This is a genomic window from Alistipes sp. D31t1_170403_E11, assembly GCF_015553985.1.
GTDB classification, from domain to species: domain Bacteria; phylum Bacteroidota; class Bacteroidia; order Bacteroidales; family Rikenellaceae; genus Alistipes; species Alistipes montrealensis.
The window spans coordinates 173,014-230,684 of the sequence record NZ_JADNHQ010000001.1; the positions used below are offsets into that span (position 1 = coordinate 173,014).

At 58.2% G+C, this 57,671-nt stretch carries 42 protein-coding genes and 1 riboswitch (2 of these 43 only partly in view); of the genes, 14 read left to right on the forward strand and 28 right to left on the reverse strand.

The window, feature by feature from the left end; genetic code table 11:
• From I2E69_RS00700 to I2E69_RS00755, 12 genes are all read right to left on the reverse strand, one after another.
• A protein-coding gene (locus I2E69_RS00700) for a lysophospholipid acyltransferase family protein (protein ID WP_195458231.1) crosses the window boundary here: on the reverse strand, positions 1–346 show its start. Its footprint begins 575 nt before the window's first position; 346 of the gene's 921 nt are visible here — the first part of the coding sequence; its start codon is at positions 344–346; the stop codon falls past the left edge of the window.
• A 12-nt stretch (positions 347–358) separates the two neighbouring features.
• Positions 359–1,744, reverse strand: coding sequence for a TIGR00341 family protein (locus I2E69_RS00705; RefSeq protein WP_195458232.1), 1,386 nt, complete (start codon positions 1,742–1,744; stop codon positions 359–361).
• 18 nt (positions 1,745–1,762) lie between these two features.
• Positions 1,763–2,467, reverse strand: coding sequence for a 16S rRNA (cytidine(1402)-2'-O)-methyltransferase (gene rsmI, locus I2E69_RS00710; RefSeq protein ID WP_195458233.1), 705 nt, complete (start codon positions 2,465–2,467; stop codon positions 1,763–1,765).
• A gap of 4 nt (positions 2,468–2,471) precedes the next feature.
• Positions 2,472–3,860, reverse strand: a complete 1,389-nt coding sequence (locus I2E69_RS00715; protein ID WP_229095309.1) for a hypothetical protein — start codon at positions 3,858–3,860, stop codon at positions 2,472–2,474.
• Positions 3,861–4,052: 192 nt separating this feature from the next.
• Positions 4,053–6,269: a beta-glucosidase BglX gene (gene bglX, locus I2E69_RS00720; RefSeq protein WP_195458234.1), complete on the reverse strand. Its 2,217-nt coding sequence runs from the start codon at positions 6,267–6,269 to the stop codon at positions 4,053–4,055.
• Between the two features lie 109 nt (positions 6,270–6,378).
• A complete protein-coding gene (locus I2E69_RS00725) occupies positions 6,379–7,986 on the reverse strand; it encodes a BACON domain-containing protein (protein ID WP_195458235.1) in 1,608 nt (535 codons plus the stop codon).
• A gap of 43 nt (positions 7,987–8,029) precedes the next feature.
• The gene (locus I2E69_RS00730) at positions 8,030–9,517 is read right to left on the reverse strand and encodes a calcineurin-like phosphoesterase C-terminal domain-containing protein (protein WP_195458236.1); all 1,488 of its coding nucleotides are present in this window, start codon (positions 9,515–9,517) and stop codon (positions 8,030–8,032) included.
• A gap of 50 nt (positions 9,518–9,567) precedes the next feature.
• On the reverse strand, positions 9,568–10,050 hold the full coding sequence (locus tag I2E69_RS00735) for a DUF1735 domain-containing protein (RefSeq protein WP_195458237.1): 483 nt from the start codon (positions 10,048–10,050) through the stop codon (positions 9,568–9,570).
• 19 nt (positions 10,051–10,069) lie between these two features.
• Complete coding sequence (locus I2E69_RS00740; RefSeq protein WP_195458238.1) at positions 10,070–11,956, reverse strand: RagB/SusD family nutrient uptake outer membrane protein; 1,887 nt, start codon at positions 11,954–11,956, stop codon at positions 10,070–10,072.
• Between the two features lie 12 nt (positions 11,957–11,968).
• The gene (locus tag I2E69_RS00745; RefSeq protein WP_229095311.1) at positions 11,969–15,427 is read right to left on the reverse strand and encodes a SusC/RagA family TonB-linked outer membrane protein; all 3,459 of its coding nucleotides are present in this window, start codon (positions 15,425–15,427) and stop codon (positions 11,969–11,971) included.
• Positions 15,428–15,470: 43 nt separating this feature from the next.
• Positions 15,471–16,703, reverse strand: a complete 1,233-nt coding sequence (locus I2E69_RS00750) for a FecR family protein (protein WP_195458239.1) — start codon at positions 16,701–16,703, stop codon at positions 15,471–15,473.
• Between the two features lie 113 nt (positions 16,704–16,816).
• Positions 16,817–17,392: an RNA polymerase sigma factor gene (locus I2E69_RS00755; RefSeq protein WP_195458240.1), complete on the reverse strand. Its 576-nt coding sequence runs from the start codon at positions 17,390–17,392 to the stop codon at positions 16,817–16,819.
• Between the two features lie 171 nt (positions 17,393–17,563).
• Between I2E69_RS00755 and I2E69_RS00760 the strand changes: the two genes are divergently transcribed.
• The 12 genes from I2E69_RS00760 to pnuC all read left to right on the forward strand — a co-directional run bounded on the left by I2E69_RS00760 (position 17,564) and on the right by pnuC (position 36,663).
• The gene (locus tag I2E69_RS00760) at positions 17,564–18,481 is read left to right on the forward strand and encodes an endonuclease/exonuclease/phosphatase family protein (RefSeq protein WP_195458241.1); all 918 of its coding nucleotides are present in this window, start codon (positions 17,564–17,566) and stop codon (positions 18,479–18,481) included.
• Positions 18,482–18,664: 183 nt separating this feature from the next.
• Positions 18,665–19,234 (forward strand): RNA polymerase sigma-70 factor, encoded by a 570-nt coding sequence (locus tag I2E69_RS00765; protein ID WP_195458242.1) that lies wholly within the window; start codon positions 18,665–18,667, stop codon positions 19,232–19,234.
• Between the two features lie 73 nt (positions 19,235–19,307).
• Entirely contained in the window at positions 19,308–20,453 is a 1,146-nt protein-coding gene (locus I2E69_RS00770; RefSeq protein ID WP_195458243.1) for a FecR family protein, read from the forward strand.
• 35 nt (positions 20,454–20,488) lie between these two features.
• Positions 20,489–23,986 (forward strand): SusC/RagA family TonB-linked outer membrane protein, encoded by a 3,498-nt coding sequence (locus I2E69_RS00775; RefSeq protein WP_195458244.1) that lies wholly within the window; start codon positions 20,489–20,491, stop codon positions 23,984–23,986.
• A gap of 13 nt (positions 23,987–23,999) precedes the next feature.
• The gene (locus I2E69_RS00780) at positions 24,000–25,403 is read left to right on the forward strand and encodes a RagB/SusD family nutrient uptake outer membrane protein (RefSeq protein WP_195458245.1); all 1,404 of its coding nucleotides are present in this window, start codon (positions 24,000–24,002) and stop codon (positions 25,401–25,403) included.
• A 9-nt stretch (positions 25,404–25,412) separates the two neighbouring features.
• Complete coding sequence (locus I2E69_RS00785; RefSeq protein WP_195458246.1) at positions 25,413–26,582, forward strand: TlpA family protein disulfide reductase; 1,170 nt, start codon at positions 25,413–25,415, stop codon at positions 26,580–26,582.
• Between the two features lie 143 nt (positions 26,583–26,725).
• On the forward strand, positions 26,726–28,432 hold the full coding sequence (locus I2E69_RS00790) for a four-carbon acid sugar kinase family protein (protein ID WP_195458247.1): 1,707 nt from the start codon (positions 26,726–26,728) through the stop codon (positions 28,430–28,432).
• Between the two features lie 195 nt (positions 28,433–28,627).
• Positions 28,628–29,728: a redox-regulated ATPase YchF gene (gene ychF, locus I2E69_RS00795; RefSeq protein WP_195458248.1), complete on the forward strand. Its 1,101-nt coding sequence runs from the start codon at positions 28,628–28,630 to the stop codon at positions 29,726–29,728.
• Positions 29,729–29,767: 39 nt separating this feature from the next.
• Positions 29,768–31,300, forward strand: coding sequence for a glutamate--tRNA ligase (gltX, locus tag I2E69_RS00800; RefSeq protein ID WP_195458249.1), 1,533 nt, complete (start codon positions 29,768–29,770; stop codon positions 31,298–31,300).
• A complete protein-coding gene (locus I2E69_RS00805; RefSeq protein WP_195458250.1) occupies positions 31,300–32,355 on the forward strand; it encodes an aldose epimerase family protein in 1,056 nt (351 codons plus the stop codon). Before gltX ends, I2E69_RS00805 begins: the two co-directional genes overlap by 1 nt.
• Positions 32,356–33,077: 722 nt before the next feature.
• Positions 33,078–33,172: riboswitch (TPP riboswitch) on the forward strand.
• Positions 33,173–33,213: 41 nt separating this feature from the next.
• Positions 33,214–35,517 carry a TonB-dependent receptor gene (locus I2E69_RS00810; protein WP_195458251.1) on the forward strand — a complete coding sequence of 768 codons (2,304 nt, stop codon included), beginning with the start codon at positions 33,214–33,216 and terminating at the stop codon, positions 35,515–35,517.
• A gap of 576 nt (positions 35,518–36,093) precedes the next feature.
• A complete protein-coding gene (gene pnuC / locus I2E69_RS00815) occupies positions 36,094–36,663 on the forward strand; it encodes a nicotinamide riboside transporter PnuC (RefSeq protein WP_195458252.1) in 570 nt (189 codons plus the stop codon).
• A 60-nt stretch (positions 36,664–36,723) separates the two neighbouring features.
• Here the strand turns inward: pnuC and I2E69_RS00820 are convergent, their stop codons facing one another.
• Both I2E69_RS00820 and I2E69_RS00825 read right to left on the reverse strand, forming a co-directional pair.
• A complete protein-coding gene (locus tag I2E69_RS00820; protein WP_195458253.1) occupies positions 36,724–37,350 on the reverse strand; it encodes a DUF1080 domain-containing protein in 627 nt (208 codons plus the stop codon).
• Positions 37,351–37,376: 26 nt separating this feature from the next.
• Positions 37,377–37,760 carry an MmcQ/YjbR family DNA-binding protein gene (locus I2E69_RS00825; RefSeq protein WP_195458254.1) on the reverse strand — a complete coding sequence of 128 codons (384 nt, stop codon included), beginning with the start codon at positions 37,758–37,760 and terminating at the stop codon, positions 37,377–37,379.
• Between the two features lie 84 nt (positions 37,761–37,844).
• Between I2E69_RS00825 and I2E69_RS00830 the strand changes: the two genes are divergently transcribed.
• Positions 37,845–38,486, forward strand: a complete 642-nt coding sequence (locus I2E69_RS00830) for a hypothetical protein (protein WP_195458255.1) — start codon at positions 37,845–37,847, stop codon at positions 38,484–38,486.
• Between the two features lie 146 nt (positions 38,487–38,632).
• On the opposite strand, the gene uxuA is transcribed toward I2E69_RS00830, so the two are convergent.
• From uxuA to I2E69_RS00845, 3 genes are all read right to left on the reverse strand, one after another.
• Complete coding sequence (uxuA, locus tag I2E69_RS00835; RefSeq protein ID WP_195458256.1) at positions 38,633–39,811, reverse strand: mannonate dehydratase; 1,179 nt, start codon at positions 39,809–39,811, stop codon at positions 38,633–38,635.
• 156 nt (positions 39,812–39,967) lie between these two features.
• On the reverse strand, positions 39,968–40,780 hold the full coding sequence (locus tag I2E69_RS00840; protein ID WP_195458257.1) for an SDR family oxidoreductase: 813 nt from the start codon (positions 40,778–40,780) through the stop codon (positions 39,968–39,970).
• A 167-nt stretch (positions 40,781–40,947) separates the two neighbouring features.
• Positions 40,948–42,015: a LacI family DNA-binding transcriptional regulator gene (locus tag I2E69_RS00845; protein WP_195458258.1), complete on the reverse strand. Its 1,068-nt coding sequence runs from the start codon at positions 42,013–42,015 to the stop codon at positions 40,948–40,950.
• On the opposite strand from I2E69_RS00845, the gene I2E69_RS15415 reads away from it, so the two are divergent.
• Positions 42,014–42,394 carry a glycoside hydrolase domain-containing protein gene (locus I2E69_RS15415; RefSeq protein ID WP_410489078.1) on the forward strand — a complete coding sequence of 127 codons (381 nt, stop codon included), beginning with the start codon at positions 42,014–42,016 and terminating at the stop codon, positions 42,392–42,394. The genes I2E69_RS00845 and I2E69_RS15415 overlap by 2 nt on opposite strands.
• Before the next feature lie 77 nt (positions 42,395–42,471).
• Here I2E69_RS15415 and I2E69_RS00855 read toward each other — a convergent pair whose 3' ends face one another.
• The 11 genes from I2E69_RS00855 to I2E69_RS00905 all read right to left on the reverse strand — a co-directional run.
• A complete protein-coding gene (locus tag I2E69_RS00855; RefSeq protein ID WP_195458260.1) occupies positions 42,472–44,148 on the reverse strand; it encodes a glycosyl hydrolase family 18 protein in 1,677 nt (558 codons plus the stop codon).
• 18 nt (positions 44,149–44,166) lie between these two features.
• Entirely contained in the window at positions 44,167–45,402 is a 1,236-nt protein-coding gene (locus I2E69_RS00860; RefSeq protein ID WP_195458261.1) for a DUF1735 and LamG domain-containing protein, read from the reverse strand.
• Positions 45,403–45,408: 6 nt separating this feature from the next.
• Positions 45,409–46,260 (reverse strand): glycoside hydrolase family 18, encoded by an 852-nt coding sequence (locus I2E69_RS00865; RefSeq protein ID WP_195458262.1) that lies wholly within the window; start codon positions 46,258–46,260, stop codon positions 45,409–45,411.
• A gap of 4 nt (positions 46,261–46,264) precedes the next feature.
• Positions 46,265–47,845, reverse strand: a complete 1,581-nt coding sequence (locus I2E69_RS00870; RefSeq protein WP_195458263.1) for a SusD/RagB family nutrient-binding outer membrane lipoprotein — start codon at positions 47,843–47,845, stop codon at positions 46,265–46,267.
• Between the two features lie 9 nt (positions 47,846–47,854).
• Positions 47,855–51,196 carry a SusC/RagA family TonB-linked outer membrane protein gene (locus I2E69_RS00875; RefSeq protein ID WP_195458264.1) on the reverse strand — a complete coding sequence of 1,114 codons (3,342 nt, stop codon included), beginning with the start codon at positions 51,194–51,196 and terminating at the stop codon, positions 47,855–47,857.
• 185 nt (positions 51,197–51,381) lie between these two features.
• Positions 51,382–52,203: a FecR family protein gene (locus I2E69_RS00880; RefSeq protein WP_195458265.1), complete on the reverse strand. Its 822-nt coding sequence runs from the start codon at positions 52,201–52,203 to the stop codon at positions 51,382–51,384.
• A 297-nt stretch (positions 52,204–52,500) separates the two neighbouring features.
• On the reverse strand, positions 52,501–53,073 hold the full coding sequence (locus I2E69_RS00885) for an RNA polymerase sigma-70 factor (RefSeq protein ID WP_195458266.1): 573 nt from the start codon (positions 53,071–53,073) through the stop codon (positions 52,501–52,503).
• Between the two features lie 835 nt (positions 53,074–53,908).
• A complete protein-coding gene (locus tag I2E69_RS00890; RefSeq protein WP_195458267.1) occupies positions 53,909–54,898 on the reverse strand; it encodes a diacylglycerol/lipid kinase family protein in 990 nt (329 codons plus the stop codon).
• A 7-nt stretch (positions 54,899–54,905) separates the two neighbouring features.
• On the reverse strand, positions 54,906–56,363 hold the full coding sequence (locus I2E69_RS00895) for an aminoacyl-histidine dipeptidase (protein WP_195458268.1): 1,458 nt from the start codon (positions 56,361–56,363) through the stop codon (positions 54,906–54,908).
• A gap of 160 nt (positions 56,364–56,523) precedes the next feature.
• On the reverse strand, positions 56,524–57,507 hold the full coding sequence (locus I2E69_RS00900; RefSeq protein ID WP_195458269.1) for a PhoH family protein: 984 nt from the start codon (positions 57,505–57,507) through the stop codon (positions 56,524–56,526).
• Positions 57,508–57,510: 3 nt separating this feature from the next.
• On the reverse strand, positions 57,511–57,671 hold the 3' end of the coding sequence (locus I2E69_RS00905) for a porin family protein (protein WP_195458270.1). The gene runs 433 nt beyond the window's last position; only the last 161 of its 594 coding nucleotides appear in the window; the start codon falls outside the window, past its right edge; its stop codon occupies positions 57,511–57,513.

Sequence of the window (57,671 nt, forward strand, 5' to 3'; positions counted from 1 at the left end):
CCGCCTCGACATGCTTCTCCACGTCTTTGACCGTAAGCACCGTCCGCCCTTTCTCCTCGTTCATGTAGGCCATGTTGATCGTATCGACGAAGATTTCGGACAGCGTGCGGTAGAACTTCCGGCGGATGACGGCCAACTCCTGGCGGCTCTTTTCGGGGAACGAGTTGCGAAGGTTGGTCTTCACGACCTTCATGCGGTAGCGCAGGCAGTAATAGAGCAGGCCGAAGAGCACGTTCTCGACGACGTAGTATTTAAACCAGTAAGGCATCACGGCGAACACGCGGGCCCCCAGCCAGAGAGTTTCCAGCCAGAGACGCTGCAAGAGGTTCAGCTCGGTTCGTTTCATGCCTCGATACCGTTAGGGTTCTACGAAAAGTTTGACGTTCTCGACCTTGGTGCGAATCTTCAGCCAGCGGGTCAGCGTCTCGCCGTCGACCGGCCGGGCTGGGTCTGCGGGCGTCACCACGCACACGAGCGTCGTATCTCCGGGCGTACCCTTGATGTCGAACGTGATGCCCTTGGTCAGCGAAATGGCCCTGATGTTGTCCATCATGGCGCCGACCTCGCGCGAAATATCGTTCACCTCGACATTGGTCACCCGGTAGCGGGTCAGCAGCGAGGACATTTCGCCGATCCGGCGGTTCTTCTCCTCCAGCAGTTCCTGATAACTCTTTTGCAGCGAAGCCACGTCGATCTTATCTTCCGTATTGGCCTGCCTGACGACCAGTTCGGTTTTCTTCAGCCCGAAATTGCGCATCTGCGCACGGGCATTTTCGATCACCTCTTCACCCAGCGGCTCGCCTACGAGCAGCAACTCGATCTGCGACGGGTTCTTGCCCTGCGCATAATGCTTGTTACACTCGATGACACGGGTATGCGGGAAATTGAAGACCTGCGACACGTATTTGTCGGTCACGGCTTCGAACACCGAAACGCGGACCATGTGGAAACCGATGACGACGCTCGGGATGAAGGTCACCAGCGTAATGACCATCATCAGCCGTTTGACCGTGCGTTCACGTGCCTTGTCGATAAAGGCCTTCTTCTCGTATTGGAGGAAACGCACCATGGCATAAGTCGCCAGCGCGATGAACACCGAATTGATGAAGAAGAGATAGAACGCCCCGATAAAGAACTTTATCTGCCCGGTGGCCAGTCCGAAACCCGCAGTGCAGAGGGGCGGGATGAGGGCCGTGGCGATGGCCACGCCCGGGATCACGGTCGACGTGCGGTCCTGCCGCGTCTGGGCCACAACGCCAGCCAAACCGCCGAACAGGGCGATCAGCACGTCGTAGGTCGTAGGCACGGTGCGCGCCAGCAACTCGCTGCTGTTCGACGAAAGCGGCGAGATGAAGAAATAGACCGTCGAGGTGATAATGGCGACGATGAACATCAGCGCCAGGTTGCGCAGCGATTTTTTGAGCAGTTCGAAATCGTTGATGCCCAGCGCAAGGCCGACGCCCATGATCGGGCCCATGATCGGCGAAATGAGCATCGCGCCGATGATTACGGCGGCCGAATTGACGTTCAGGCCCAGCGACGCGATCATCGTAGCGAAAATCAGTACCCAGAGGTTGACGCCGCGGAACTCGACGCCCTTCGAAATGGCGGCCACGACTTCGTCGCGCTGCGCCTTGTCCTCTTCGAGGCTGAAACGGCCCTTCATGAATTCGCGCAACTCCCCGAGCCACGCCGAAAACGAACGTTTCATGCCTTGCGTATCGTCTGTGCGATTATTTTCCATAGCTATTTACAATTTGAATCACTGAGCCTCTTCCTCCCGGCTGCGACGGACCTTGGGTTTTCCGGCCACGACAATCACGAATTCGCCCTTGGGCTCGGTCGCACGAAAATGGTCCAGCACTTCGGCAACGGTTCCGCGAACGGTCTGCTCGAACTTTTTGGTGATCTCGCGCGACACCGAAACCCGGCGGTCTTCGCCGAAAACCTCGGCGAACTGTTCGAGGCACTTGACCACACGATAAGGCGACTCGTAGAAAATCATCGTGCGCTCCTCGTCGGCGAGGGCCTGCAACTGTTTCGTGCGGCCCTTCTTCTGGGGCAGGAAGCCCTCGAAGCAAAAACGGTCGCAGGGAAATCCGCTCTGCACCAGTGCCGGAATCAGCGCCGTGGCGCCCGGCAGTGTTTCGACCTCGATGCCCGCCTCGACGCACGTGCGCACGAGCAGGAACCCGGGGTCCGAAATACCGGGCGTCCCGGCATCCGACACGAGGGCCGCATTGCGTCCCGCAGCGATCGACCCGGCGACCATCTCGACCGTGGCGTGCTCGTTGAACTTGTGGTGCGAATGGAGTTTTTGCTCGATGCCGAGGTGTTTGAGCAGGAACGATGTCGTGCGCGTATCCTCGGCGAGGATGAAATCCACCTCGCGCAGGACGTTCACGGCGCGCAGCGTAATGTCGTCCAGATTCCCGATCGGCGTAGGTACGATATAGAGTTTGGCCATGCCGTTACGAGAATTTGCGTTCGAGCAGTTCCATCATGAACTTCGCGCCGTCCGAATTGGGATTCCAGGCGTAGTTCTCGGCGATATAAATCATACACTCGTCGAAATCGTCGAAAGCATTGAGCGTCCCGATAGCCTGCTCATAGGCTTCGCCGTCGCCGCCGAACAGGTCGCGGATCAGCAGGAATTTATCGTTGATGCCGATGGCCCGGCGAAGGTCCGCGACCGGCTCGCCGCGCCGCAGTTCCGAAGCGGCTCCGCGGTGCGGGGCAATCGTATCGGCCAGCGTCTGCACGTCGTGGTTGATCACATCGCCCAACACGGCTCCGGCCGGAGCCGCAATCTCGACCTCCTCGAATTCCGACTCTTCCTCAGGCTCCGGTTGCTGAACCGGGGCAACCGCCGCAACGACAGGCTCCGCAACGGGCCGGGATTCGTGGGATTCACGGATTTCAGGCTGCTGCCGCTCAAGCTCTGCGGGCGCAGGCTCGATTTTCGGTTCGGGCGTTGCAACAGGCTCGGGACGGGTTTCCGCCACCTCGGGCGCCGTGGGTTTTTCAGCGGGCGCCGGAGTATCGTAGAGCGACATGATGACGCGCTGTTTGTGACGGTGACGGACTGTCTCCTCCTCCAATCCGAAGAGCGTGGGCGCAATGTATTGGGGCTTCTCCGCAGCGACGGGTTCCGGCACAGACTCCCCGGCAGCCTCCGCCGCAGGGACAGGGTCTGCCCCGGGCGTCAGCGCGGACGCCGGCTCTTCGACCGACTCGTCCAGTTCTGCGCTCGGTTCGGGTTCTTCGGCAACGAATACGGGAGCCGGTTCGGTCTCCGGTTCCGGTGCGGGTTCAACCTCCGGTTCCGGTGCGGGGCCGGCCTCAAAAACGGGGTCCGGTTCCGGCACAGTCGTTTCCGGCATTTCCTGCATCTCCGACGGCTCCGGTTCGGGCTCCAACCCGGGTTCCGATTCAGGTTCGGGTTCAGGTTCAGGTTCAGGTTCGGGTTCAGGTTCGGGCCCGGCAAATGCTTCGGCAGACCCGGATTCCGCCGTCATATCGGGCCCGGGAAACGCTTCGACGGGCTCCGGCTCCGCTTCGAATGCCGACCCGGGCGCAGCATCGGAGTCGGATTCAAATCCGGCGCCATCCTCCGGGTCGAGCGAAAGCACCGCCCCGAGGTCGATGGCGACCGGAGCCGCAGCAGCGGGTTCCTCCGCCTCAACCGGGGCTTCCGCAACGGACGCCCCTTCCGCAAAGCGTACCGCGTCATAAAGTGTCCGCAGTTTTTCCAGTGCCAGATCGCGTTCGAGAGCCGGTATATGCCCGGAAGGGTCCCAGCCGTCGACAATCGCCGTCAGCTTGTGTAATTCGGTCCGTATCGTTTTCAAATCCATCATTGCGTACTGTTTTGACCTCCAAAGATAGCAAAAAATTATGAAAGCCCAGCGCATGCCCGGAACCTTTTGCCCGAAACGCCGCCGAACGGGATTTTTCGGGACATCGGCCCGGCGCGGTACAACATAAAAAAACAGCGGCCGAAACCGCTGCTCCCCTATTGTCGTTTTCCGCACATTCAGCCGAAAGACGTTTTATTCGGTAATCCGGAAACTGCCGCCGAGCGTACAGTCGGAATCGTGCCCCGCCCAGACGTGGTAATCACCCGGCTCCTGGCCCCATTTGTTGTCGAGGCGCCAGAACGACAGGTCGTCGGGCGTCAGCGTGAAAGTCACCTCGCGGCTCTCGCCGGCACGGAGCATCACCTTCTCAAAACCCTTCAGTTCACGCACGGGACGCGTCACGCTGGCTATCAGGTCGCGCACGTAAAGCTGCACGACCTCCTCGCCGTCACGGCCGCCCGTATTGGTCACACGGACCGCGACGCGGACTTCGTCGCCGAGCTTCGCCGCAGGCGTCAGCACCCGCAGGTCCGAATAACCGAACGTCGTATAGCCCAGACCGTAACCGAAGCAGTACTGCGGCGAATTGGGCACGTCGATATAGCGTGAAGTGTATTTCTGGGGCTGGCCCGATACGGCGGCCGGCCGGCCCGTATTTTTCATGTCGTAGTGGATCGGAACCTGTCCCACCGTACGGGGAAAGGTCATCGGAAGGCGGCCCGACGGATTGTAATCGCCCGAAACGACATCGGCGAGCGCTTCGCCCGCCATCGTACCGGGATACCACGTCAGCAACAGGGCGTCGGCCAGTTCCGCCTCGCGGGCCAGCTCCATCGGGCGACCCGTAACCAACAGGACGACAATCGGTTTCCCGGTTTGCTTCAAGCATTCCAGCAACTGCCGCTGAACTTCGGGCAGGGCGATCGACGCAAGGCTCGCCGCCTCGCCGCTCTCCCCGGCCGTCAACCCGAGGGCGACCAGCACCACGTCCGATTTCGCGGCCGCGGCGACCGCTTCGGCAAACCCTTCTTCGGTCCCCTTATGCGGATCGCATCCACGGACGCAGATCACCCGATCATCCCCAAAACGCCGACACAGCCCCTCGCGGAAAGTCGAAGTCCGGTCCGCCTCGGCGAAATGGACCCACGAGCCGATCATATCCCACCGGGAATCGGCAAAAGGCCCCACCAACGCGATCCGGCTTCCTTTTTTCAGAGGCAGCACATCGCCCCGATTCTCCAGCAGGACCATCGAACTGCGGGCCACGCGCCGTGCCGCATCGAGGTGTTCCGGGGCATAGTAGCACTCCTCACGCTCCTTCACCTGGTAACGGAAAGGATCGTCGAAAAGTCCCAGTCGGAATTTCACGGCCAGCACCTCGCAGCAGAGGCTGTCGATCAGCGACTCCGCGATACGGCCCTGCCGCACCAGTTCGGCGGCGTGGAACAGGTAGGCCGCGCTCATCATATCCATATTGACCCCGGCACGCAGGGCCAGTTCGGCGGCCTGCGCATCGTCGGCCGCCACGCCGTGGGCCTTCAGTTCGCCGATCGTGCCGTAGTCGGTCACCACGAACCCGCCGAAGCCGAGTTCATCGCGCAGCAGGTCGCGCAGCAGCCACCGGTTCGCCGTAGCCGGAACGCCGTCCAGGTCGTTGAACGAGGTCATCACCGTCACAGCCCCGGCATCGAGCGCCGCACGGTACGGAGGCAGATAGCTGTCGCGGAAAACCCGCTCGGACATATCGACCGTATGGTATTCACGCCCGGCCTGCGGCGCTCCGTAGGCGGCGAAATGCTTCACGCAGGCAAGGATCGACGAAGGATCGGAAAGATCGCCCTGATAGCCCCGCACCATCGCTTCGGCGACGCGCGAGCCCAGGTAGGGGTCCTCGCCCGCACCCTCGGAAACACGGCCCCAGCGGGGATCGCGCGAAACGTCGCACATCGGCGAAAAGGTCCATTGAATACCCATAGCCGAGGCTTCACGGGCCGCGACCCGGGCCAGCGACTCCGCAGCGGACGGATCCCACGAAGCGGCGACGGCAAGGTTGACCGGGAAGATCGTCCGGAAACCGTGGATCACGTCGGCTCCGATCAGCAGCGGAATGCCCAGGCGGCTCTCCTCGACGGCGATCTTTTGCAGGCGTTCGGTTTCCTCGAAAGAGTAGATGTTGAAAACGCTGCCGCAACGCCCTTCGCGGACGAGTTGTTCGACGGAAAGCTGCGTCTTGTCCGGGCCTGTCACGGCGCCTTTTCCGCGCTGCTGGACCAACTGCCCGACCTTTTCGTCGAGCGTCATGCGCCGCATAAGTTCCGCGGCGCGGCGGCGGTCCTGCGGGGTTACGGGTTGTGCCATGGCCGGAAGCAGCAACAGAGCCGCAAACACGGTAAGAAGGGTTGTTCTCATCGGATAAATAGTTGAAAAGATGCGCGAAGTTAACGAAAATATCACAAAAAAAGGCTTCGGGCCGGAATAAACCGTATCCGCCCCGAAACCTCGATTACCCTGCACAATGTCACTCCTTCACACAGCGCATGCCGTAGGCCGTGGTCATTTTCCGCTCGTAATAAGCTCCTTCCGCCGTAGCGTCGCCGGTTTTCCAGTCGAACATAGGAAGCGGTTTGCTCCCGGAAAGGGTCGATGTACAATAAGCCGCAGCACGCCCCGGGTAGTGGATACAACCGTTATCGCCCTTGCGGAACATCGTCGACGGGCCGATGAAGGTTCCGCCCGAATCGAGCACGTACCAACGGCTGTAAGTATCGCCCGAATCCTGGTTTTTGGCGGCGTTGCTGTCCACATAAGCGAGCAGCACCTGCCATTCGTCCGAAGTCGGGACCCTGTACCCCACCGGGCAGGGGTCGTTCAGGCCCTTGGCGGCTTCGGTCCAGCCGTCGGCCATCGCAGCGGACGGCCGGGTGTAGAAAGTCGTCGGATTTGCGTTTGCACCCGCAGCCGTTATCTCTTCGGCGCTGACATTCCAGCCGGCGGTACGGGCCGCATTGAAAACCACATCGCGCGTCATTGCGCCGAAAGCCGCGGGATAATCGGCATGTCCCTCGTAATACTTGTTCTTCGAAAGTATCTTCGCTCCGACGAAGGGTTCTTTGCGTCCCCACTGATAGAACAGGCCATAAGAACGGAAATCCTGCACACAGGCCTTCGGGTCGGTCGTGTAATACTCGGCTCCGACATTCCGGTCCTGCCAGGCGATGCCGCTGACGGTCACGTCGGAAGGCGTTTTATCCACGACCCAGACCAGCCACGACCAGACGACCGCGCCGTCGGCATCGAACAGGGCCACCAATCCGCTGCCCTGCTTATTCCCGGCGGCGGTACAGGTGATTCCGTTCTGTGCGGCATCGTAGGCCAGATCCGAGACGAGTCCCGCTTCCGTGGCCCAGATCCAGTCGACGGCCGCGCCTTTCACATACGAACCGTCGGTGCGCCGCGCCGGGAACGTACGGGTTTCACCAGCCCGGACCAGGACCGTGTTCGCACCCGTCGAACGCTGCACGACGGTCACCTGCTGGGGCTCGACACCCCCCATTTCGGAAGAGAAGGTCAGCGTCGCACTGCGCGGGCGCACGCCGTCGTCGCTGTCGGTCAGCAGGAGTTTCACGACCGTGCTTTTCGTTCCTTCGGACTGCGATACACCGCACCAGCCGGTCGTGCCTTCGACTTTCCACGCCACGGACGCCCGCAGGTTTACGGTCAGTTCATTGTCCGCACCGTATGCGGTGACGCTGCCGCCGTTCTCCGCCAGCACGAGGATCGGTTCGAACTTCTCCTGCGTCACGGCAACGGTATGCTTCTCTTCGCCTGCGGCATAGAAATGCACCTCGGTCGTGCGTTCCCCGGGCTGGAAACTCTGGTCGACCGTCAGGACGATTTTCTTCGTATGCGAACCTTCGGTGACATTGGTATGACACCACGTGTCGTCACAGGTAATCGTCCACGGCGAATCGGCCGTGATTTCGAGGACACGACTGCCGCCGAACATATCGAACGTTATTTTATCTTCAAGCAGGGAAAGGCCGGGTTCCGCGACCTCGGGATCGTCGCTGCACGCCGCACAGCAGGCGACTGCGGCGACAGTCAGAAAAAAGAAAAATCTTTTCATCGTTCAGGTTGTATTTTAAGGTTTTATTCTGATGCCGTACATTTTACCAGGACACCGACGATTCGTAGGTTTGTCCGAAGCAGTCGGTCACACGGACCTTGCCGCCCCGCTCTCCGCTGCCCGGATCGATCCGGAACATGTGCCACGTATTGGTCGGCGTGCCGCCGCGCACGCCCGTCGCCAGCACCTCCTCGTAATAGGGATCGGTCCGCTGCGTCCGCTCCATCGCCACGGCTTGTCCGCCCGAAGCCGGAATCCACTCCACGGCACTCCACCGGGCATCGTATCCCCAAACATTGGCGTAGACATAGGCCGAATTGGTGCGTCCGGGCGCATAGAGGCGCATCTGCATGTCGCGCTTGCCGCCGACCGATTTGTAATACCACGTCAATTGGTCGCCGTCGACATCGACCACGACGTAGCCGCGCGGCGTGCCGTCGCAGTTGACATCGCCGTTGATGAACAGGTCGCCCGGGGTACGGGCAACACAATGCATCACCTTTTGTCCGTCATCGTAGCGGTAGATGTCATGGTAGTGTTTATGACCGCCGAAAGCATGCACTTTATAGGGACCTATCGCATCGAGGAAACGCTGGAAATTACGATGGTTGCGCGCCGTGGTATTTTTCGTATGGTAAAGGATCGGACAATGGGATGACACGACGAGCGTACTGCCTGCGGGGACATGGCTCAGGTCGGCTTCGAGCCATTGGCAAATTTCGTCGGTAAGGCCCACTGTATACTCCTCTTCGGCAGTCGGCGCATGGTCGAAGAGGATGTTGTCGAGGAACACATAGTGAATTTTCCCGACATTGGCCGAATAGTTCGCAGGACCGAAATAGCGTTCATAGCTCTGCAGGGCGAGCGAGTCGGTCAACAACGCAGGGTCGTGATCGTGGTTGCCGGGCAGGTTGAAAGTGGTGAAGCCGAGTGTCTCCAACCCTTGGCGGTATTTCGGGAAGAGCGACATATCGTTCCACACCAGATCGCCGAGGCTGACACCGTAGACCTCCGTCGAAAGTCCTTGTACGGTTTTCAGCACATCGGGAACGACATAATCGAGGTAGGACGAGACCGACGTGTTGTCGGCGGCCAGTTGGATGTCGGCCATGACGATCAGCGAATGGCGGTCGGCAGGGGCTTTACGCCGCGTCAGCGTAAAATCGGCCCGGTTGACGGCCTGTTTGCGATCGACCTTGCGATAGAACCGCGGACAGCCCTGCGACGCTGGAATTTCGTAACCGGCAGGCACGGAGACGAAAATAAAATTACGCCGCGCCAGATCGGACTCCAGGTAATAAATCCCCCTGGCATCGGTTGCGGTCACCTCCAGCCCGTCGCTCACGACGACGCCGGCAATGCCCGCCCCCGCATCGTCCTTCACGATTCCCTTCACCGTCATGCCGGGTTTATCGGGAATCTGCACCGTTGCCGGACCTCCGCCGCCATCGTCGCTTCCCGAAGAGGAACAAGCAACGAAACCGAAGGCGAGCACACCGGCCAGCAAGATTCGTATGTAAAATTTTGACATGGATTTTTGCGTTAAGGATGCGGAGGAGGCGAACCTCCCCCGCACCGCGGTTATTTCATCACGACCTGGATGATTACACTGTTCTTCTCGGGACGCACTTTGCCCTGGTCGCCGGCCACGACGGCAAGCGGCAGCACATAGGACGAGTCGATACCGTCGGCGATCATCGCCCCGGCGTCGAAACGGATTTCGGTGAGGTTCATGATCTTATCCCCGGACAGTCTGACCTGCGGATCGAAGGTGAAATACTTGTCGGGCATCACCTTCAGCGCCAGGTTGTTCTCCACGTTGTAAACGTCGAGCACCGAAGGATCGACCACCAGTTCCACGGTGATTTCATCGTTGTTGTAACCGCCCTTATACAGATAGAGGCCGTAGACACAGGCATCGTCCGAAGCCGGGTCGTATTCGAGGACCTGAAAATCGTTTTTCGGGATGGAGACCATGGTATCCACCGTCTCGTAGACGATATAATCGTCGCCGCACCCCACGGCTCCCAGCAGGAGCAGGAGACATATCGCAAGATTTTTCATCGCAATCGGAATTTTAAGGTTAGTAACCGGGATTCTGGACGAGGTTGTAGTTGATATTGATTTCGCTCAGCGGAATGGCCATCCAGTAGGTTTTCGGGGATTCGAACGTACGTACGCCGCTCTCCTTCATCGTGGTAACCTTGTAGAAATCCGCCGCCGTCTTGCCGTCGAGATTCCAGGCCTTGGGACGCTTGGACATCACCTCGCCGGCCTCTTTCCAGCGGCGCAGGTCGTGATAGCGCATTCCTTCCATCAGCAGTTCGATCGAACGCTCCTGGTGCAGGACCTTGCGCAGTTCGCTGCCCGAGGGTATTCCTCCGGCCATAGCCCACGAAACCTCGAAATCGGGAAGTCCCGAGCGGCTGCGGACTTTATTCAGGTAACCGAGGCTCACATCGCTGAGCGATCCGTTGTATTCGAAGTCGGCTTCGGCATAGCTCAGGTAGAGTTCCGCAAGGCGGATGTAGGGATAGGCATACTGGCGGTAAGTCCAGGTTTTGCTGTCGTAGTTGAAAGCCGACTGTTCGTGAATCCACTTCTTGAGGATGTAACCCGTGCAGCTCTGATACTCCTTCGAAGCGTCGAGCACGCTGCCCTGCAACTCACCGCCACGGCATTTGAGCGTGAATTTCTGGCCGTTGACGGCATATTCGCCGCGGTCGTAGCCAATCGACGCATAGAAACGCGGCTCCTTGTAAACGTGGAGGTTGGCGGTCTCCTTTTCGGCGTTGTAGGCATAGGGATCGATCGACATCGTCTCGGGGTCCTTGTCCCACGGCAGGCCGTTGTGCGTGTAGTACATCTCCACGCATTCGAACGTCGGGACGATGTTGATACAGAAACCGTCGGTACTGTACGGCAGTTTCAGGCGCGCTCCGCCATAGCGCTGGAACTGCTGGATACCGGTCTGGTCGCCCATCGCCCAAAGGTACTCGGCCGAATTCCAGAGCGGCTCGACGAAACAGTCGTGGTAATTGATCTCGCCGCGTTTGGCGTCGGTCTCCGCGGCAACCGAATTAGGGCTCTCGTAGAGTTTGTGCCCATTGTTCTCGGCCAGTGTAATAGCCTCTTGACAGGCGTCGAGCGCCCATTTCCACTTCTCGGGATTGTAGGTCTGGCTCATCAGCGGCGTCCCGTCGTTGTTGCGAAAACGCGCATAGAACTCCGTGTTGCCGTTGCAGAGCGGACTGGCGGCATAGAGCATCAGCCGGGCCTTCATCGCCTTGGCGGCAACCGAGGTAGCCCGTCCGAGGTCCGCATCGGGACGCGTCGGATATTCGTGCAGCAGTTCGGCCGCGCGGTCATAGGTCTCGGCAATGAAATTCACACACTCGTCGAACGGGCTGCGGGCCACGTAAACCTGCTCTTCGGGAAGCCCCATGTCGAGTTGTCCCCTGACAAGGATAACCGGACCGTAGTGGGTCAGCAGGACCCAGTGGTAATAGGCGATCAGGAAATAGGCCTCGCCTTTGAATTCGTCGGCCACGGCCGATGAAATGCCCGGCACGGCATCGACGTTGTCGATCATGATGTAGCAGTAGCGGATACCCTTGTACATGTCGTAATTCGTCCGCCCCGACGGGGAAGAGGTCGTCGCGTCCCACAGTCCGTAATAGGTCTGGCTGGCGTTCTCCTCGTTGTAAAGCATGCTCTTGTAGGGGAAATAGCGGGTCTGGCCGTTGGTGGCGGTGATAACGTCGTCGCCGGCGCAGAAATCGGGCATGTAACGGTAAGCCGCGATATTGGGGGCATAGGTGTAGAGCGTATTGAGGTATTTACGGGCCTCCTTGGAGGTCTTGAAAATGTCCTCCTGCGTCGCCTGCCCTTCGGGGACCACGTCGAGGAAATCGCACGAAGCGAGGACTCCGGCACACGCAAACAGGAATGTGTATATGATTTTTTTCATGTCGCTCGAATTTTAGAAGTTATACTGAAGGCCGAGTTTCACCACGCGCTGCAACGGGTATTTCAAGCCGTTGCCGCTGCCCATTTCGGGATCCCAGTATTTGAAGGGCGAGATGATGAACAGGTTCGTTCCGGCCAGGTAGGCGCGCAGGTTCTTGTAGGTAAAGCCCAGTTCGACGCTTTTCAGGCGCAGGTAGCTGCCGTTCTTGATCCAGAACGACGAGGTCTGCGTGTTGTTGGCGTTGTAACGGTAGTCCAGGCGCGGATAGGCGGCGCCGGGATTGGGGTCGGCTTCCGACCAGTGGTCGTCGGCGATGTACTGCGTCATGTTGAAACCCGAATACTGGTTGTCGCGAAACGGGTGCATGTCGTACATCCGCAGCGAGACGCGCGCCGTGCCCTGGAAGAAAAACGAAAAGTCCCAGCGTTTGTAGTTGACCGACGCGCCGAAGCCGTACATGATCTCGGGCACGGTGGGATAGCCCAGCGACGTACGGTCGTTGGCGTCGATTACGCCGTCGCCGTTCAGGTCGCGGTACTTGATGTCGCCCGGCAGGTAATCGGGCATGAAGGTCTGCCGCGGCGAATTGTCGATCTCCTCCTGCGAAGTGAAGAGTCCGTCGGCAACCAGTCCGTAGATCGAATTGACGGGTTTGCCCAGCACGGAATTGTAGGCGTTGGGCAGGTATTTCGCCTCGTCCCGGGCCCGCACCTCGTTATGGGCATAGGTGAAAGTTCCGCGCACGGAGATCAGCAGGTCCTTGTTGAAGGCCTTGTTGTACTCGAGCGAAACGTCGACACCCCGGTTCTCCACCTCGCCGAGATTGCCGTAGGGCGTAACGCCCGAAAGTCCCATTGTCGAGGGCAGCGAACGCCGCTGCATGAAAATGCCGGTGCGGTCCTCCTTGTAAACGTCGACATTCAGCGTGAGGGCATTGAAAAGGCCCAGTTCGAGGCCGACATTGAGTTTCGTACTCTCCTCCCAGGTGGCCGAAGGGTTGCCCACGGTCATGATTTCGTGGCCGGTCTGCTTGATGAAGTTGGGCGAGAACCACACGTAAAGGCCCTTGTTCATGTTGACCGTCGTGAGGTAGGGAAAACGAACGATATTATTACTGCTGTCGGCCAGGTAATCGTTACCCGAGAGACCATAGGAAACCCGGAATTTCAACAGGTTCACCTTGCTGCGGAGTTTCTCCCAGAACGGCTCGCTCGACACGACCCATGCGCCGGCGATCGAGGGAAAAAATCCGAAACGGTGTCCGGCAACAAAGTTTTCCGAACCGTTGTATCCGAAATTGAACTCCATCAGATAGCGGTTGTCGAAGCCGTAGGTAAAACGTCCCGCGAGCCCCTGCTCCCGGTAAGGGAGCACCTTGTATTCGTCGTTGGTCGGCTGGTTGTCGACCTTTTCCTTCTGATGGTAGACGAACAGGGCGTTGACATCGTGTTTGCCGAACGAGCGCGAATATTCGACCTGTCCCTGCAGCGAAATCTCCCGGTAACCGTTGCGGCCCGTAGAGGTTCCCAGGTAGGACGATCCGGCCGTACCGATATTTTGGAGGTTATAGTCGTAAGTGCCGTCGCCGTTGTCGGTGTAATCGGTCATCTCGTAGTAATAGGGCGAGAACGAACGGTAGATCGCCGCATAGGTCTTGTTGTAGAACGAAACCATACCGCGCAGTTTCAGGCCCTTCGTGATAAAGTCGAGGTCCTGATCCACCGAAAAAGTCGTCGTGATGTACTGCGTGTGGCGCTGCCCGTAACCGCGGCTCAGCAAGGCATAGGGGTTGATATCCGTGGCACTGCCGTCCCACGAAGGAGCGTTGCCGAATATGGGATCGTCGAGATCATCCACCGCCCCCCGGGGATAGGTAGCCGGAAAAGCGACCGGATTGGCGCGCATCGTATAGTAAAACAAGTCTTTCACCTCTTCGACGGGACGATGCCAGAAGAGCAACTGCGTATTCATCTTCAGGCTGACGCGGGTGGTCTTGGTGACCTGTGCGCCGACGTTGGCCTGGAAAAGGTATTTCTGCGAATTGATATTGGTGTCGAATTTCGACTCCGAAGGTTTCTTCAGAATGCCGTTCTCGTTGAAAATCGACGCATTGAGGAAGTAATCGACCACTTTGCCGCCGCCCCGCACATTGAGGTTCATGTTCTCGTTGACCGTAAAGTCTTTGAAAAGCATCGAATACCAATCGTTGTTGGGGTAGACGTAGGGATTGAGCCGGTTGCGCGTACCCGCGATTTTCTCGTCCGAAAAACGCGGCTGGTAGACCTCGCCTGTGGGGGTGCGCGTGCGCAGCGCCTCGTTGTAGTTCTCCATGTAGGTCACGCCGTCGGCGATGTCCTGGATGCGCGTAGGCATCGAAATGCCCGATTCGAGGCGGACATTGATCGACATTTTCTCCGACTGGCGGCCGTTTTTGGTGGTAATGATCATCACGCCGTTCGCGCCGCGCGAACCGTAAAGCGCCGTGGCGGTGGCATCGCGCAGGATCGAAAACGACTCGATCGCTTCGGGCGGAATGTTGTTGAGCATCTCCGAGACGATCTCCACGCCGTCGAGGATCAGCAGCGGCGATTTGTTCGCACCGAAGGTCGAAATGCCGCGAATCCAGAAGTTCGCACCGTCGGCGCCGGGTTCGCCCGACGACTGGGTGGAGATGACGCCGGCGATCTTGCCTGCAAACGAAGTCGAAAGATTACTCGATGTCACTTTCAGCGTACTGGGCCGCACGACCTGCACGGCCCCTACGAGGCTCTCCTTTTTCTGCGTACCGAAAGCCACGACCACTACGTCGTCCATGACGTTCGAGGCTTCGAACAGCGTTACGAGCTTGAAAAGCTCGATATCGGCCACGTCGATCTTCCGGGTATCGTAGCCCAGGAAGGCGAAGGTTACCTGTCTGGTTCCGGCAGGAATTTTGAGCGTATAGTTGCCATTGGCGTCGGAAGTGGCGCCGATCGCCGTTCCCTCGACATAAACCGAAACACCGGTGATAGGCTTGTTGTCGGCCGAGGAAATTACCGTACCCTGGAGAATAATCTCATCGCCCGGTTTCTTCACCTGGGGAGGGGCGGCGCCCCCGTTTTTCCGGACAGCGGTTTTCGAGATGATTACCTGGTTCTCGCGCACCCGTCCGCTCAGTTCGGTTCCCTTCAGAACGACGGACAGCAGTTCGTCGATGGTCACCGACCTGAGCGAGACCGACACCTTGCGGCCGAGCAGCGGCTGCACGTCGTCGGTGTAGATGAAGGCGTAACGGCTGGTCCGCTCGACCTCCGCGAAGACGCTCCGCAACGTCGCATCCTTCATCTTCACACTCAGCAGCGACCTGGAACCGGCATCCTGCCGGGAGGCCCGGGCGGGCTGGAGATTCACCGGAAGCAACAACATCGCCACTGCGAAAATACGCAGGATACGGCATGTCAAGCTACTCCTCACAAAGAAAAGATCCTTCATAAGTAAAATAATTTAGGTTAGTATTTGAGATAGGAAATTGGTCTCAGCGATATGCGGCGTCGGGAAAGTCGTCGGGAGCCGGTTTCACCACCACCGAACCGTCCGCCGCCCGGACATAGGTGATCCGGAAAATATCCGAGAGCACGTCGAGCGTACCGTCCAGGTCGTCGAACAGAATCAGCTTGCCGGTGCATTTTCGTCCCCCGATCTCCCCGGAACACGAAATCTCGATCTTGTAAAAAGCCGCCACCTTCTGCAACACTTCGAGCAGCGTGTTCGACGTGAAGAAAAGCAGCCCGTCCTTCCAACTGATGTATTTATAGGGATCGACTTCGTAGACCGAATAACTGCCGTCCTTCATCGAGAAACGTTCCGAAGGGTTCAGCGTCACCGACTCGCCGTTGGCCACGTCGATGGCCACGGAGCCTTCGACCAGCACCACGGCCGACGAACCGCCGGCCCGGGGCGCGGTCGTCACATCGAACGACGTACCCAAGACGCGGGTCGCAAAATGATCGGTATGCACGATGAAGGGACGGTTCGCATCCTTCGCCACTTCGAAATAAGCCTCGCCTTCGATGAAAACATCGCGCGTATCGCCGAATGTGGTCGGAAAACGAAGCACCGAAGCCGAATTGATCCACACCCGCGTGCCGTCGGAGAGTTGCAGATGGGCGCGTTTGCCTTTGGGGACCACCAGTTCGCTCGTATGTACGTGCACCTCCCGGCGGTTTTGGCCGCGGTCCGCCTTCTCCGTCTTGTTTTCCTTATTCTCCTTGCCGTCGATCAGGATTTTGCCTTTGGGCGTGAGGCTGATCCGGGCGATGTCGTCGTACACTTCGCGGCTGCCGTCGCGCGTCACGAGCGTGATGTTCTCATAGGCCTCGGCCGAAGGCAGTCCGGAATCCGCAAAATCCAGCGTCCAGAACAGAGCCGCCACGATGCCGGCGACCAACACGGCTGCTGCGGCAAAGAACGCCGTACGGTTGCGGCGTGGGGAAGGAACGGCGAAATGACGCCTGGCATAATAATCGGTCAGGATACGGTCCAGCAGAATCTGTTTCTCCCCGGACGGAAGCGCCGGATGGTTTTTACCCACGCGGCGCACCAGGCTTACGGCGCGCTCGAACTCGACCAGGTCCTGCGGATGGCGTTTGGTATAGTTGCTCCAATAGCTGTCCTGCGCCCGCTCGGGATCGAGACACCACAAAACGAAGTTCGGATCGGAGGTAAAGAACTCCGCCACGTGCTTCTGAATATCGTCCGGTTTTATCATCGATTCGAAAGTAATCTTCGTTTATTCTGCGGCTTGGGCCGCCCTGTGTTGTCTTTATGACGGGGAAAGCCCCGTTTTGTCCCCCTCGGCTGCAAAAAATCGGGCCTGCCGGTTCAGGTGGCTATCTTCATCGTCTTGCCGCACGCCCTGTTCTTCCGCAGTTTGCCCAGCCCTTTGGACACGAATTTGCGCACGGCATGGGGTGTGGCGTCGAGGATCACGGCGATGTCGTTGTATTCCATTTCATAGACGAACCGCAGCAGCAAGGCTTCGCGCTGCTTGGGAGAAAGTTGGTTTAGCAGCGACTCGATCGTCTGCCGGATACGAAGCACGTGCTCCGATTCGATCATCGCATCGAGCGAGGTCAGCGACACCCTCAGGCCGGGCTCCCGGTCCGAAAGGTCGCATTTATCGATCCGCGAGCGATGCAGGTCGATCAGGCGGTTGTGAACGATCCGGAAAAGATAGGCTTTGATGTTGGCGATACGCCCCAGGTCGACCCGGCGGGTCATGAGGTCGAGGAAAATGTCGTGGATGACATCTTTGACCGTTTCGTTATCGAAGCCGAACCCCATACCATAGGCATAGAGCGCATCCGCATAACTGTTATACAACATAACGTATACGTCGGTCTCTTCGGCATACTGCCGGTCAATTCGTCTGGAGTCGTGCTTGCCTAGCCGAAACATTCGGGTTTTATTTTGGTCGGTTATTCGTTATAACGGGAAACCGCCCAATTTGTCCCCCGATCAGGAGATAAAAATCGAATAAAAAAAGCAAAACTGCAAATTTTCGCCTTCCAAGGGGACAAAAATATTCGTATCGCGTCTATTATCCAAAACCGATTACACCTCAGAACAATGACAAAGAAAACACTCTTCAGCCTGCTTCTGTTCTGCGTACCGCTCCTCTCGCTGTGCAGTTCGAAAGACAGCGATCCGGAGCCCGAGCCTACGCCCGGCAAAAAGTGGCTCGCCCCGATCCGCGTCGCCACCTACAACATCCAGTACGACAACCCGGGCGACGAAAACGACAAGTGGGAAAACCGCCGGGAACTGCTTCGCCAGTTGCTCCAGAGCGAACAATTCGACATCTTCGGGGCGCAGGAGCCTTACCGGACCCAGATCGAAGACATCGAACCGCTCCTGCCCGGATACGCCTGGGTCGGAAACAACGTCATCGGCGACGAGACGGCGAGACGGCGTCACTACAATCCCGTTTTCTACCGCACGGACAAATTCGAAGTGCTGAACAAGGGATCGTTCTGGTACTCCGAAACACCTGCAACGCCGGGCTCCAAAGGCTGGGACTCCTATTCGCCCCGCATGTGCAACTGGGTTCATTTCCGCATCCGGGAAAACGGGCGGGAGTTCTACCACTTCAATTCGCATTTCGACCACATCGGAACCACGGCCCGAGCCGAAAGCGCCAAACTGCTGGTTGCCAAAGTGCGGGAAATCGCCGGCGACAAACCGGCCTTTTGCACGGGCGACTTCAATTCGAACCAGAACACCGAACCCTACAAGGCCATCGCCGGATCGGGCATCCTCGCCGACAGCTACACGCGCTGCCCGGCCAAAACCAACGCAAACTGGCCCACCTACAACGGCTACAAATACATCTCGGCGCCCCCGGCCAACGCATCGCGCATCGACCACATTTTCATCACGCCGAAAGACTCGAAAGTCGCCTCATGGCGCATCGTCAACAGCAGCTACAACCAGAAATACCCCTCAGACCATTTCCCGGTCGTGATCGAATGGTCGCTGGCCGAATAGACCGGAAACGGATAAAAACAACGAACCTCCCTGCGGGGAGGTTTTTTTGTTGGGGCAGCATTCCCAGGTATAAAACGGCCCTGCCCTGTGTCCGGACGCCGCGGGAAAATAAAAAAATAGTCTGAAAAGTTCCGGACATGACGAAAGATTTCTATTTTTGCAACATCAGGTTAGGTCAAAAAGGTGAAAATACGCGACAAATCGGACACGGGGAGGGGTAATCCGCCCGACCGTGATTTTGAAGGTGTATACAAAAGTTACTATGTATACATCCTCAATTTCGCGTACTCCTTCGTCATGGACCGGGCTGCGGCAGAAGATATCGCACAGGATGTTTTCTGGAAACTGTGGCGCAGGCCGTCGTGGTTGCCACAACCGGACAACGCCCGGAATTACCTGCTGCGGCTGGCAAAGAACGAATGTCTCAACTACCTGAAGCACAAAGGAGTCGAAGACCGTAACAAACAAAAACTTGTCGAGGCGCTGCTTTTCTCCGAGACTTCCGGCTGGGGCCGCGAAGACGAAGAGGCGCAGGCACGGGTCCGCAAATGCCTCGACATGCTCCCGCCCAAACAGCGCGAGGTGCTGATACTCCGCTATTTCGAAGGGCTGAAATACACGGAGATAGCCCTGCAACTCGGCATTTCGCCCGAAACTGTAGAGACTCACATCAAACGCGCGTTCCGCTTCTTCCGCAATAATCTTCTCACGATCATGACCATCGTATTGTTTTACGACGGGCCCGATTTTTAATTTTTTTCGATTCGCTGTACCGGATTCGGCGGGGCTTGTTGTTCTTTTAATAAAAGATTTTAGCAATCCCTCCATGATTATCAACTGGGACATACTCAAAAAATCGGTTCTCGGGACCCTGAGTCTCCGGGAACGCCAGGAGCTGGAGCAGTGGCTCGCCGAAAGCGACAGCCACCGGAATTTCTACGAAACCGTCCGGAAGCACTACGCCGAACCCATCGAGAAGCTGGAACTCGGCGACAGTGAACTGGACGCCTCGTGGCAGCGGTTCAGGCTCCGCGCCAAGTGCAAAAGCGGCCGCAGGAGACGTCTCCGGGCTGCCGCAGCCTGCGTTGCCGCCGTAGTGGCCATGCTCGGAATCTGGACGCTGAACCGTCCGGACGTTCCGGTTCCCGACGAGCAATCGGCCCTGCACATCACCGCCGGAACGACGCAGGCCATACTCTCCGTAGGCGACCGTAAGCAGGTCCTGCTCAGCGACAAGGAGCAGGACAACGAATGGAAGAAATTCGTGGCTGAAGAGGCCGCTCCCGCCCGGGAACAGGCGCCCGACAGCGCACCGACGCCACCCGAACAGATCCGGATCGAGATTCCCAAAGGCGGCGAATACCGTCTGCAGCTGTCGGATGGAACGACGGTATGGCTCAATTCGGAGACAGTAATCGCTTACCCGTCGGAATTCGTCGGCGAAGACCGCGCCGTCACCCTCAGCGGAGAAGCCTTCTTCGACGTGGCGCACGACCCCTCGAAACCGTTCACGGTCACGACTGCGGACCGGCTCGAAATCACGGTGCTCGGAACCCGTTTCAACGTCAGCAACTACCTGGATGTCGACCAGACGCAGGTAACGCTGGTCGAGGGCTCGCTCTCGGTGGCCGACGCAGAGCAGAAGGTGCTGCTGCAACCCGCACAGCAGGCTGTTTTCGAACGGGCGAACCGGACACTCTCGCTCCACGACGTGGAGGACCCCTCGGGTTGCTGCGCCTGGACCAACGGCATGTTCGACTTCAAACTGCAACCGCTGGAAACGATCTTCGACGCCGTCTCCAAATGGTACGACATCCGGATCGTCTGCGATCCCGCGGCCATAGCCCGGTTCAACGCCATCACGCTGCAATGCGACCGCCGGAGCGATTTCACGCACGTCATGGAAATCCTGCAGGAAGTCACCGCCCTGCATTACCGGGCCGAAGGCAAAACCGTCTACATCACATTCTGAGATAATCCCAACATTAACCCTTAAATTCAGTACGCATGAAGAAAACTCTACTTTTTCTCATCCTATGCCTGACCGTTTCCAGTACCTTGCCGGCACAGGTTCCGCAACAGCGGATTACCCTGAAGGTGAAGCAGGCTCCGGCAGAACAGGTGATCGACCGGATTATGGCGACTACGCGCTACAAATTTTCATTTTCGAAGGAGGATCTCCAGCAGATTCCCAGCAGGGATTACACGTTCGAAAACGCTCCGATCGAAGAAGTGATGGACCGCCTGACGGAAAATACGCCGTTGAACTGGTCGTTCGTCAACGGGACCATCGTAATCGCCCGGAAAAAAGTCCCGGCCAAAAGTCCCGCTCCGATCGTCACGATCAGCGGTATCGTGCGGGATGCCGACGGAAAGCCCCTCGCCGGAGCTACGGTGCTGGTCAAGGGCCAGAGCAAAGGAACCACGACCAACGGACAGGGACAGTTCCAACTGCGCGTGCAGCAAGGTTCGGTACTGGCCGTTTCGTTCCTGGGCCTCGAAACCAAGGAACTGGCGGTCCATAACCAGGACAAATTCGACATCCGGCTGGAACCCGGCTCGGTAGCCGTCGAAGAGGTGGTCGTCCGGACGGGTTACCAGACCATCGTGAAGGAGAAGATGACCGGTTCGGCCATTTCGCTCAACGCCAAGGACCTCACCGTCAGTTACAGTCCCAATGTGACGGACAACCTCGAAGGCCGCATCGCCGGTCTGATGACCTACAAGGGCAATACGACCATCCGCGGACTGAGCAGCCTGCACGCTTCGACATCGCCGCTGCTGGTGATCGACGGACTTCCCGTGGAGAGCAAACTCGAAGACCTGAACCCCTACGACATCGAAAACATCACCGTCCTGAAAGACGCTGCGGCGACGGCCATCTACGGCGTACGTGCGTCGAACGGCATCATCGTCGTCACGACCAAGCAAGCCCGGGAACAGGGTTCGCTGACGGTGGACGTATCGGCCAACCTGACCGTTTACGAAAAGAAGAACATGGACTATGCGGACAACTTCTACCTCACTCCGGCGGAGCAGGTCAACATCGAAGCCGGTTACTCCGACTGGTACTTTTTCAATAGCAACGGCGAGATAGACAACCCCACGGAAACATTCTCCAACAACATCAAGAACGGATACGGAATATCCCCCGTACAATATGCCTACTACCAGAAAGCGACCGGGGCGATCGACCAGAAGCAGCTCGACGACCGGCTGAACGAGCTGCGCGGCAACGACTTCGCCCGGCAATTCGGAGAAAAGGCCCTCAAGCATCGTCTGTTGCAGCAATACAACATCGCCCTGCGCAGCCGCGGCGAGAAATTCCAGTCGAACCTCGTATTCAACTTCAAGCACGACAACTCGGGGCTCATCGAGGCCTACGACCGCGAGTTCAACATTTTCTACAAAGGCATGTACCAGATAACTCCATGGATGAAGATGGATTTCGGCGTCAACAACATCATCAACTCGGCCAACAGCAGCAACAGCAAATATGCCTCGGACCCGTTCAACGTCCCGGCCTACATGCGCCTGCTCAACGACGACGGTTCGCTGAACTACTACACCACCGCCGAGTACAACCCCTACGACGATCTGATCGAAACGACGCCCGAACTGCAAAGCATGCTCTTCAACCACGTGGAAGAACTGGGCAAAGACCGCATCAACAATTCGCGCAATTACACGCGTTTCCAGACCAAACTCGACTTCGACGTGGTGAAAGGACTCAAACTCAGCACCCAGTTCATCTACGAAATCGACCGCAGAAATTCCTCGGCCTACTCCGAATCGGACAGTTTCATCATGCGCTACATGAAGAATGTCTATACGACCAAGGACGGCGACAACTACTCCTGCCTGCTGCCCAAAAGCGGCGGCAAACTCGCCACGACGCAAAGCAACACCGACAACTGGACCTTCCGCGCACAGGCCAGCTACACGCGGACCTTCGGCAAACACACCGTAGACGTGATCGGCGGCTTCGAGTTCCGCGAAAACCGCATCAAAGGCACGCGCAACCTGATGCTCGGCTACGACGACCAGAACCAGGCGCAGGCAACCACCAGCGTGAGCTACGTCGACCTGGCCAACTACGAACGGACCACCTTCTTCTGCAAAAACCTGTTGGCCCGCGACCAGATTTACAAGCCTTACATCGAATCGGCCATCGGCCTGCTCAACGAGGAGCGCCACCGTTACGCCTCGGGGTATTTCAACGCCACTTATACTTTCGACGAGCGTTACAACGCCTTCGCATCGTTCCGTAAGGACTACGCCGACATGTTCGGACTGGCTACCGAATTCCGCGGCAAGCCGCTCTGGTCGGTAGGTGCAGGCTGGAACATCCACAACGAAGCGTTCCTGAAAAACAGCCGCCGGATCAACTTCCTGAAACTGCGCGTCAGCTACGGCGTGACGGGTAACATCTACCAGGACGCCACGAGTTTCACCACGGCCAACTCGACGCTCTACAACGAGGTGACCAAACTCCCGATGGCCGTTATCGAGGCTCCGGGCAACGACAAACTCAAATGGGAGAAAAACGTCACGGTCAACGCCGGTCTGGATTTCACGCTCTTCGACAACCGTCTGAGCGGTTCGCTCGACTGGTACCGCAAACGCGGCAAGGACATCTTCCACACCATGCGCATCGACTGCACAAAGGGCTATGAATCGATTGTGATGAACTATGCCGACCTGCTGAACAACGGCGTCGAGGCCAGCCTCTCCTACGACTGGTTCCGCCCCAACGAGCGGCGCGACTTCAGTTGGACCTCGGCCCTGACCCTCACCTTTGTCAAGAACGAGATTACGCGCGTGGACGAAGATGCCACGACGCCCTATGCGCTCGTAACAGGCGGTTTGAGGGTGGGTTACCCCGTAAACGGCCTTTTCTCGCTGCCCTACGCCGGCATAGAGGAGGTAAACGGCAAAGGCGTTCCCGCCTGGCACAAAGCCGACGGAACCACCACGACCGAAAGCCTCAAAAGTACGGACATGGGAGTCGTGGTCTATTCGGGTTCGGAAGACCCCAAAACCAATATCGGGTTCAGCAATACGCTGCGCTACAAAGGCATCAGCCTGAGTTTCCTGCTCGTATATTACGGAGGCCATTACCTGCGCGCATTACAGCCCTCCGGTATGCCGGGATTGCAGTACAGGGCTTTCCCCTCTTATCTGAACGACAGTTGGACCCCGGAGAACACCGACACGCAGGTTCCCGGATTCGGCCAGTATTCCTCCCAGTCGACCACTGGGAACATCCAATACACCGACGCCTTCGTACGCCCTGCGGCGTTCCTGAAACTACGCAACGTCGTATTGGGCTACGACCTTCCCCAGTCGTTCGCCCGAAAACTGGGCATGCGCAGCGCCAGCATCCGGTTCCAGATCGACAATCCCAAAGCCCTGTGGGTGAAGAACGACGTAGGCATCGATCCCGAAACGGGCGGTATCCGTCAACTGACCTCCTATATTTTCGGCATCAATTTCAATTTCTAAACCAGACCCGACCATGAAAAAAATAGCATACAGCATTCTGTTCGTTCTCTCAGTGGGACTCTCCGCCTGCAGTTCATTCACCGAGATCGAACCCAAGGGCAAGAACGTGCTCAGCCGGGTGGAGGACCTCGACATGCTGCTCAACTACGAATACCGCCAGCGGGGATTTGCATTCCGCACCGTCATGCTGATGGCCAACGACATCCTCCCCTACACCGAGAACATCCCCAACCTGCTCTCCGCCAAGGAAAAATCGCTTACGGGCATCCTCGCCACCTGGGACGAGAGCCTGTCTGAAAAGCGGGCCTCGCTGACCGACGCCGACGCCACCTACTCGGAGTGTTACTCGATCAACGCCAAGATAGCCAATGCCGTCATCGCCAAGGTCGACGCCGCGGCGGGCGACCGCTACATGGCCGACAGGCTCAAGGCCGAGGCTTACGTACTGCGCGCTTACATGCACTACATCGTGGTAAACCTCTACGCCAAGGCCTACAACCCCCAAACGGCGGCCGACGATCCGGGAGTGCCCTACATCAAAGAGAACGAAGCTCTCGACGTTCCATGCGCCAAAAGCACCGTCGCCGAGGTCTACGAAAACATCCTCGCCGACCTGGAAACGGCACTGCAGCTCAACAGCCTGCCCGACAAACCCATCAACACGATGCGCGTCGGCAAGGCGTTCGCCTACGCCGTGAAGGCCAAGGCCCTGATGTCGATGCACAGGTTCCCCGAAGCGCTCCAGGCCGCCGAAGCGAGCCTCGCCGTCAACGACTTCATTTACGACCAGCGGCCGCTGGCCGACGGCGAATTCGTCCGCCCGAAGATCGACTGCCAGGAAGACCTGTTCACCATGTTCTTCGAGCGTCCGAACATCCATGCCTACACCGACGAGATAATGGCGCAGTTCGAACCGGGAAGCATCTCGTTCAACCATTTCCCCAAAATCGACGAATCGGGCTTCCCCATCGGACTGATCATCTACGGCGTCCCGGGACTCACGATGTGGGACAACAACGAATACTACATGACCACGGGCGGACTGACCACGGTAGACATGTACCTGACCCGGGCCGAATGCCTGATCCGTTCGAACAAGGGCGACGACCTGCTGGAGGCTATGAACGTCATCAACACCGTCCGCGAGAAGCGCATCGACCCCTACACTCCGCTGTCGGCCTCCGACCCGATGCAGGCATTCGCCTACCTCAGGCAGTTGTCCCGCACCGAAAACTGGTTTTCGTACCGCAATTTCGTCAACCTGAAGCGCTGGAACACCGAGGACGCCTACAAGGAGACGCTCCGCAAGAACCTGCTGGGGCAGGAGTTCGAACTGCGCCCCGACTCGCCGCTGTGGATATTCCCCTTCCCGCAGAACGCCGTCAACTACAACCCCAATCTCACGCAAAACTATTAACTGTTCGATATGAAAAAAATTCTCTTTGCACTGGCATGCGGACTGCTCGCGGCCGCCTGCTGCAAAAACGACAAAACCGCTGCCGAATACCTTACGGAGTATTCCCAATCCGTATTGGGGTCGAAAGCCTCGGCGATCAAATTCAACGCCGTCTCGGAGCGCGACACCGGCACGGAAACGCTGGAAATCTACGCCGAGCCGAACCCCGCGGACACCATCATCGGCATGCGGTTTCAGGCGACCGGCGCCGATTCGCGCGTCATCTACAACGGCAAAGAACTCTTCGTCATCGGCCTGCGCGACAGCTACACGTATCTGAAAAAGAACGATTACGAAACCTACCCCATCCTGAAACCCTTCATTCCGATCACGGGATATGCCGGGACGCCGTTTTCGTTCGCGCGGGTTTTCCCGAAGATCGCGGCCGACACCACGGCACGGATCGCACTGCTCGCCGACACGGTGATCGACGGACTCAAATGCCGGCAGATCAGCGTCGTGCTGCAAAACAAGAGCATCTACGGCGAAAGCCTTTACAAAATCCCGGCCGACATGCCGCGGGAATTTGGCTACAAATTCGTCTTCTCGAAAAAAGACGGCCTGCTGCGCGGCGAAGGCATGGCCAACGATGCAGGCAGTTACGACATGGTCCATTACATGGACTATGTCTTCAACCGGCCCGAAACAGACCGCAAGTGGATGTTCGCTGATTTCCCCGAAGCCAAACCCTACGAGCGCATCAAGTATGACATACTGGCCGCGGGAAGTCCGATGCCGGCGTTCTCGGCCGTCGTCGACGGAAAAGGCACGATCGACCGAAGTGAGTTCGCAGGCAAACCCACGCTGATCCTTTTCTGGACGATAGGCTGCGGCGCTTCGCGGTCGGCGATTCCGGTCGTAAACCGGCTGTACGAGAAGTATCCCGACCTCACGGTCTTCGGCCTGAACAACGACGACCCGGAGCTGGAATACATCACCCGGTTCGTGGCCAAATACGGCATCCGCTACACCGTGGGACTGGGCAACCGCGAAGCCGCACTCGCCTTCGGCGTCAACGGTTGGCCGACCTTCATGCTCTTCGGCAAGGACGGCAAACTGCGCTACGTCCAGATGGGACTGGGCGCGACGACCGAAAAGACGCTTTGCGAAGAGATCGAAAAAACTATAGCCGAAAAATAAAAAGTTCACAGTCATTTCCGGAAAGCACCCGTCGGCTCGGGTGCTTTTTTATATTCCGGATTCCGGCGTCGTCCCGATTCGGGATTTTGCGGAATTTTGACTATTTTTGTCGGAGACCAACTACGCACTAACCCGATCGTATTATGAAAGAAAACAGTATCTGGCATACGCTGACCCTCATAGGCGGGGTGCTGAGCCTCCCCATAGCCCTGGTGACCATCGTCAACTGGATGCTGGATTTTTCCCTGGCCGTTTACCTGTGGACGCTGGCGGTACTGGTGATCGTCAGCCTGGGCGCCCTGATCCGCATCAACGGACTGAGGCCCTGGCATCCGAAATTCCGGCCTCCGTTTTTCCGCCTGGGGTCGCGGCGGCTCTCGCTGCGCCGGAAGATCAACATGCGGCTGCGCCGTCCGCTGTACGAAATCGACTACCTGGAACCCACCAAGCAGGCCGGAACGACCGAGATCGCCCCGGAGATCGCCGATTTCTTCGCCCGCAAAACCACCGTCATCATCGAGGACGACCCCGTGGGCTTCAACTGCGACGCCACCATCCCGGTCTACGCCATCGAGGACCAGATCACCGAACGCAAACTGCTCGCCTACTTCGAGGAGAACCGGGACGAAATCCTGGGCCACGGCATCTTCTTCATCGCCACGCCCAGCCGGCGGCTCGACGCCGAACATTCGCGGGTCATCAACCAGCAAATCTGCGCCGCGCTGGAGCAGTTTTTCCGCAAACACGGCCGGCCGTACCGGATCATCGGGAAAATCGACTCATGCCTGCGGTCGAACTACGAATCGGAACACCGGGGAGCGGTGGGCGGAACGGGCGATTTCGACCTCGAAATCCTGGTTCCGGCCTACGTCGAGGAGGGCCGGATCACAGCATGGGGAACCCAGTATATCGTCTGTCCGAACCGTTTCGAGCCGATGCACCAATCGGAATACTGCTATTTCAACGGCCTGGAATACGGGAATTCGAACATCGCCCTGTGGCTGGAAAAGAAGACCGGCGGGCGCATCAGACGCAACCAGGTAGGGCTGGTCGATGTCGAAATGCTGCGATCGCTCCCGGCAAACGAAATCTGCGACCGCTACCTTGCGGCGGCGGACGGCATCAAGGCCCTGGTGTTCGACTCCGTGGCGGAGAACGATTCGGTCAGCGTGCTCAACGTGCTGGTGGGCCTCGACGCACGGACGGAAAAGATATTCTACAAGCTCTCGGCCAGCATGATCAACGTGCTGATACGCACCTACGCGGCCATGAACCCCGCCGCCGAAAAGCCCGCGATCGCCCCGGCAGAGCGGGGCGTCATCGTGGTCGGGTCGCTCTCGACGATCACCAAAAAACAGGTCCAGTACATCCACAACGACATCGACATGTCGCTGTTCATGATGTACAACTCTGAGTTCGACAGCAAAGACTCCGACAAAATCGCCGAGAAGAAGAAAAACAAGATGGTGGCCGAATGCCGCAAAGGCTCGAACATCATCCTCACGACCGAATTCTGGGAGGACAAGAGCACCAAATACCCCTCGCTGGAGAAGCGCGACACCGCCCTGCGGTATTTCGCGCGGATCATCGAAAAAATCCGGAACAGCAACAACTGGTTCCTCTTCGTCGGGAGCGACACGGCCCTCTACTCGGTGCTTTACGGCCTCGGGATACGGCGTTTCTACTACTGCGGCCACCTGATCCCGGGGGTCATTCAATGCCGCTTCAGGTACGAAGGCGAAACCGAATACCGGACCTTTTACATCAACGGCGGCAACAACGGAAGCGAAGACCTTTTCCGGCGGCTGGTCGACAAACTCAGCCCCAGGTCCGGAGCGGCAGCCGTGTAGCCCGGCCAAAACGCAGGCCGGAAGCCGCAATTAAAAAAATCCGGTGTATTCTGAAAAGAAATTCGTATCTTTGCGCGTCTGTGTCCGGACATTGCATCGTCGGACGGCCGCCGGCGCCGATGCGTCGGCTGTCGGTCGTGCGGCAGTGCGGGAGGCAGGCTTTGGAACCGAATCATAACAGAACAACAATACAATATGGCGTTACAATGCGGCATCGTCGGCTTGCCGAACGTGGGTAAATCGACCCTTTTCAACTGCCTGTCCAATGCAAAGGCGCAGGCGGCAAACTTTCCTTTCTGCACCATCGAGCCCAATGTGGGCGTGATCACGGTCCCCGACCAGCGGTTGATCCGCCTGGCCGAGATCGACAACCCCAAGCGCGTGGTTCCGACGACGATCGAGATCGTGGACATCGCGGGTCTGGTGAAGGGCGCCTCGAAGGGCGAAGGCCTGGGCAACAAGTTCCTGGGCAACATCCGCAACACGAATGCGATCATCCACGTGCTGCGCTGCTTCGACAACGGCAACATCACCCACGTCGACGGCACGATCGACCCCGTGCGCGACAAAGGCATTATCGACACCGAGTTGCAGTTGAAGGACCTCGAAACCGTCGAAAACCGGCTGTCCAAGACCCAGAAGCAGGCCACCTCGGGCGGAGACAAGAACGCCAAACGCACCGTGGAACTGCTGCTGCAATACAAGGCGGCGCTGGAACAGGGTCTTTCGGCCCGCACGGTCGAACTCGAAAAGGAGGACCGCAAGCTGGTCGCCGACCTGAACCTGCTGACCGACAAGCCCGTGCTCTACGTCTGCAACGTCGACGAGAAGGGCGCCGCGACGGGCAACGCCTACACCGAAGCCGTGAAAGCAGCCATCGCGGACGAAAAGGCCGAGATGCTGATCATCGCGGCGGCGACGGAGGCCGACATCGCCGAACTGGAGAGTTACGAGGAGCGCCAGATGTTCCTCGAAGACCTCGGGTTGGAGGAGTCGGGCGTGGCGCGCCTGATCAAATCGGCCTACAAATTGCTGAACCTCGAAACGTTCTTCACCACCGGAGCCGACGAGACCCGTGCCTGGACCTACCTGCGCGGCATGAAGGCCCCGCAGACGGCGGGTGTCATCCACACCGACTTCGAGAAGGGATTCATCCGCGCCGAGGTCATCAAGTACGACGACTACACCACCCTCGGGTCGGAAAAAGCCTGCCGAGACGCGGGCAAACTGTCGATCGAAGGCAAGGAGTACATCGTACAGGACGGCGACATCATGCACTTCCTGTTCAACGTCTGACGCCGCAAACCGGGATCGTAAAAAACAAAAGATAGAGCTATGGCAAGACCTGTTCGGGTGCGCTTCGCACCCAGCCCCACCGGACCGCTGCACATCGGCGGCGTCCGCACGGCACTGTACAACTACCTGTTCGCCCGCCAACACAAGGGCACGATGATCCTGCGCATCGAGGATACCGACTCGCAGCGGTTCGTCCCCGGCGCCGAGGATTACATCCTGGAATCGCTCAAATGGTGCGGCATCGAGATCGACGAAGGCGTCGGCGTCGGAGGCCCTCACGCCCCCTACCGCCAGAGCGAGCGGCGCGAAATCTACCTCAAATACGCCCTGCAACTCGTCGAGGCGGGCTGGGCCTACTACGCGTTCGACTCCGCCGAGGAACTGGACACCCTGCGCCGGGAGGCCGAAGGGCGCGGCGAGGCGTTCGCCTACAACTATGCCGTGCGCGAAAAACTGGCCACTTCGCTCGCGCTGCCGGCCGAAGAGGTGAAGGCGCGCATCGACCGCGGCGACCAGTGGGTCATCCGATTTAAAATGCCCGAAAACGAAGTGGTCGAGATGGACGACCTGATCCGCGGCCACGTGGAGGTCAACACCTCGACGCTGGACGACAAGGTGCTCTACAAATCGGCCGACGCACTGCCCACCTACCACCTCGCCAACATCGTCGACGACCGCCTGATGGAGGTCTCGCACGTCATCCGCGGCGAGGAGTGGCTGCCGTCGCTGCCCCTGCACTACCTCCTGTACAAAGCCTTCGGATGGAGCGAGCAGCAACCGCAGTTCGCCCACCTGCCGCTGCTCTTGAAACCCACGGGCGGCGGCAAGCTCTCGAAACGCGACGGCGACAAGATGGGCTTCCCCGTTTTCCCGCTCTTCTGGACTTCGCCGACCGGGGAGACCGCCCGCGGCTACCGCGAGGACGGCTATTTCCCCGAGGCGTTCATCAACATGCTGGCCCTGCTGGGCTGGAACCCGGGCACGGAGCAGGAGATTTTCTCGATGCAGGAGCTGATCGACAACTTCTCGCTCGAACGCGTCTCGAAATCGGGGGCGCGCTTCCAGCCCGACAAAGCCAAATGGTTCAACGCCCAGTACATGCACCACAAGACGGACGCCGAACTGGCGACGCTTTACCAGCCGATCCTGCGCGAACACGGCATCGAGGTCTCGGACGAGCGCGCCGGAAAGGCCGCAGGCATCATGAAGGAGCGCGCGACGTTCACGACCGACCTCTGGGACCTCACGTCGTTCTTCTTCGAGGCTCCCGCGGAGTACGAAGAAAAGCAGGTCAAAAAGTACTGGAAAGGCCAGAATCCGGCCATCCTCAGCTGCCTGCGCGGCGTACTGGAGGGTATCGACGACTTCTCGCTGGAGAACACCGAACGCATCGTCCACGCCTGGATCGAAGAGAAGGGTTACGGCATGGGGCAGGTGATGAACACCCTGCGCCTGGCCCTCGTGGGCGCCGGAAAGGGCCCGGGCATGTACGATGTCACGTCGTTCATCGGCAAGGAGGAGTGCCTGCGCCGCATCGACAACCTGCTGACCAACTTAAAACCCGCTGAATAATGGTATCTATCGAACAACACGTCTGGGGCATGACCCCGGAAGGCGAAGCGATTATCCGCTACACGCTGCGCAACGACAAAGGCGCCGAAGTGCAGCTTTCGAACTACGGCGCGGCGATCGTCGCCGTGACGATGCCCGACCGCGAGGGCCGCATGGCCGACGTGGTGCTGGGCTACAAACACCCCGAAGGCTACTTCTTCGACGGAGCCGCCTCGGGCAAGAGCGTGGGACGCTGCGCCAACCGCATCGCCTTCGGGCGCATGACGGTCGACGGCAAGGAGTATTCGCTGGAGGTCAACAACGGGCCCAACCACTTGCACGGAGGCACGAAAGGTTTTGCCAACCGCGTATGGGAGAGCCGCGTGGAGACCAACCGCGTGGTGATGTCGCTCCTATCGGAGGACGGCGACCAGGGCTACCCCGGCGAACTGTGCGTCGAGGCCGTTTTCGATTTCGACGACGACAACGCGCTGGAGATCACCTACCTGGCCCGGACCGACAAGATGACGGTCGTGAACCTCACCAACCACGTCTACTTCAACCTCGCGGGCGAAGGCAGCGGGTCGATCCTCGACCACGAACTGCGCCTGAACAGTTCGAAGATTCTGGAAATGAACGACAAACAGATCCCGACGGGCAAACTGCTCGACGCGGCGGGAACCCCGCAGGACTTTTCGGAGTTCCGGTCCTTCCGCGAAGGCATCTCGTCGGAGTTCAACCACATCCGCGATTTTAAGGGTTACGACCACCCCTTTGCCATCGACGGCTGGAAACCCAACATCCTGGGCGAGGTCGGAGAACTGCGCGAACCCCGGTCGGGGCGCAAGGTGACGGTGCTCTCGTCGCAGCCCAGCGTGATGATCTACACGGGCAACTGGCTCGCGGGCGGATGCCCCGAAACCAAGTCGGGAGGCCGCTATGCCGATTACGACGGCGTGGCGATGGAGTGCCAGAACTACCCCGACGCCGTGAACCATCCCGAGTTTCCCTCGCCGCTGCTCAATCCCGGCGAGACCTATTGCCAGAAGATCGTCTTCCGCTTCGGAACGTTCTGAAAACGCGGTTCTCGCACCTACAAGCCCCGTCCCCTGCGGACGGGGCTTTTTTTGCGGACTGTTCTTTGCCGCTTTTTGGTCGGCAATTAATTGCGGTCTGCCCGCAAACGTTATGTACTTTTTGGCCGCAAAAAGTACCAAAAACTCCCCGACAGACGCCTCCGCCTACTTCGGGCGGCCTAACGCTGGCTCCGGGCGACTATTCGCGGGTTTGTAAACAAACCGTCCCCTCCGCTCGCGCTTTTAGTCCGCCCTGCGTATTACGGCTACGGCATCGAGTCGGGATCATTCGCCGCTGTTGGCGGCGTGAGTAGTCCGCATTATCGCTTGCAGCGGAAAAAGAACGGAGCGAAGGCAAAGCGTTAAAAAACGGGGCCGGTTTGCTTGCAAACCCGCGTCAGGCGCCCGTTTTAGCGCAGCCGAGCGACGGTCCCGCGAAAGCGATATGCGGATGGTTTTGGTACTTTTGACACCAAAAGTACAAAGAAAGCCCGAATCGCTTGGCGATCCGTCGTTCATCTCGGAGCGGAGATACAGGAAGATCCCAAGCGAGCGCACGCACCGCACGGGTGCGTTCAGTGCGTTCAGTGCGTGCGGCCGGGGCGAACGGAACAGACGCAACATCCACGGCAACACACTCACAGACAACAACATACCGACAAAACAAATAATTTTTAATTTTTAATCCTCAATTTTTAATTCTTAATTGCTACCTTTGCCCCGATATTTCAAAGGGGTGCCTTACTGTCAGGCTGAGATTATACCCATTGAACCGGAGACGGGTAATGCCGAGACCGGGACGAAGCGTAATCAACAACACATACCCCTTTTCAGTCTATTAACTCAAAAAGTTTAACGATGAAAAGGATTTTTCTGATTCTTGCGGCTGCCGCGCTCTGCCCGGCCGCACAACTGAGGGCTGAACAGGCCGAAACCACACGCACGGAGGCGGCGCGCCCGACGGGCCGCACCGAAGCGGATTCGCTGCGCGTGTACCGCTTGCAGGAGGTCGAAGTGACCGCCACGCGGGCCTCGAAAAACACGCCCGTAGCCTATTCCGACATCACGCGCAGCGAGATCGCCCGCAACAGTTACGGATTCGACATTCCGTCGGTGCTGGCCCTGACGCCCTCGATGATCGCCACCAACGAGACCGGCATCGGCATCGGCGGAACCTCGATGCGCCTGCGCGGCACGGACGCCACGCGCCTCAACGTCACGATCAACGGCGTGCCGATGAACAACCCCGATTCGCACTCGATGTACTGGTACGATACGCCCGACCTGATTTCGGCCGTCGGGACCATCCAGGTACAGCGCGGCGCAGGCATCTCGACCAACGGCACGGGCGCCTTCGGCGGCGCGATCAACATGTCGACCGACGTGCTCCAGACCGAATTCGGAGGCGACGCGTCGCTCTCCTACGGTTCGTACAATACCTCGAAGCAGGCCGTGCACGTCAACTCGGGGCTGATGGGCGGCCACTGGCTCGTGGACGCCCGCCTGACGCATATCGGCTCGGACGGTTACATCGACCGCGGAGCCACGGACCTCAAATCCTACATGTTCCAGGGCGCCTACTACAACGGCAACACGATGCTCAAACTCGTCTCCTTCGGCGGCAAGGCCAAGACCGGCCTCACCTACACGGGCGCCACGAAAGAACAGATGCGCCTCAACGGCCGCCGGTTCCACACCGAAGGCATGTACTACACCTCCAGCGGGCCCCACTCCTACTACTACATGGACGACGGCAAGGTCGAGCGCGCGACGGTAGGCTATTACGACGACCAGACGGACAACTACCTGCAAATCAACAACCAACTGGTGCTGAGCCACCGTTTCAACGAGAAGTGGACGCTCAACGCCACGGGCTTCTACACCTACGGTTACGGCTACTACAAGCAATACAAGGCCGGGCGCACGCTGGCCGAATACCTCAACCTCGAGACCGACATCGAGCAGGCCGACCTGATCCGCGAAAAGATCATGCGCAACCACCTGGGCGGCCTGAACGCCTCGGCGGCCTACTCCGTAAAGAACCTCGACCTCACGTTCGGAGGTTCGTGGAGCTACTACTCCTGCCCCCACTGGGGCGTGCTCGACTGGGTCGACGGACTGGACAAGAGCCAGATCGGGGGACGCTGGTACGACAACGACGTGGACAAGCAGGACGCCAACCTCTTCGCCCGCGCATCGTGGACCGTGGCCAAGGGACTGCGGCTCTTCGGCGACCTGCAATACCGCTACGTCAGCTACCAGACCTGGGGCGTCAACGACAACTTCGTCTCGGAGGAGGTGGGCATGCAGCCCATCGACGTGGACGAGACCTACCACTTCTTCAACCCCCGCGCCGGACTGAATTACACGCTCGGCGAGCGCAGCAACTTCTACTTCTCGTTCGCCGTCGCGCAGAAAGAACCCACGCGAAGCGACTTCACCGACCGGTACAAGTTCGCCGCCGACCAGACTGCGCCTTCGTCCGAAAAGCTCTACGACTACGAACTGGGCTACACCTACACCGCACCGCGCCTCTCGCTGGGCGTCAATTTCTACTACATGAAGTACAAGGACCAGCTCGTCCCGACGGGCATGGTCAACGACGGCGACGACGCCCTGAACGTCAACGTCCCGGACAGCTACCGCCGCGGCGTGGAACTTTCGGCGGCATGGAAAATCGCCGGGTGGTTCACGGCATCGGCCAACGCCACCTTCTCGCAGAACCGCATCGAGAACTACGTCGACGCGCTGAAAAACAGCCCCACCTACGACCAGAACCTGGGCGACATGACCATCGCCTACTCACCCTCGTCGATGGCCGGGCTGCTGCTCGACTTCCACCACAAAGGATTCGAAGCGGTACTGCACACCCAGTACGTCGGCAAACAGTATTTCACCAACAACGAGAACGACGCCCTGTCGCTCGACGCCTACTGTGTGACCAACCTCAACCTGGCCTACACGTTCCGCACCCGCTCGGCCCGCAGCGTGCGGCTGGGCCTGCTGATCAACAACCTCTTCAGCACGGAGTACGAGAGCAACGGCTACGGCTATTCGTACATGGACACCTGGAGCGGCCCGACGCCCGCGCGTATCGACGAGGCCTTCTACTTCCCGCAGGCTCCGCTCAACGTGCTGGCTAACGTCACGGTACGGTTCTGACGGGGGTTTTATGTACTTTTGGTGGCAAAAGTATGAAACCGCAGTCTGCGAGTGGTGTGCTTATGTACTTTTGGTGGCAAAAGTACCAAAACCATCCGTATGTCGCTTTCGCGGGAGCGTCGCTCGGCTGCGCTAAAACGGGCGCCTTCGCGGGTTTGCAAGCAAACCGGCCCCGTTTTTTAACGCTCCGCCTTCGCGCCGTTCTTTTTCCGCTGCAAGCGATAATGCGGACCACTCACGCCGCGTTCCGCGGCGAATGATCCCGACTCGATGCCTGAGCCGTCAAACGGAGGCCCGGCTAAAAGTGGTAAGAAACGGGGCCGGGGCGCGTGCGCCCCCGCGAATAGGCGCCCGTTTCGAACGTTAGACGGGACGGAGTAGGCGAAGGCATCCGTCGGGGAGTTTTTGGTACTTTTTGCGGCCAAAAAGTACAGAAGGTTCTGCGGGCAAAGCCGCGGTTAATTGCCGACCAAAAAGCGGCAACACTTCGCGGCGAAGACACCGGTTTTGAGTACTTTTACCACCAAAAGTACAACGAATCCCCCACGGTCGCCGTGGGAATAAAATGAAATGACGATGGATTGGAAACTCATACTGCAAATTGCCGGCGTGGTGCTCGGACTCCTGTACCTGTGGCTCGAATACCGGGCCGACATCCGGCTGTGGATCGTGGGGCTCATCATGCCCCTCGTACACGGCGTGCTGTACTACAAGTCGGGGTTGTATGCCGACTGCTCGATGCAGGTCTACTACGTGCTGGCGGGACTGTACGGCTGGCTCGTGTGGCGCAACGCTCCGAAAAAGCAGTCGAAAGCGGTCGCAATCGGACACACGCCCCTGCGGCTGATTCCGGCCCTCGCGGGGGTTTACGCCGCGGCACACGCCGCGCTTTACCTGCTGCTGACTCATTTCACGAACAGCACCGTGCCTTTTTGGGACGCAATGACGACAGCCCTGTCAATCGTAGCCATGTGGATGCTCTCGCGCAAACTGGTCGAACAATGGCTCGTATGGCTGGTCGTAGACGTAATCACCGTCGGCCTCTACCTCTATAAAGAGATTCCGCTGACAGCCGGGCTCTATGCCCTCTACTCGGCATTGGCCGTGGCGGGATACCTCCGCTGGCGCAAACAGGCGACAGTCTGACAAAACGAAAGGGGCCGTCTTTTGAAGACGGCCCCTTTCGTTTATCCGATAAAAACCGGCCTATTCGGGGTCGGTCAGATAGACGTTGCGGAACTCGACGGGACCGCCCTCGCTCTGGAGCGCGATATAGCCGCTGCGGGCGGCTCCGGTACACTCGTTCTGCAATATGCCGTTGACATAGACCGCGATGTAGTCGCCCACACAGACGATCTCGGCCTTGTTCCATTCGCCCGCGGGCCGCTCGCACTCCCCGCCGCTGCGCTTCTTGATGAAAACACGCCCGTTGCTCTCCGCTCCGGCAATCTCGGCGCCGCCCAGCCCCAGCAGGTCGCCCGCATGCCCGGCCTGCAACTGGCATTCAACCGCTCCGGGCCAGAGTTTGTCACCCTCCTGCACACGCTGGAAAATGCCGCTGTTCGTCGCTTCGCCGACCCACCGCCACTCAACATGGAGCCGGTAATCTCCGTACGGCACGGCAGTGCGCATATACCCGAACGGAACGCCTGAGATGCAGATGCGGCCGTCGCTGACGGAGAAGGTATCCGCAGGGTCGGCATCGCTTGCCGGGTCCGTGACGCACACCCATCCGGTGAGGTCCCTGCCGTTGAACAATTCGGTTTTCGGATCGCCGCACGAACTCACCGTCACGGCCACAGCCAGCGCTGCAAAAAGAAATCGGGATTTCATTCTATCGTTTTTTAGGGTTATCGGGGTTATTGCGGCAGTCCGTGCTCCTCGATGTAGCGCAGAATCTCCTCGCGGCGGGCCTTGGGCGTAACGTTGCGCCGGACGACCAGCAGGTAGGAATTGCGTATCTGCTCGCGGATAAAAGCGTCGGGCAGGTCGCCCGTGGTGCGGATGCCGTTCCAATGGTCTTTGTTGAAATGGTATGCCGGGCCCACGTCGTCGTACTGCTCGCGAAGCAGAATCGCCTCGCCGGGATCGCATTTCACGGCGACCCATTCGAAATCGGTCATATCGGCACAGGCGTACATCTTGCCGCCGATCTTGTAGACCAGCGTCGTTTCGTCGAACGGCGTCGACTCTTCGGTCAGGGGCAGCGACAGACAATAGTCGCGAAAGTTCAAAACATCCATAACGGGTTCTTTTCCCCAAAGATATGATTTTTTTGGCACACGTATTGCGTTCCGAAGGAAAGTAAAACCAAAATCAAGGTAAAAATGAAAAAAAATCTCCTCTGTGTACCTCTGCTGGCGATGTTCGCAGCAGGTTTTTTCGGCTGCTCGCAGCAACGGCAATGGAACCACGAACAGCGTAAGGCAATGCGCGAAGCGCTGCGCAGCTACCGCCAGATGGTTTACCTGGACGACCTGAACGACGCCGAGTTCGTGCTTTTCACCGATCAGGTGGCCGGAATGCTCGAAAATGCCTATCCCGTCTATGCGACCTTCGTCGAAATGCCGGGCGTAACCGATACGGTGGACATGGTCGTCGTGACGACGATCGTCGACGAACTCAACGCCGACGCCCGCAACATGCGCCACATCTATCCCTACAACTACCTCGTAGCGCAGGGCGTCCTGCCCGCAGGACTCGACCACGAGCAGCAGAAGGCATTTTACACCTGCTTCGCCGGCAAAGTGAATGCCGCTTACGTCACGATGGACCAGTTCTTCAACGCCATCCTGGCCGACACGAGCGACATGTCGCAGATCCGGCAGATGGAGAGCCAGTGCGCCAACGACCTTTTCAGTTGGGTCGTGACCGAAGTCGATGTGATCGAGACCGTCCCGGCTCCGGCAGCCCAGCAGGCCCCGGCAGCGACTCCGGCCGCTCCGGCCGCTCCGGCGAAAAAGAAGTAGCCGCCGCCGGCGTAAGACGCCGGATTTAGAGGCGAAAGGGCTGTCGATCCGCTTTCCCACCGGTTCCGCGCCCGGCCCATTACGTGATTGACAAAACGGTGTACTCCTTGCGGAGTACACCGTTTGTTTTCATTTTCCACGAGGGGTTATTTGTCGGCGTAGAGCGACTTGGCGATACCCAGCTCCAGCCCGCGCAACTCGGCGAGGCCGCGCAGGCGGCCCAGACACGAATAGCCCGGATTGGTTTTCTTTTTCAGGTCGTCGATCATCTGGTGGCCGTGGTCGGGACGCATCGGAATCGAGATGCGGCGGCGCTGCTGAATCTCCAGGAAGGCTTTCATCACCTCGTACATTGGCACGTCGCCTTCGAGGTGGTTGGCTTCGAAGAAATTGCCCTCGGCGTCGCGCTGCGTCGAACGCAGGTGGACGAAATTCACACGGTCGCCCAGGCGCAGCATCATGCCCGGCAGGTCGTTCTTCGCCGAGACACCGAACGATCCGGTGCAGAGACACAGGCCGTTCGAAGGGTTGGGAACCGCCTCGACCAATTTCTGAAAATCGGACTCGGTCGAGAGGATGCGCGGCAGGCCGAGGATCGGGAACGGGGGATCGTCGGGATGGATCGCCAGCACGGCGCCCGCCTCGTCGGCCACGGGAGCCACTTCGCGCAGGAAAGCCACGAGATTGGCGCGCAGCGTTTCGGCCGTAACGTCCTTATAGCGGTCCAGCTCACGCTGGAACTGCTCCAGCGTGAAACTCTCCTCCGAGCCGGGCAGGCCCGCGATCATATTGCGGGTGACGAGCTCGATCTCGGCGGCATCCATCCGCTCGAAGCGGGCTTTGGCGGCGGCACGCTCAGCCTCCGAATAGTCCTTTTCCGCACCGGGACGCTTCAGGATATGAAGGTCGAAAGCCACGAACGCCGCACGCTCGAACCGGAGGGCCCGCGACCCGTCGGGCAGTTCATAAGCGAGATTCGTGCGCGTCCAGTCCAGCACCGGCATGAAGTTGTAGGTGATGACCCGGATACCGCATTCCGCGAGGTTACGAATCGACTGCTTGTAGTTCTCAATGTAACGCTGGAAATCGCCCGTACGGGTTTTGATGTGTTCGTGGACGGGAATGCTCTCGACCACCGACCACACAAGGCCTGCGTCGGCGATGGTCTGCCGGCGTTTTTTGATCTCTTCGACGGGCCATACCTCGCCGTTGGGAATATGGTGCAAGGCGTTCACGATGCCCGTAGCACCCGCCTGGCGAATATCCTGGAGGCTGACGGGATCGTTCGGCCCGTACCAACGCCATGTTTGTTCACACAAATACATAGAATAATGTAAGTTATAATGGTTCACCGCTCGTTCGCTCCGGACTGTCCCCATAACCCACGGCTTCCAGCCGTGTTTACAAGTCTGACCCCACCCCAAACCCCTCCCTCGGGAGGGGCTTGTCGCTCGCGACCAAAAGGTTCGCCGGTTTTACAATCAGATCGAAAATGCGTCGAAACCGCCATCGACGACGGCCAGCGCACCCGTCACGAACGACGAAGCGTCGCTGACAAGGTAGTGGATCGTACCCAGCAGCTCCTCCGGCTCGGCGAAGCGTCCGGCAGGCGTATGGGCGATGATCGTCCGCGCACGGTCGGTATACGAGCCGTCGGGGTTGGTAAGCAGCGCACGGTTCTGGTTGGTCAAGAGGAATCCCGGGACAATGGCGTTCACGCGCATTTCGGGGCTGAACTTCATGGCCAGTTCGGCTGCCATATACTTCGTGTAGTTGCCGATGGCGGCCTTGGCGGCCCCGTAGCCCACGACACGGGTCAGCGGACGCAGCGCCGACTCGGAGCAGAAATTGACGATGACGCCCTTTTTACGGGCCGTCATGGCCTCGCCAAAGACCGTCGTCGGCAGCACCGTGCCGAACAGATTGAGGTCTACGACCTTCTTGAAAGCGTCGATCTCCAGGTCGAGGAACGACTTGTCGGGAGCGATCGTCGCACCGCCCATATTGCCGCCCGCGGCATTGAGCAGGATGTCGATCGCACCGTACGCACTGAGGATGGCCTCGCGGTTGGCCACGAGCACCTCGCGGTCGAGTACGTCGGTAGCGAGGAACATCGCTTCGCCGCCCTCGGCGCGAATCTCCCCGACGAGCTCTTCGCCCGCCTTCTCGTCGCGGTCGAGAACCACGACGCGCGCGCCCTGCTCCGCGAGGTAAACGCAGATCGAGCGGCCCAGGATACCGGCTCCGCCCGTCACGACGACGACGCGGCCCCGGATGTCAAACAGATTTTTCATAGTTATTTCGAACAGATTGGTTGATACTATTTTGCATTGTATTACATAACTGCCTGCCGTTTTCGCCGCCTTTGGCGTCGTTTACAAGTCTGGCCCACCCCTAAATCCCCTCCTCGGAGGGGACTTTGTGCCGCTGCGCGGCAAATCCAGTATTCGGCCGTATCGGGTCAATTTCCTTCATAATATCGAATATTCTCTTTCAGCAGGATGTCGATGGGCATGTTGCCGACCTTGGCGGGGGCGCGGCCTTCGACGAGCCATTCGCAGAGCGCCATCACGCCGCGGTAGCCCTGTGCCTCGGGGCGCTGTGCGACGAGCGCCGTCACCACGCCCGCGGAGAGCATCTCTTCGTTGCGGCGGATCACGTCGTAGCCCACCAGCCTCACGTCGGTACGCCGCCGCGCCGCGAGGTAGCCCGCAAGGATGTAGCACGTCGAATTGAAGGTCACGGCCCCGGCAATAGACGGACTGCGGCGGAACAATTCGTCCAACACGCAGCCGTTATAGTTTTCATCGTCGAGCCGCAATGCAGCGTAGTGCAATCTGCCGCGGAAAGCGTGCCTGTCCAGGTAGCTGCGAAAACCCTCCTCGCGGTTGCGGCACTGATTCGACCCGGCGTCGCCCCGGTGGACGATGTTCCCCACGACGATGTCGGCCCCGGGATCGAGGCGGTCGAAAAGCAGCCGTGCGGCGACCACCCCGGCGTCGAACGACGACGTGCCGAAATAGGCGAGCCGGTTGCAGGCGGGAATGTCCGAATCGACAAAGACATAGGGCACGCCCCGCCCGTCGAGTTCGCGGGCGAACGGTTCGACCATCTCCGCGAAAAGCGTTGCGATCACCGCGCCGTCAAACTCCTCCCGGCGCAGCGCCGCCAGCAGGCTCTCGAACGACGACCGGTCGTACTGGTCGAAGCAGAAACGGCGCACCGCGACGTTATAGCGTCCGGCCTCGGCTTCGGCACGGGCGATCCCGGCTTCGAAATCGGCCCAGTATTCACCCTGCACGAACCGGGGCATGATCACACAGAGCGTATACCTCCGTCCCGAAGCCAGCGAACGGGCGATCAGGTTCGGACGGTAGTTGACCTGCCGCAGCACCTCGTTGATGCGCGCGAGGTTGGCCTCCGAGACCTTGCCGCGGTTGTGGATCACGCGGTCGACCGTCGCCACCGACACCCCCGCCATACGAGCGATGTCGACGATGCGCACCGTGTTATTTTCGTTGTCGATCATGGGTTGTACGGTTATCCGGCATTACACGGCAAATCTATGCATAATTTTCGAAAATAACAAGTGTGTGCGCACACACTTAACATATTTACAAAAAAAGAACCGGACCCTTGCGAGTTCGGGATTTTCGGTCCTCCGATTCTATCCCGTGTGCCCCGGTGCGGACGAGTATGCCGTCGGCTGCCTCTGTTCCGAACGATTGCCATTCACCTCGAAAACGACAATACAATCGAAATCGACACCCCGGGAAACTGCCCCAAACCGATACGCCGGAGAAATGCACCTCGGCGGAAAACCTCTCGAACGCCCCTTTATCAACTACTCCGAAATCGATAAAGGCACGAAGGTCCGGTTCGAAATGCAACCGGAACCCGGGAAATAAAAGACCGGGGAGTGCACAAAAAACACGGTCCGTAACCATAGCGGTTACGGACCGTGAACGTATTATCGGGCCGGGAATCAGAACCGCAGCCAGTCGGGATAGTAAAGCATATTACCATATTCCGGGAACCCCAAAGATTCGGGAGAAGTACCCACATATTGAAAAGCATATCCGCCATTTCCAGAAAATATTTCCATAGAAACATCTGCTTCCACGGCTGGCATAAACACCCATTCCACCCATTTTTGAAATATCGTAATACCGGAAGCACCCTCTATTCCGCGGACGATCGGCATCATTTCGCTGACAGCGATCCGGGGCGCTCCTGCTTCAAGCGCTTCCTGCAGTTTGGGAAGTGCGACCATTTGTTCATTATAGGATACGTTATCCCGATAACGCCCGAACGCAATGCCGTATTTACTATGGTCGAGACCTTTGATCGTACGGTCGGAAGATACCGTATAAGGATCGGTAAAATCCCAGCTTTTTCCCGTCCAGGCATAATCGAGATAGGCTCCGGCCTCAATACCGTCATGCGTTTGGTAAAGGGTCGCCGAAGGGTCGCCTACATCGGTCAGCGTGATCCGTTTGTCCTTACCCAGCGCCGTGCGCAGGTCGCGGATAAATTTAGCATACGAGGCGGGATCGATGGCAGGCATCCCGTCACGGCCATAGCCCGAACCTTCGTCATAAAGATTCACTCCGTCGAGATCATAGCGTACGACCATCTGCCTGACCTGCTCGACCAGCGAGGCCCGCTGCGCATCGTCGAGGTTGCAGAACCCGATACCCAGACCGGCGCCGTTGATGATAACCGACACACAGATGTTCTCTTTCTGAATCGGGGCCAAATACTTTTTCCGGTCGAGCAGCAAATGGGTCAAATGCGTGTCATACAGCAACTTGGGAAGTTTATTATCTGCATCATAACCAATCGTAGCCCCCCAAATAAGTGCTTCGTCCACGCAACGGTATAAATGCTCAGATTCATCACCTGTCTCGAAATTCATAAAAAAACTATATACGGATACCTCTCGCACTGCACGTGGATCTATTTTCGCGGGATCGATCAGAATAGCCATCCAATCAAATGCAGGCTTTCCGTATTTGTCGGCATAATTCTCAAAATCATACGAATAGGAAGACAAAAGGTCGATCGATAATTGGTAACAGATGTGATAGCGCTCGACACTACCATCCGCAGCAGGGACTTCAGCGTTGAGCATGACTAAAAAGTTACAGCAGGACTCCTCGGGATCGCTCATGTCGATCTTTACGGGCAATTCAATTCCATAACTACCCTTACGAATCGTCATTTCCCCTGTCGGCAGAGTTCGTTTTTCGGCCGGAACATACCGGAATTTACGATTGACCATGCGGAGACGCTGTTCGGACATATTTTCCATCCTCAGCTTTGCATCATGCAATCCGAGGCTGGTATCGTATGCCTCAAGCGTTTCCTCGTCATCGGCCAGCGAGAACGTAACCGTAACGTCTTCGGGGGCCTCCTTGGTCAGTCCGAAAGTCAGCACATCCTCGAATTTCTCGCCGGGTTTGACCGTCACGCGGACCACCGTATCGTTAATGGCTTTCGGGCTGTAAAATCCCGGCTTCACCTTGCCCACAGGGTCGTAGGCGGCTCCGGAACCGACTTCCATCTCGATGGGGTCGGCCGTGCAGGCGGCCAGCAATGCCGTCAGCAGCACGAATGCCGCCGTATGCCAGTTGTGCAATATTCTATTAATTTTTTTCATGTTTTCCTGCATTTAGGGTTACTCCTTGTTCAACTGCGGAACCTCGACCGAGGTATTCCATTTCAGCGGCTTGGCCGCCACGCCGTCATTGCCGTGGCCCGTGACATCCTTCACCACGTCGCCGTTCTCGGGAGAGTCGAATTTCCAGTAGCCCAGAAGACCGTCGCTCTTCGGATCGACATCGTACATGTTGTCCCAAATCTCCTGCCGGGTACGGACCTTCGACCAGACGCGCGCCTCGGCGACATCGCCTTGCAAAGGCCGCTTCTCGTCATAGGAATAGCCGATAAAGAACTGGTAGGCTTCGGCCAGCGACTTGTTGCCTTCGGGATCGGCGTCGTACATCGCCCGCATGGCGAGGTTGACCGATTCGCCCGACCATTTGACCGTACCTTCGCTCTGGAGCTGTCCGTTGACATAGATCGACATCGAGCCGACCAGCGCATCGTAGGTCATCGCCAAATGGTACCACTCGCCCGTTTCGAGCGACTTCACATCGTCCGAGTCGGGGAACTTGTTGCCCCCGGCCTGCACCTGAAGCTGTTGGCGCGGGAAACTCGTGTCGCCGAAACGCAGCAGCAGGTACTGCTCGACACCCATCACCGAGGAGATAGAAGCCGCCTTATCGAACGCGTTGACCCGTACGATAATCTCATAGGTGACGGCCTTCAGCCCGTTGAAAAGGTCGCTCTGCGGACCCGCCTTGTCGAGCGTCGGGAAGGTGATCCAGTTGTCGGTAAGGCTGGCCGCGGTGGTCACGGCACTCGTCTGTTTGACGAGATACCACACCGTGGCAGAGCCGCCCAGCAGAGAAACGTCGCCGCTCGTAACGGAGACCGGAAGCAAGTAGGTGACATCGAGCGGCAGCTCGGTCAGCCCTTTGAAATAGACGTTGGCTTCGGGCGAGGCGACCTTCCCGGCGGCGATCGGAAGCGATGCGGCCGAAAGCTCGTAGTGCGCGGGATCCAGCAGTTTGTAGTCGGTCCCGTGGCGGGCGTTGTAGAGGTCTGCTTTCGAAGCATCGACAGTGAGGGTAGCCATAACGTCATGCCCCACAGGCCCGCTCAGGACAGCGGAGAGTTTCCGCTGCTGGGTCTCGATCGTGCGTTTGAAGAAGACGTTGACATCGGAACGCTCGGCTGCGGCGTCGAGGTAGAGCGCCGCCTCGTTGGGCGTCTTGTTTTCGTATTCGTTGCGGTCGCAGGCCGTCAGAAGCGCTGCGAAACACGCGGTCAGGAATAGTATGCGTTTCATCTTTCGTCAGTTTTTAGGCGTAAGGTTCAGACGGGCGATCAGTTCCCGGGTCCGCAGGTAATTCAGGCCGACGTGGTAATAGTCGCGGCCAATGTCGTAGAGCGCAATGCCGCCCAGCCCGTTGGAGGTAGTGATCTGCGTACCGAGGATTATGGCGTCCTGCTTGCGGTTCCGGTAGTCGCGCAGCACGGCGCCCGGCGTCACTGCAAAAATTAGCTTACCGGGGGCGAGCCCCGCGAGAGCCGCATTATCCAGCAGCAGGTCCATATCGCTCTGGTAAACGAGCTGTGCCGTGGGCAGCACCACCCGGTCAAAAGCAGCCAGATCGGCGGCAGCAAGCCTCGAGGGATCGCCCTCGTAGACCAGCAGTCCCGGTTTACCGAGCGTCTGCAACGTAGCGGAAAGGTTATCAAAAGGCCGCTCAGCCAGCAGGACGATGCCGTCGAAACCGTAGCGGGAAACGGCGGAAGCGGCAAGCGACGCGTCGTCGCCCGGACGGAGCGGATAAAGCACCCGCGTGCCGAGTTCATGCATGAGCGGAAGGTCTGCGAGATCGGCTTCCGAAGGCGTGTTCTGCAGGCTCACGATGTCCACCGAATCGGGCAGCGAACGCAGGAAATCGCGCTCGGAGGTCGAAACGGCGGAGGCGTTGACGAGGCAGGCGTAGACCAGCGTATGGTCGGTCGATTTGTAGGCCCGGACTGTCGCGGTGTAGGCCGCCCAGGCGGCGGGATCCTTCGCATCGGGACGCGAGGCGTCGATGTCCACGCTCTCCGGTTCGGTCCAGTCGTCGCACGAGGAGAATGCGGCCGCAGCGCACAGCATCAGCATTCCCAATATGATTCGTTTCAATTTCATGGCGTTAGTTTTTAGAAGTTGTCTTATCCCACCAGAGATGCGTGCCTTGCGTGTCCGGTCCGCCCAGCATCTCAACGGCGGCGGCCACGTTTGCGGCGTTCTCGGTATACTCCTCGACGGGGTAGTTCAGGCGGCGCGGCCCGACAGCCGGGTCTACCGAACCGCCGCTCCTGTCGTTGGCGGACGGGAAAAGCGCCGGATAGCCCGTGCGGCGATGCTCGGCCCACGCCTCCGTGCCCAGCGGGAAAATGGCGATCCACTTCTGGGTGATGATACGTTCGAGGTTGCGGTCGAAATTATCGGTCTCCCAAGGAATCGTGATCTTGCAGACGGCCGAATAGTTGTTCGACCCCACGTTGTCCTGGTAGTTCTCCGGAACGGCATCCGCCTGAGCGAGGTAATCCTCCGCACCCTTGGCCCCGCGCTCTTCGAACGACAGCTTCACGGCCTGCTCGTAAAACGCCTTGGCCTCGGCATCCGTGCCCCAGCGAAGTTCGTATTCGGCACGCAGGAAGGTGATCTCCGCGGCATTCATCCACAGGTAGGGCGACTTCGAATCGATAATCATGTTCGAGTAACCCGCCTTGGCGGCGTCGGAATCCCCCGGATAGCTGCCGATACGGATTCCCGCGAAACCCGGAGTCGCCGTCTCGCCCTTGCCGACGGTCACCTTCGTGAACATCGTCTCGCGGCGGGGATCGTTATAGCCGTTCATCACGCTGATCAAGTCGGCACCGATGCGGTGGTCGTTCCAGTTGTTCCAACAGAGCGCCGAGCGGTTCTCGGCCAGCGTCAGTTCGGCGTTATCTCCGTTGCTCTCGATAACACCGCTCCCGATGGCCTCGGCAGCCTTCGCCTTGGCAATCTCCGGCTTCACGTTCGAAAGGCGCATCGCCATGCGCAGTTTGAGCGAATTGGCGAACTTCACCCACTGTCCCACATTACCGCTGTAAACGCCGTCGAACTTGCCGAAAGCTTCGGTCGAAAGCGACGTATTGGCCTTCAGCACGGCAATGGCAGCATCCAGTTCTTCGAACATCTTCATATAGACCTCTTCCTGGGTGTCGTAGCTCACGGAGAGCGACTCTTTCTTGTCCTCGACGATCTTCGAATAGGGAATCGGGCCGTAGGTATCCGTCACGCGGTGCATGATCGCCACGCGCAGCAAGTCCGCAAGGGCCCGCATCACCGGATTGTCCGTGCCGTTCAGCACGCCCCGGTAGTAGGGATAGGTCTCCGAAATGACGTTCACGAAAGGCCACTTAAGCCAGTCCACCGTGGGATTGAACGTCGAGAACTTCTCGAACTTGCTGTCGGAGGTAAACTCGGTGTAGCCCGCATAGGAACCGCTGACCAGCAGTTCGTTGAACTGGTACATGTGTTCCTGCGCCGGGACGACCAGGTTGATGAGGCCCTTCACGTTGGCGCCCGTCTTGTAATTTTCGCGCTGCATCTCCGCTTCCGTAACCTCGTTCGGATTCCGGTTGATCTCCTCGAAATTACCCGTACAGCCGGCCGCAGCGAGCAGAACGGTAAAGACACCTGCGATCCAAGCGCTCCTATTGATATGTGATATGGTTTTCATAGCAGTCGTTTAGAAAGTCAGTTTTACATTGAATCCGATGTTGCGCAGCGACGGCATCATGAAATAGTCAATGCCCTGGTAGAAGTTGTCGGTGTAGGCCGTAGCCTCGGGATCGAACGGAGCCTTGCAGTAGAGCATCCAGAGGTTGCGACCCACGAACGACACCTGAACCGAGCAGATGTCACGGAACCACCGCCGCGGCAGCGTGTAACCCAGCGACAGTTCCTGCAAACGCACGTTCGTCGCCGAATAGGTGTAGTACTGCGGCAGGCCCGTCTGGGCCGAAATGGTCTGGAACCACTTCTGGGCATTGACCGTCGAACGACCGTTGACCACTACCCCGCCGGCATCGCGCGCGGCAGCCGAAGCCTCCGAAACGCCGAACTGGTCCATCCACGCCTGCGTCGCCGAATAGCAGACGCCGCCGATGCGGGCCGAGATGAGGAATCCCAGGTTGACGCCCTTCCACGAGAAATCGTTGCGCCACGCCAGGTTGTAGTCCGGAAGCACCGAACCCAGGTAAATATCCGTCGTGAGGTTATCCACCGTAGAGACATTGCCCTTGTCGTCGAGTTCGATATAACCCTTTTCGCTGTATTTGAGACTCGAATTGGTGTAGAGGTCGCCCATCGTGCCGCCCGGTTTGAGGAGGTACTTGGCGCGCCCCAGCCCTTTGATCTCCAAGCGGTCTTTCGAAATCAGCTCGCCCGTCTCGGGGTGCACGTAATTGTGAACCAGCTCGATGATCCGGTTTTTGTTCCACGAGAAGGTGAAGTTCGACGACCAGCCGAAGTCGCGCCAGCGGTTATCGTAACCCAGCGTCGCCTCGACACCCGTATTGCGCACGTGGCCCGTCTGGAGATAAATCGTCGAGTAACCCGACGACACCGAAATCTGCGGATCGAACGTCTGGTTGTAGGTATCGGCCTTGTACCACGAAGCCGAAAGATTCAGGTGTTTCCACAACCGCAGGTCCACGCCTAACTCCCACGTTTTCGTACGTTCAGGGTGCAACTCGCCGATCGGATAGTGCGTCTTGGGCTTCCAGGCATGGGCTGTCTGGTCGTATTCGTAGGTCGGGACCGTCAGATGGCGCGGGAAAGGAATGCCCACCGATGCGAACGAACCGCGCACCTTGAGGTAAGTGATGACTTCCGGCAGGTCGAATGTCGCGGACGGAATCCACGAAAGGCCCACCGACGGATAAAAGAACGACGATTCGGGCGAATTGGCCAGTTGCGAAGCCCAATCGTTACGTCCCGTAACGGTCAGGTAAAGCAGTTGTTTCCAGCCCACCTCGACGCTGGCGAAAACGGACTGCGTCTGCTCGCGCCAGCCGTATTTCGAGGCACGGCGCTTTTCGATGTCCAGGTCGAACACCGAAAAAACGTTGGGAATGCCGCTCGTGGCGATGGGTCCCTGATAGGTCAGTTCGTCGGTCCGGGTGTCGTTGACCGAGGCCCCGACGTTGGCGTTGAACGACCAGTTCTCACCGAAGGTCTTGTTGATATTGAGCATGATGTCGCCGTAGATCTGCTTGTCGTAGCGGCGCGCCTCGGCATAGAATCCCTGGTCGCTGCCCTCCAGCAGCGTCGGGTTCGACGAAGCGTAGAGTTTCTGCGTATAGAGGTTGTTGGCGTTGTCCACCCGCACACGCCCGGCGACGTTCAGCCATGGCAGGATGTCATACGACAGCGATGCCGACAGCATGTAACGGTTTCGCTCGTTGTTTCGCAGGTTGCGGTAGGCGATCCAGTAGGGATTCTGCATGCGCAGGTCACCGCCCTCGCCGTAGGGCCAGTACTGCTCGTAGATGCCCCGGGCAGGATTGTAACGTTCGAAATTCTCGGCCAGCGAAAAATCCTCACCACGCGGAAAGAGGTAGGCCGAAACCAGCGGATTCGAATAGACGCCCTGGCTGGTCATGTTCCGGTCCTTCTGCACGATGTAGCTCGCACCGACATCCAGGCGGAGTTTGTCATTCAGAAAATACGAAGTGTTACGGAACGTAAAGTTGTAACGGTCGTAGTAATTATTGGGAACGATACCCTCCGAATTGACCGTGGCAGCCGAAAAGAAGGTCTGGTTCTTGTCCGTGCCGCCCGAAAGCGTCACCGAGTTGGTCGAGACATAACCCGTCTGGAAGAAATCCCCGGGAGAATAGCCGGTCTGCGCTGCGGGCAGGAGTTTTGGGCCCCAACTCTGGATCGGCGAACCGTCGCGCTTCCCGTTCAGGCCCGTGCCGTAGCGGTTCTGGAACTCAGGCATCACAAACGGCTTGAGAAACTCGTTGTTCGTCGAAAACGAGACGTTCAGTTTCCCGGCCTTGCCGCGTTTCGTGGTAATCATGATCGCACCGTTGGCGGCATTCGAGCCGTAAAGCGCGGCGGCAGCAGCACCGTTCAGCACCGAAATCGATTCGATGTCGTCGGAATTCAGGTCGGCGATGGCTTCCGTCGAGCCTTTCGAGTCGAACTCCGTGCTGGTTCCGCGCGCCCCGCCGTAGTTGTTCATCGGAATACCGTCGATCACATACAGGGCGTTGTTATTCTGCGAAATGGATTTCTGCCCCCGGAGGGTCACCTTCGCTGCGCCGCCGACACCCGACGAAGAGCTGTTGATCTGGAGCCCCGCGACCTTGCCCGAAAGCGAGTTCATGAAGTTTGCGTCCCGGACCATCGTAATATCCTCGGCCTTGACCTCCGTGACGTTATAGGAAAGGGCCTTCTCGGCGCGTTTGATGCCCAGGGCCGTCACAACGACCGATTCGATCTCGGAGGTGGACTCCTTGAGTGTCACGTCGAACGACGTACGGCTTCCGACGGCCAGCGTCTGGGACTCATAGCCCAGGTAGCTGATCTGCAACTGCGCACCGGCCGGTGTGCCGACCATCAGGACAAAACGCCCTTCGGCATCGGTCGAAATACCGTTCGTCGTACCTTTGACCATGACCGTAGCGCCAACGATCGGCTGTCCGGCGGCATCGCAAACCCGGCCCGAAACCCGGGCGGATTCGACCTCCGCACGTTTCGACAACAGGATCGTCGTGGTCGATTCGAGCAGGGAATAAGTGTAGGGAGTCTCTTTGAGCAGCGCGTCGAGAACGGTCCGGATGGAGCCTGATTTCACGGCGGCGGTCACCCGGAAGGCAATATCGACCTCGTGATTCGGTACGAAACGATAGGGCGACTGCCTTTCGATTTCGCTCATCGCCTTCTCCAGGGGCGCGTTTTTCAATGCCAGCGAAATCGGTTTCGTCTGAGCCTGGACGGCCGGGGCTGCACAACACAAAAAGAGAGCGAATGATAGCGCAATCAGGGTTTTGATTTGCGTAAACGCTTTTTTATGCATAAATTTGTCATTTAGGGTTTAGGTTGAGTCTAATTCTGCTTGAACCCCCGGCCTGCAGGATGTGCAACCATCCGTGCAGGCCTTTTCGTATCGGGGAGTTCTACAATATCGTTGCGGGTTTCAAATAAATTTTGGTTCACATCATAGGCTATCGGATTTGTAGGTTATAATAATGGCCGGCATAATCACTTGTTGCGGACAGTGACCGTTCGATTCTCCGCATCGAATTCATAAACAATCGGATAGGCATTCTGCAAGACTTTCATGGCGTTGTCTATGCCGTCTTTCACGCAGATTTTGCCCCACTGGAACCGAGTGTCGGTCGTATGCACGCCATCGAGTTCGATTCGCACGTCGAATGCCCGGCGGAACCTGTCGATCAACTCGGTGAAAGTATGTCCCTTTAAGTTGATATATCCGCTGGTCCAGGAATAATCATCGCGGTCGGCCAGCGACGAGCGGATTAGACGGTTATTTTCCAGCCTGACAGTCTCATCAGGCCGTAACGTTATTCTCTCACCCGTCTGCTGGCTCCGGACTTCGACACACCCCTGCATCAGAGCCGTTTCAAACAACCCGGCCTCCTTTTCGGCCAATACGTTAAATTTCGTACCCAGAACGCGGACATCGCAGGCGAACGTTTCCACCACGAACGGATGTTTCTCGTCATGCTTTACGTCGAACATAGCCTCGCCCGAAATCCGGACTGTACGTTCCCGGCTGACAAAAGCGACCGGATATTCCAGCGTCGTGCGGGCATTGAGCCAGACGGAAGTGCCGTCCGCAAGTGTCAACTGCATCGGAGCATCCTGCGTCGTAAGCGTCTGTATTGTGTCGCCTATCGACAGACGGACATGTCGCGCCGTGAGATAGGAAACTCCGGCGGCAAGAGCCAATGCCGCGGCGGCCACCACTCCCCATCGCCGGAACTGCGACACGAAATCGCGCCGACGATCCTTGACATAGCGGGCATCGATCTCCGGAGCTATAAGCGTCAAAGTCTCCATTTGCCGCCGAATCAAATTCAGCTCCGTTCGGTTCTCGGCAGAAGCCTCCAGCCATGCCGCAATTCGATTCTCTTCCGATGCGGATGTTTCGCATCTGAGGTATTTGTATAAGATTTCCCTGTCCATAGTTATTTTATAGACAGGTGGGAAAGCCGGAATGGACAAAAAATTGCAAATAATGGAAAATAAATATTTTTAATAATCCGAAGAAAGCTGCCGATAAGAATATATCACATTGATATACAGCATAATAATCCTGCATATTGCAAGGTTATCGTCCTCTCTCGACTATGGGTGTCACGACAGAAACAGGAGCATGATAGCCGGAATATAATCTTTCAATGCGATTTTAAGCGCCTGTTTGGCCGAACGAATTTCATATTGCACCTGCCCTTCGGACAATTCGTAAAGAGCTGCGATTTCCCGGTAAGACATGTCTTCGTAGCGATGCGCAACGAAAATACGCCGTGTGCGCTCAGGCATTCGCTCCAACTCATGGCGGATGATGGCGCCGACCTCAGTCATAAGCAACGACTGCGACTCGTCGGCTTCACACGATGCCAAGCTCTGTATAGCAAGACGATAGGCAGTCGAGTGTATGTTATGTTGGACTTGGGACTGCCGGCGATAAGTTTCCAGCCAATTCAAACAACGGTTTTTGACAGCCGTCAGAATATAGGCAGGAACAGAACGTATCTCTGTTGTCGTATGATTCTCCCAATAAGCGACGAAACTGTCCGTCACGATATCCTCGGCTGCCATCCGGTCACGCACATACGATACGGCGATCCGCACGAAATACATCCTGTATTTCGCATAGACCTCCTCGAATCTGTGGGGGGGGGTAACGCTTGTCGACGGCTTATTCATGAATGAATCGGTATAGGGCGTGTGGTAAAGATAGTATTTTTCAAAAAAGCGTCCAAATTTTCAAAACCGGTTTGGGACACAATATATTCCAAAAATAAGATATTGTATGTTCTTTAATCGAATGTGCAATCCTGTTTTCTGCTAAATTTTCCGCTGCAGAGGGAATTTAAAGAGGTTTTATCCCTTCAAATTCTCTATTTCGAAGCGTCCTATATCGAAAATTAAAAAAATTACCTGCCGATATCAGCCCGTTTGCGAGAATCCCTGTATTGTGGTCGATAAATGTTACACCGTGGATACTTATCGACCTTTTCTGTGTTGTAATGCAGGGCCCTGCCAGACGAAGAGCCTGACCTTATATTTGCAACCATTCCGAGGCCCGTTTGGTTACAATGATTCTGTCCATAATATCCGGTGTACCAATGAATGAAAATCTCCGTGTGACAACGCAAAACCGTCAGACATTTTTATTGTGTTTTTCCTTTCTCTGAATGGAACCGCAAGATTGAGGATTTCTCATAGAGAAAAGTCAACGATGATAATCGGCAACCCTCAAATGAGAGATGTTTTCAATTCTGGACAATATATTTCAGGAATCGTAAAAGAAATTCGTTATACCTTATAACTTTTAGTAATTGCCTGTTCGGAAAACTTTTCGTATCTTATGACAGATTATTTGAAATGTGGTATTTTCGTGCAATTAACTGAAAATAAACCGTTGCCTTCTCGTTACTTACACTCCTATACAAAAATATAACGACTTGAATAATCAAGTCGTTACATCCTTTTACCCCCCCCCTTCGGTCCGGTCTCTTTTTCGGATAGGTCGGGACGGCTACCCCACTTGTGCGACCTGTTCCCCCGCACAGGCGCAGCGTTCGTAGAAATCGCGCGCCACGACGATACGGATGGCTTTATGGAGGATCGAAAATTCGAGCGGCGTATGGCCCAGCGGCTCGCCGTCGATTTCGACCGACACCTCGGGCGACGACTCGATGCGGATGCGGCTGCCGCGCTCCTGGAGAATGTGGCGAATGCGGTAAATGCCGCCGTTGAACAGGTAATGGAAGCGGAACAGCAAGTGCCAGAAATGGACCGGGCGGATCAGCGACAGGTCCAGCATGCCGTCGTCGGCGACGGCCGCAGGCAACTGCTGAATGCCTCCGCCGTTGAACTTGCAGATGCCGATCGCGGCCGACAGCAGCAGGTTGTTGTAGACCAGCCGGTCGTCGACCCAGACCTTGATACCGGTAGATTTGTAGCGGAAGAAATTCTTCACCAGACACCATGTATAGCGCCAGCGGCTCCGGTGGCCCTTCTTTTTCAGGTGCGAAAGTTTGCGCACGACATGCGCGTCGAATCCCGCTCCGGCGACATTGGCCATATAGCGGCTCTGGCGGTAGTGCGACTCTTCGTAGGAGACTACCCCGACATCCTGCAGGAAAGAATAACCTTCGCTGATGGCTTTCACGGCATCCTGATAGCGGTTCGAGATGCCGAACGTACGGACCCAGTCGTTGCCCGTACCCACGGCCACCACGGCCACGAGCACTTCGTCGGGACACACCTCCTGCTGAATGAACAGGCCGTTCACGACCTCGTGCAGCGTCCCGTCGCCGCCCACGACGATAATGCGGCGGTAGCCTTCGCGCACGGCCGTGACGGTAAGTTCCGTGGCGTGAAACTTATGCTCCGTGAAGACCGGTTCGCAGAGGATATGGGCATCGCGCAGGTGTTTTGAAATCTGCGGAAAATGGTCGAGCCCGCGGCCGCCTCCGGCCACGGGATTGACGATGACGAACCACTTTCCAGGATCGGTGGCCACGCTGAGACTACTTTTCGGGAACGTTGCGCAGCGTGTCGACCAGGAAGTCGTAGAACTTCCCTACCGAAGCGATCTCCACCTTCTCGTCGGGCGAGTGGGGGTAGCAGATCGTCGGGCCGAACGAAATCATATCCAATTTGGGATAGGTGCTGCCGATGATGCCGCATTCCAGTCCCGCATGGATGGCCGTCACGGCGGGCTTCTTACCGTAAAGAGCCTCGTAGGAAGCGGTCATGGCTTTCAAGATCGGCGACTCCATATTAGGGTTCCAGCCGTTGTAAGCCCCCGTGAGTTCGGTCTTGGCCCCGGCCAGCGCAAAGACGGCGGCGATGGCCTCGCCCAGCGCATCTTTCTCGGAATTGACCGAACTGCGCAGCAGGCATTGCAGTTTCACCGTTTTGCCGTCCGACACCACGCGAGCCAGGTTCGTCGAGGTCTGCACCAGTCCGGGCATGGCCATCGACATCTTCTGCACTCCGTCGGGGCAGGCAGCGACGGCCTTGATCAGGTTCGCCGAGACCTCTTTGGGCAGCGTTTCCGCCGGCTTGTCGACCTCTTTGACCTTGATCGACACCGAATCCTCGATACCGGCATATTCGGCCTTGATCGTCTTTTCGTAGGCTTTCAGCGCTTTGGCGAAGGCCTCGTAATCCTTGTTTTTCACCAGCACGACCGCCTCGGCCTCGCGCGGAATGGCGTTCCTCAGGCCGCCGCCGTCCACCGACGCCAGCAGCACGTCGCACGGCGCGGCATTCAAAAAGCGGAACAGCACCTTGTTGGCATTGGCGCGCTGGCAGATGATCTGGATGCCCGAGTGGCCGCCCTTGAGCCCCTTGACATTGATCCTCGCCGCGGTGTAGTTGCGTGCGGGCGCCGGCTCGGCCTTGTAGCGGAAGGTGACGTTGGCGTCGAGTCCCCCGGCGCAGCCCACGTAGAGTTCGCCCTCCTCCTCGGAGTCGAGATTCAGGAGGATATCGCCGTGCAGCAAGCCTTTTTTCAGCCCGTTGGCGCCGTCCATGCCGGTCTCCTCGGTCGCCGTAAACAACGCCTCTACCGGGCCGTGTTTCAGCGTTTTGTCCTCCAGCACCGCAAGTATCGCTGCAACTCCGATTCCGTTGTCGGCCCCAAGCGTCGTGCCGTCGGCCGTCACCCAGTCGCCGTCGATGTAAGCGTCGACGGGGTCCTTCGTAAAATCGAATTTCTTGTCGTTGTTCTTCTGCGGAACCATGTCGAGGTGGGCCTGCAGGATCACGCCCTTGCGGTTCTCCATCCCCTTCGAAGCGGGTTTCGAGACGTAGACGTTGTGCGCCGAATCCTCCTTGCATTCGAGGCCCTGCGAACGGGCGAAGTCGAGTACGTATTTGCGGATTTTCTCCTCGTGGGACGAGGGGCGCGGAATGCGGACGATCTCCGCGAAATGCTTCCAGACGAGCGCCGGTTTCAGCGCAGCCAAATTACGATCCATAATATTGAAGTTTAATAGTTATATCTTTCAAATCCGGTTCTTTTACCGATATTCCATATCCGACCGCCGTTATCGCAGCCCCGGGACGCGTTTACATGCCTGCCCCACCCCGGCCCTCCCTCGGGGAGGGAAATGGCGTCCGCTCCGGACAGGCAGCCGATCAGCGGTCTCCGGCCTCGTCCTTTTCGACACTTTTGTCGAAGGCTTCGACGATGTGTTTCACGAGCGGGTGGCGGACGATGTCGCGTTTGTCGAACTCCACGATGCCGATGCCGCCGACACCCCGCAGAATCTCCATCGTGCGCACCAGACCGCTGTCCGACTTGCGCGGCAGGTCGATCTGCGTCACGTCGCCCGTGACGATGAACTTCGCACTGCGCCCCATGCGCGTGAGGAACATCTTGATCTGCGACAGGGTGGTGTTCTGCGCCTCGTCGAGAATCACGAACGCATTGTCGAGCGTACGGCCGCGCATAAAGGCCAGCGGCGCGATCTGCACGGTTCCCTCTTCGAGGAACTTTTGCAGTTTCACGGGCGGGATCATGTCGTTCAGGGCGTCGTACAGCGGTTGCAGGTAAGGGTCGAGCTTCTCCTTCATGTCGCCGGGCAGGAAACCCAGTTTTTCGCCCGCCTCGACAGCCGGACGCGTGAGGATGATACGCCGCACCTGTTTCTCTTTCAGCGCCCGGACAGCCAGCGCAATGGCCGTATAGGTCTTACCCGAGCCGGCAGGCCCCACGGCGAACAGCAGGTCGTTCTTGTCGTAGAGTTTGACGAGCCGCTGCTGGTTGACGGTCCGGGCGCGGACGATGTTGCCGTTGTTGCCGTAGACGATCACGTCCTTGTCGACCGGGGCGTCGTTCTGGGCGATGCCGCCCGAAAAGCCCCCCGAGAAACACTGGTCGATGACCTGCGCCGAGATGTGCCCGTACTTGAGGTAATAGGCAGCAAGGCCCTCCATACGCTTGGCGAAACGCACCGTGTCGGCCTCGGGGCCGAGAACCTTGAGCGACTGTCCGCGCGCCACGATCTTCAGCGTGGGATACAGCGATTTGATCTGTTCGAGATAGGCGTTCTGCACCCCGTAAAGTTCGCGGGGATCGACGCCTTCGAGTGTGATTTCTTTTCCGACAGCTTCTGTCATAGGTTAAAACAAATATCCGAAGCTAAGCGCAACATTGTAAGTACGAAGTTTGTCGAGCTGCCGTCCGTCGGGCAACAGCACGTCGTGTTTCGAGCGGAACTGGCCGTTGTAGCGCAGGTCGATCAGCAGGTGGCGGATCAATACGACCCCGGCGCCCACCGTAT

Excerpts from the sequence above, each read along its gene's own strand:
- I2E69_RS00750 (WP_195458239.1), bottom strand. The coding sequence starts at position 16,703 with ATGATAAAACCGGACGATATTCAGAAGCACGTGGCGGAGTTCTTTACC.
- I2E69_RS00785 (WP_195458246.1), top strand. The coding sequence starts at position 25,413 with ATGAAAAAAATTCTCTTTGCACTGGCATGCGGACTGCTCGCGGCCGCC.
- I2E69_RS00780 (WP_195458245.1), top strand. The coding sequence starts at position 24,000 with ATGAAAAAAATAGCATACAGCATTCTGTTCGTTCTCTCAGTGGGACTC.
- pnuC (WP_195458252.1), top strand. The coding sequence starts at position 36,094 with ATGGATTGGAAACTCATACTGCAAATTGCCGGCGTGGTGCTCGGACTC.
- I2E69_RS00790 (WP_195458247.1), top strand. The coding sequence starts at position 26,726 with ATGAAAGAAAACAGTATCTGGCATACGCTGACCCTCATAGGCGGGGTG.
- I2E69_RS00875 (WP_195458264.1), bottom strand. The coding sequence starts at position 51,196 with ATGCATAAAAAAGCGTTTACGCAAATCAAAACCCTGATTGCGCTATCA.
- ychF (WP_195458248.1), top strand. The coding sequence starts at position 28,628 with ATGGCGTTACAATGCGGCATCGTCGGCTTGCCGAACGTGGGTAAATCG.
- I2E69_RS00825 (WP_195458254.1), bottom strand. The coding sequence starts at position 37,760 with ATGGATGTTTTGAACTTTCGCGACTATTGTCTGTCGCTGCCCCTGACC.
- I2E69_RS00725 (WP_195458235.1), bottom strand. The coding sequence starts at position 7,986 with ATGAAAAGATTTTTCTTTTTTCTGACTGTCGCCGCAGTCGCCTGCTGT.
- I2E69_RS00855 (WP_195458260.1), bottom strand. The coding sequence starts at position 44,148 with ATGAAAAAAATTAATAGAATATTGCACAACTGGCATACGGCGGCATTC.
- I2E69_RS00865 (WP_195458262.1), bottom strand. The coding sequence starts at position 46,260 with ATGAAATTGAAACGAATCATATTGGGAATGCTGATGCTGTGCGCTGCG.
- I2E69_RS00760 (WP_195458241.1), top strand. The coding sequence starts at position 17,564 with ATGACAAAGAAAACACTCTTCAGCCTGCTTCTGTTCTGCGTACCGCTC.
- I2E69_RS00755 (WP_195458240.1), bottom strand. The coding sequence starts at position 17,392 with ATGTTTCGGCTAGGCAAGCACGACTCCAGACGAATTGACCGGCAGTAT.
- I2E69_RS00895 (WP_195458268.1), bottom strand. The coding sequence starts at position 56,363 with ATGGATCGTAATTTGGCTGCGCTGAAACCGGCGCTCGTCTGGAAGCAT.
- uxuA (WP_195458256.1), bottom strand. The coding sequence starts at position 39,811 with ATGTATTTGTGTGAACAAACATGGCGTTGGTACGGGCCGAACGATCCC.
- bglX (WP_195458234.1), bottom strand. The coding sequence starts at position 6,269 with ATGAGAACAACCCTTCTTACCGTGTTTGCGGCTCTGTTGCTGCTTCCG.
- rsmI (WP_195458233.1), bottom strand. The coding sequence starts at position 2,467 with ATGGCCAAACTCTATATCGTACCTACGCCGATCGGGAATCTGGACGAC.
- I2E69_RS00860 (WP_195458261.1), bottom strand. The coding sequence starts at position 45,402 with ATGAAACGCATACTATTCCTGACCGCGTGTTTCGCAGCGCTTCTGACG.
- I2E69_RS00845 (WP_195458258.1), bottom strand. The coding sequence starts at position 42,015 with ATGATCGACAACGAAAATAACACGGTGCGCATCGTCGACATCGCTCGT.
- I2E69_RS00745 (WP_229095311.1), bottom strand. The coding sequence starts at position 15,427 with ATGAAGGATCTTTTCTTTGTGAGGAGTAGCTTGACATGCCGTATCCTG.
- I2E69_RS00830 (WP_195458255.1), top strand. The coding sequence starts at position 37,845 with ATGAAAAAAAATCTCCTCTGTGTACCTCTGCTGGCGATGTTCGCAGCA.
- I2E69_RS00840 (WP_195458257.1), bottom strand. The coding sequence starts at position 40,780 with ATGAAAAATCTGTTTGACATCCGGGGCCGCGTCGTCGTCGTGACGGGC.
- I2E69_RS15415 (WP_410489078.1), top strand. The coding sequence starts at position 42,014 with ATGGGTTGTACGGTTATCCGGCATTACACGGCAAATCTATGCATAATT.
- I2E69_RS00870 (WP_195458263.1), bottom strand. The coding sequence starts at position 47,845 with ATGAAAACCATATCACATATCAATAGGAGCGCTTGGATCGCAGGTGTC.
- I2E69_RS00885 (WP_195458266.1), bottom strand. The coding sequence starts at position 53,073 with ATGAATAAGCCGTCGACAAGCGTTACCCCCCCCCACAGATTCGAGGAG.
- I2E69_RS00705 (WP_195458232.1), bottom strand. The coding sequence starts at position 1,744 with ATGGAAAATAATCGCACAGACGATACGCAAGGCATGAAACGTTCGTTT.
- I2E69_RS00730 (WP_195458236.1), bottom strand. The coding sequence starts at position 9,517 with ATGTCAAAATTTTACATACGAATCTTGCTGGCCGGTGTGCTCGCCTTC.
- I2E69_RS00775 (WP_195458244.1), top strand. The coding sequence starts at position 20,489 with ATGAAGAAAACTCTACTTTTTCTCATCCTATGCCTGACCGTTTCCAGT.
- I2E69_RS00880 (WP_195458265.1), bottom strand. The coding sequence starts at position 52,203 with ATGGAGACTTTGACGCTTATAGCTCCGGAGATCGATGCCCGCTATGTC.
- I2E69_RS00740 (WP_195458238.1), bottom strand. The coding sequence starts at position 11,956 with ATGAAAAAAATCATATACACATTCCTGTTTGCGTGTGCCGGAGTCCTC.
- I2E69_RS00715 (WP_229095309.1), bottom strand. The coding sequence starts at position 3,860 with ATGATGGATTTGAAAACGATACGGACCGAATTACACAAGCTGACGGCG.
- I2E69_RS00770 (WP_195458243.1), top strand. The coding sequence starts at position 19,308 with ATGATTATCAACTGGGACATACTCAAAAAATCGGTTCTCGGGACCCTG.
- I2E69_RS00900 (WP_195458269.1), bottom strand. The coding sequence starts at position 57,507 with ATGACAGAAGCTGTCGGAAAAGAAATCACACTCGAAGGCGTCGATCCC.
- I2E69_RS00735 (WP_195458237.1), bottom strand. The coding sequence starts at position 10,050 with ATGAAAAATCTTGCGATATGTCTCCTGCTCCTGCTGGGAGCCGTGGGG.
- I2E69_RS00810 (WP_195458251.1), top strand. The coding sequence starts at position 33,214 with ATGAAAAGGATTTTTCTGATTCTTGCGGCTGCCGCGCTCTGCCCGGCC.
- gltX (WP_195458249.1), top strand. The coding sequence starts at position 29,768 with ATGGCAAGACCTGTTCGGGTGCGCTTCGCACCCAGCCCCACCGGACCG.
- I2E69_RS00820 (WP_195458253.1), bottom strand. The coding sequence starts at position 37,350 with ATGAAATCCCGATTTCTTTTTGCAGCGCTGGCTGTGGCCGTGACGGTG.
- I2E69_RS00805 (WP_195458250.1), top strand. The coding sequence starts at position 31,300 with ATGGTATCTATCGAACAACACGTCTGGGGCATGACCCCGGAAGGCGAA.